Origin of the sequence: Motilimonas sp. E26, from assembly GCF_021278025.1 — a bacterium.
GTDB lineage: Bacteria > Pseudomonadota > Gammaproteobacteria > Enterobacterales > CBDFNC01 > Motilimonas.
Genome location: NZ_JAIBHJ010000005.1, coordinates 171,344 through 229,014, shown reverse-complemented (window position 1 = coordinate 229,014; position 57,671 = coordinate 171,344). Strand labels below are relative to the sequence as shown.

Sequence of the window (57,671 nt, the reverse complement as noted above, 5' to 3'; positions counted from 1 at the left end):
ATTAACATAAATTTTACAAATGGTTAAAAGCTGCTTTACTTGTCTTAGGTGAACGTAGCGGGGAGCTTAGCTTTACCTACTTGGGGAAGAGGCCAACTTTGTTGGCCTCGACCGTTGGCGGTGACAGAGGAGAGGTCATGTGAGCCAGCTAGATCGTTCAATGTTTAAAATTCTATTGTTCATCCGCTCAGTTTGTAAATGTTGTTGCTTGGTTTTAATAGTGAGCTTTTCAAACTCATTGTTAGCCAAATCAATGCCGTTTAACTTAACTGAAGGCGTGACCGATATCAGTCAGCAAGTTTACGACTTGCACATGACTATTTTTATTATCTGCTGTGTGATTGGCCTAGTGGTTTTTGCTGCAATGTTTTGGGCTATCTTTAATCACCGTAAAGATAAAGGCGCGCAAGCGGCGCAATTTCATGAGAATACCAAAGTCGAAATTATTTGGACCGCCATCCCTTTTGCGATCTTGATTGGTATGGCGATCCCTGCCACGAAAACCTTAATTGCGATGGAAGACCCCAGTGATGCGGATTTAACCATTCAAGTGACGGGCTCACAGTGGAAGTGGCACTATAAATATTTTGGCCACGATGTTGAATACTATAGTTTACTGGCCAGCCGCCAAGATCAAATTCATAACCAAAAACAAAAGCGCGAAAACTACCTACTTGAAGTGGACTATCCATTGGTTTTGCCTGTTGGCCAAAAGGTGCGCTTTTTGGTGACTTCAGAAGATGTGATTCATTCTTGGTGGGTGCCTGCCTTTGCCGTGAAAAAAGACGCTAATCCCGGCTTTATTAATGAAGCGTGGACTCGGATTAATGAGCCCGGCATTTATCGCGGTCAATGTGCTGAGTTGTGCGGAAAAGATCATGGGTTTATGCCTATTGTGGTGATCGCGAAACCCGTTGAAGAGTTTGAAGCTTGGTTAGCTGAGCAAGAGCAAAAAGCTGTAGCAGCCAAAGCCGAAGAGCAAGCCATGTTGGCCATGAGTATGGACATGGATGAAATGATGCGACTAGGTGAGCAAGTTTATAACAAGCATTGCGCCGCATGCCATCAAGCGAGTGGTGAAGGTTTGGCTGGCGTATTTCCCGCCCTTAAAGGTAGTCAAATTGCTACCCAAGACATGTTAGGCCACATCAACATTGTTGTGCATGGTAAGCCAGGCACCGCGATGCAAGCGTTTGGTAAACAATTAACGTTAAAAGAATTAGCTGCCGTGATTGGCTACGAGCGAAATGCTTGGGGAAACAATACCGGCGACGTGATCCAACCCGCGCAAGTAAAAGCGGTGATGCAGCAGAAGGACCTATAACATGAGTACAGGATCCGCTTCTAACCCGCTCGTTTCAGATGCCGACGAGCATATTCATGAAGGGCACGACCATAAGCCTAAGGGTTTTTTAGCACGTTGGGTTTACACCACAAACCATAAAGACATTGGCAGCTTGTATCTGCTGTTTAGCTTTGCCATGTTTTTGACTGGCGGTGCGATGGCGATGGTGATCCGTGCTGAGCTATTTCAACCTGGATTGCAATTGCTTGAGCCAAATTTCTTTAATCAAATGACCACAGTGCACGGTTTAATTATGGTGTTTGGTGCGGTAATGCCAGCTTTCGTTGGTTTAGCCAACTGGATGATCCCGGTAATGATAGGCGCGCCAGACATGGCATTGCCACGAATGAATAACTGGAGTTTTTGGATTTTACCTTTTGCCTTTAGCTTAATGCTAATGACCTTATTTATGGAAGGCGGCGGCCCCAATTTTGGTTGGACTTTTTATGCCCCATTATCGACCAAATACAGCCCTGATAGCACCGCGTTATTCGTGTTTGCGGTTCATTTGATGGGGATTAGCTCAATTATGGGGGCCATTAATGTCATTGTTACCATAGTCAACTTACGTGCGCCGGGCATGACTATGATGAAGTTACCGCTATTTGTTTGGACGTGGTTGATCACTGCTTTCTTATTGATTGCAGTCATGCCTGTGTTGGCTGGAGTGGTGACCATGGTGCTGACAGATAAATATTTTGGTACCAGCTTTTTTGATGCCGCCGGCGGCGGCGATCCGGTGATGTTTCAGCATATTTTTTGGTTTTTTGGTCACCCTGAAGTGTACATTATGATTTTGCCGTCATTTGGCATCATCTCAGCCATTGTCCCTACTTTTTCACGTAAGCCTTTGTTTGGTTACGCTTCTATGGTGTATGCCACCGCGTCTATCGCGGGATTAAGCTTTTTAGTTTGGGCCCATCACATGTTTACCACTGGGATGCCGGTCGCTGCTGAATTGTTCTTTATGTATTGCACTATGCTGATTTCCATTCCGACTGGGGTGAAGGTATTTAACTGGGTTGCAACGATGTGGCGCGGCTCTCTCACCTTTGAAGTGCCAATGCTGTTTGCCATTGCTTTTATTGTGCTATTTACCATCGGTGGTTTTTCTGGGTTGATGTTGGCGATCACGCCAGTGGATTTTCAATATCACGATACCTATTTTGTGGTGGCACATTTTCATTATGTTTTAGTGTCGGGCGCGATTTTTTCCATTATGGCTGCGAGTTATTACTGGCTACCGAAATGGACGGGTTATATGTATGACGAAGGGTTAGCTAAGTGGCATTTTTGGTGCTCGTTAATTTCAGTCAATGTGCTGTTTTTCCCGATGCACTTTTTAGGCTTAGCGGGTATGCCAAGACGGATCCCCGATTATGCACTGCAGTTTGCTAATGTGAATGCGGTGGTTAGTCTCGGTGGCTTTGCCTTTGGTTTATCGCAACTGATTTTCTTAGTGGTGGTGATTAAGTGTATGCGTGGCAAAGGTGAGCGCGCCGCCGCCAAACCTTGGGAAGGCGCTGAAGGTTTAGAGTGGGAAATGCCTTCTCCTGCGCCTTATCATACTCATACCACACCACCTGAGATTAAATAACATGGCCAGCTCACGGCGTTTAGTTGGTGGATTATGCCTTGTCGTTTTTGGCATGTTTGGCTTTGGCTTTGCGTTGGTGCCTTTGTATCAGGTGTTTTGTGATTTAACTGGGCTGAACGGTAAAACCAGTAATATTGTGAATGCGCAAGCTCAAAGTAGCCAAGGTATTGATATTGAACGTATTGTCACAGTCGAGTTTGTCACTTACATCAGCAAGGGCATGCAATGGCAGCTCACGCCTAAGGTTGAGCAATTAAAAGTTCATCCCGGTCAGATGTACGAAATGGAATTTATCGCCACGAATCTCAGCGCGAAGGACCAAGTTGGACAAGCGGTGCCATCGGTATCACCTGGGCAAGGCGCTAATTATTTAAATAAGACCGAGTGTTTTTGCTTTAATCAGCAACCCCTTGCTGCGGGCGAGACTGCCACTTTGCCGCTGCGGTTTTTTGTCGATACCGAGTTGCCGCAAGATATCAGCACTCTTACCTTGTCTTATACCTTATACGAACTGCCTCAGCCGCAGCAAAAAGGCTAAAGGAGCACGGTTATGTCTAGCACTTCTTCTGAGCAACATTCCACTGAAAAAACCGAGGCTTATTATGTGCCAAGCCAAAGTATTTGGCCGATTGTTGGAGCGGTCGGGTTATTTTTGATGGCGTTCGGGGCCGCGCGCTGGATTGGCGGTGGTGGCGACCAATATAGTTGGGTGCTGTTTCTCGGCAGTGTGGTCATTATTTTCATGCTGTTTGGTTGGTTTGGTAATGTCATTACTGAGTCGATGTCGGGTATGTACAGTGCACAAATGGACCGCTCATTTCGTCAAGGCATGAGTTGGTTTATCTTTTCAGAAATCATGTTCTTTTTGGCTTTTTTTGGGGCCTTATTTTATGCTCGTACGATTGCTGTACCGTGGTTGGGCGGAGCAGGGAATAATGCCATGACACATGAAGTGCTTTGGCCGCAGTTTCAAGCTCACTGGCCGCTGGTTACTACCCCCGGCGGCATTACAACGACGGCGATGCCTTGGCAAGGGTTGCCATTAGCCAATACAATTATTCTATTAATTTCTTCAGTTACTTTGCATTTTGCTCATATCAATTTAGAGCGAGGCCTGCGCACGCAAGTGAAATTAGGGCTTGGCCTCACGGTGTTGTTAGGCTGCATTTTCTTGTTTTTACAAGCAGAAGAATACATTCATGCGTACCAAGAAATGGGCCTTACTTTAAGCTCAGGTTTATACGGTAATACCTTCTTTTTGCTCACTGGATTTCATGGCCTACACGTTACCTTAGGTACCATTATTTTGTTTGTGCTGTTTTGTCGTGTACTCAAGGGGCACTTTACCCCGGCGCAGCATTTTGGCTTTCAGGCGGGCAGTTGGTATTGGCATTTTGTCGATGTGGTTTGGCTGTGTTTATTTGTCTTTGTTTATATTCTTTAAATTAAACTTGGGTTAGTGCCAAGGGGCTGGGTTTGGTGTGATCAGCCCTAATGCGATGGCTATGAATATAATCAATAACACCAAGGCTGAGCCGAACAAACGACGACCTAGATAGCGAGTTAGCAGACTTTTATCGGGCTGCTTTAACAAAGTAGGTAAGGCTAATGCGAGATTAATCAGTACCGCAAGTACCACGCCAATAATCACAATTTTTATCACCATAGGGAGCCTTATGCGCTGGAGAAGGATCTCTTTCTTAGTTTTAAACTTGGCTCTGATTGGCTTAATGATCAAGGCGGGGTTTTGGCAATTGGATCGCGCCACGCAAAAACAGGCTATTTTAGATCGCGGAGCACAAACGCAAGCCTTGGCTGATACTGATGCGCTATGGCAGCAAAGTGCCGAAGAACTGAGCTTAAAAACGGTTCAGCTGATTGGCGAGTTAGATGTTTCGAAAATATGGCTGCTGGATAACAAAGTGCACCAAGGCGAGGTGGGCTACGAAGTGTTACTGGCGCTAACGCCCAGTGATAGTGAAAAGCGTGATAAGCGCATTTTGGTTAATTTGGGTTGGGTCTCTGGTTTGGGCGATCGCCAGCGCTGGCCTGATTTATCTCGATTAGAAGCTTGGCAGGGCACGGTGGCGGTTGCTGGGTTGCTACATCAACCAAATTTGGGTTTTCAGTTAGGTGATGAGCCATTAAGCGATACTTGGCCGCAGCGGTTACAAGGGCTAGATATGGATAAGTTAGCTGTGTTTTATCAGCAGCAAGGCTGGTCTTTGTCACCGGCGGTGTTACGGGTCGGCCCTGATCAAAATATTGGTTTTGTTAAAGAATGGCCCTTAATCACCATGACGCCAGCGAAACATATAGGTTATGCCTGGCAATGGTTTTTAATGGCCTTAGTGTCTACTGGATTGTTTTTCTGGTTTTATCAGCGAGGTGGTTTATATGCGAAAAAATAAAACCTTACTGCTGTTGTTATTAGTGTTTGTATTGCCTTTTGGCGTGGCGAAACTAGTACTTAATCAGCACTGGTATCAGGCGGGAAAGCTTAATAAAGGCGAGTTTTTACCTGAGCAAGTGATGTTGTTAGTGAGTGATAATCGCCAATGGTTACTGCTACACCCGAAAACCGATCAAGAGGCAAACTTATTACCTAAGTTAATCAGCTCATTAGGGCGTGAACAGCATCGTGTGCGTAGTGTTTCTATGGCGCAGCTTAGTGAATCAGAGCAAGCTAAATTGAGTACCGACTATTGGTATATTTGTGACCCTACCGGGCTGGTGTTATTGCGTTATGTGATCCCATCGCAGCAGAGTGAGCAATTACAGGTGGCTAAGGCATTGCAAACGGACTTACGCAAGTTATTGAAAATGTCTCGAGTGGGTTAAACGTTAGGCGAGAAGCATGGATGAGGGTGATTGATGGCCATTTTTAAGCTGAAATATCTTTCTATTATCGCGCTAGTGCTGGCTTTTTTGGTGGTTGGTATGGGCGCTTATACGCGTTTAACGGAAGCGGGTTTAGGTTGTCCTGATTGGCCCGGCTGCTATGGCCACCATAGTGTGCCTAATTCACCTGACGAAATAGCAAAGGCCGCTGCGGCTTTTCCTGACGTTCCCCTTGAGCCCCATAAAGCATGGAATGAGATGATCCATCGTTATTTAGCGGGAAGTTTAGGATTACTCATCTTTGCTTTTGCATTACATGCCCTTTTTAGTCGGGTGGATCGCTTATTGTGTGTGAGCTTGTTATTGGGCGTTATTTTTCAAGCTGCGCTAGGGATGTGGACTGTCACCATGAATTTGATGCCTTTAATAGTGATGGGGCATTTGCTCGGTGGTTTCTTTATTCTGGCGTTGTTGTTTCTCTTCACCATTAAACAGTGGCCGATGCCAAGGACGAAAATTCAATGGCGGCAGGGCTTGTCTCGCTTAGCTTGGTTAGGATTGGCCGTTCTTCTGTGTCAAATCGCTTTAGGTGGTTGGACTTCATCAAATTATGCGGCTGTGGTGTGCACGCAATTACCGCTATGTGAAGGCAACTGGTGGCAAAACTATAACCTAGCTGCTGCGCTTCACGTTCCAGAAGCTGACACTTATCAATATGGGGTATTAGATTATGGCGCGCGCACCACTATCCATGTTAGTCACCGCATTTGGGCGGCGGTGACCGCGCTGTGTTTAGTTGCGCTGGCCATTACTTGGCTATTACGTAGTCGAGACAGTTTAAGTCGAGGCTTGGCTTGGGGACTATTGGTGGCGGTGAGTGTTCAGTTTGCCTTAGGAATTAGTAATGTGGTGTTGCAATTACCTATTGCTATTGCGGTGGCACATAATTTAGTGGCGGCGTGTTTAGTGTTATTACTGGTGAGCTTGTTACTGCGCTTGTATCAAGCCAAGCAAGAGCAAGGAGGTCGACATGGCTAAATTATTAAGTGTTTCCGGTGCGTTAGACACATCTGTGAGCAGTACCTGGCGCAGCTATTATCAGCTAACGAAGCCAAAGGTTATTTATTTGTTGATGCTGACTGCGTTGGTGGGAATGTGTTTGGCTGTTGAAAGTTGGCTTCCTCCGCTGCAGGCGACTTTTTCACTACTGGGTATAGGTTTAGTTTGTGCGTCTGCTGCGGCGATTAATCAGATTTTAGATCGCAACATCGATGACAAAATGGCGCGCACTCAAGGTCGGCCTTTACCTAAGGGGCGCGTGTCGGTGCTTAATGCGAGTCTGTTCGCGGGTATATTAGCGCTAATGGGTTTTGTCATGCTGCTATTGGCCGCCAATTTATTAACAGCTATTTTAACCTTTGCTAGCATGTTAGGTTATGCGGTGGTCTATACCTTATTTTTAAAACGCGCCACACCGCAAAATATCGTGATAGGTGGTTTAGCGGGGGCAATGCCGCCTTTATTGGGCTGGACAGCCATGACCGGGCAGTTTGATGGCAACGCGCTGTTGTTGGTGATGATTATTTTTACTTGGACACCGCCCCATTTTTGGGCGTTAGCTATTCATCGTCGTGATGATTATGCCAAAGCTAATATTCCTATGTTGCCGGTAACTCATGGCGTTGAATTTACCAAAACCTGCGTGTTGCTTTATACCTTGTTACTTTGTGCCGTTGCGCTATTACCTTGTTTAACTGGGTTGTCGTCATGGCTTTATGGGGTGGTAGTGATGGGGCTTAATCTGCGCTTTATGCAGCATGCTTGGCGATTAAAATTTAAGCCACAGCCCAATAGTGCAATAAATACCTTTAAATTTTCGATTGTTCACCTCATGATCCTGTTTTTAGCTTTGTTGTTGGATCATTGGTTGTTATGAAATCTAAATCATCATGGATATTGATTGCGCTGCTAGCCTTGCTGGCTGGAAGCTGGGCAGGGGTACAAATTATTAATCGCGCACCTGCAGTGAAAGCGGTGTATTACCAGCCGGCTAAGGTGTTAGCGGACTTTACTTTAGTGCGGGACCAAAGTGAGTTTACCAAAAAAGATTTACTCGGGCGTTGGAGTCTAGTGTTTATTGGCTATACCTTTTGCCCTGATATTTGTCCAACGACTCTCGCCGACTTAAATCGTATTTACCCTCAGCTTAAGGCTAACCCGGCAAAGGCTGATGTGCAGGTGGTGTTTTTATCGGTTGACCCTAACCGTGATACGCCAAAAAATTTGACCGAATATACTCACTATTTTAATGATGAATTTGTTGGTGTAACAGCTGCTCATAAAGTGTTGTTTCCACTGACTCGTGCGCTAGGGATGGTTTATAGCATCGTCGAAGAGGGCACAGAAGGAGCGTATTTAGTTGATCACAGTGCATCGATTGCGTTACTTAATCCAGAAGGAGAGTTACAGGCGGTATTTCGGCCAGAGTTTGAGCCTGGTAGCATACCTGCTGTTGATATGGATCAGTTAGTGTCTGACTTTTATGTTATTTCTGACCGTTAGTTTAAGCAACCGTTCTTAATGTTAACGCTAGCAATAGTGATGCTTACTCAGAGGTTTTATCCTTCTCTGGCCTAGGCCATTTAGTTTGAACATATTTTGTTAGATCTATCAATATAGTCTAATATCGATTTAGGCGGTTAATTATACATCTTTGTTATTTTTAATTGATAGGTAGAGCAGCAACCCCTAGTTTGTTTCTTGGGTTTTGTTTTTCATCTAAGTCTAAGGTGAGCGAATGACTGAAAAGATCAGTTTGATGTTGGATACGCATTTTAATAGTTTTGTTGCGCGGCAAGTAGCGACAGGGCGTTATGCTTCTGAGAAAGATGTGATACTGGCAGGGCTAAAGGCATTAGAGCATGCTGAAGCAAAAGCCAATGCGCTGCGTTTTATGATGAATAATGGTTGTGAGAACGCCTTAATTGAATATTCATTTGAACAGTTGATTGCTGAATTTGACGATTTCGCTGCTTGATGGCGAGAAAGCGACACTCAGCAAGTTTTATTCTCTTCGATGCGTTTACCAGAGCCTGCCTTTACCTGCTTCATTCAAGTGAATGAAGCAGGTGCTGTATTTTAAGGCAACCTGAAATCTGCAATAGAATTGTATCAAAGCTATTCCAACTCACTTTACGTTATTAACGGTTTAGTTTAACCGGGGTGATCATCGACACGGGGTTGAACTAGCATAGGCCCAAATTTTAATGTGAATATAGCGAAGGCAAAACACCATAAGCCACCAGCCAACCAAAGCAATTCATTCATCCATAGTGGCCAAAGTAAAACAGCAAAGGTGCGCACCAATGCTGCACCAGCGATGGCAAGAAAGGCCCAGGTCATATTCGGTCCTTGATAGATATTGCGACCAGTATGGCCCATGGTAACCCGAGTGATCATAGCCAAAATAACCCCCGCAATACTGCCTATGGCGATTAAATGTAATGATACGTGCCAAAATCCCGGAAACAGATTAAGCCCCAGCACCAATAAACTAAGAGGAATAAAGGCATAGCCTAAATGTAATGACCACAGTAGGGGCTCGTGTAAGGTTTTAAGGCCTTGCCAGCGATATAGACGAATAAATTGAAAGGTGGCGGCAAACACGAATAAGGGCGGCGACCAGAGAGCATTTAAGCTTGGTATAAAGCTTAAAATAAAAAGCACAATGAATGGAATGTTCGCCGCGCTTTCTAGCCAAAAAAAGCTTCTGGGTTTGTCTATGCCTAGTTTTGTTGCGGTAAAGAAAGGAATCACTCGAGCACCCATGATTGATAATAATAAGGCAAACCACCAAATCATACTCTGCCACAGTGCTGAACTGGTAAATGGCAATTGAAGCCCCAATATTGGTTGGCCGTTAATGCTGATGTAACTTAATGCATTAACCACTAAAGCGAGTAGCAACAGCGGCACGAAAAATAGGTTTTTCCAGCGTTTCATTTTTATCACACGTTTAGCTACTGCAATGGCGCAACTTAAGATAAATAGAGACTCAATGATTAAGATGATAATCAATGGTGTCGGGGTCCAAAATAATAGCCGCGGTAACAGCCATAGACTAAACAAACCCGCTAAAGCCCAACTGTGCGTACCTCGGATCCCAGTCCAGTTTTGCACCGCCGTTAATACAAAGCCCATCACTATCGCCATGGCAAAACCAAATAATAGTTCATGAACGTGCCACCATAGGGCGGGGACTACGAGTAGATCGGGTTGACCATGACTACGCAGCCATAGCCACACAGGAATACATAAAATTGCGTATAAGCTGGCAAATAGAAAGAATGGCCGAAAGCCAAGTCGAAATATTGGTAGTACTCTGTCTTCTTTCGCTCTATCGACAATATTAAGCATCAGGGCTCCTTGAATTATGAGATATGTTCTTGATGATAATCTGTACTCCCACCGCGATGCTTGCTTTGCGTTAATAAGCGGCTAATTAAATACAATTTTACCCTTTATAGGTAGTGTTTAGCGGATGGTTTGTTACACTTCGCGCGAATTGTTCAAGGTGTAAAATGATGAAATCCCCCGTCTGGTTATCTGATCCTAGTTATCGTAAGCGTTTGTTTGCACTGGCGTTGCCGATGATGCTGTCAAATGTCACTGTACCTCTGTTGGGCTTGGTGGATGCCGCTGTGCTAGGTCATCTCGATCATAGTTACTACCTAGCTGGCGTTTCGGTAGGGGCAATGCTGATCACCTTGGCATTTTGGTTGCTGGGTTTTTTACGCATGTCGACAACGGGGCTGGTGGCACAGGCTTTTGGGCGTAACGATGCCATGGCGATCAAACAAGTGCTGCTGCAATCTTTGGTGTTGGCCGGGGCTTTATCCGTGTTATTGCTAGTGCTGCAAAGTGTTATCTTAAACTTAGGGCTAATGTTGGCGGCGCCAAGTGAGCAAGTGGCGTTTTATGCACAGCAGTATTTTTCCATTCGCATTTGGAGTGCACCGGCAGCGTTAGCGAATTATGTCATCTTAGGTTGGCTACTCGGGATGCAAAATGCACGTGCGCCAATGTGGTTATTAATCATCACTAACCTCGTTAATATTTTGCTCGATCTATGGTTTGTTTTAGGCTTAGGTTGGCAAGTGCAAGGTGCGGCGGCAGCGTCAGTCATAGCTGATTATTTTGGTTTTGGGCTGGGCTTATATTTTGTGTTCCAGGCCATTAAGCCACATTGGCAGCCAGGTGATTTGTCAGCATTAATGAAAAAGATTTGGGTCAAGGTAAACTTTTTCCGTCTGATTGCTCTCAACCGAGATATTTTTTTACGTACCTTATGTGTGCAAATTTGTTTCTCATTTATGACCTTTTACGGCGCGCGTTTAGGTGATGATATTGTGGCTGCCAATGCGGTGTTATTAAACTTCTTACTTTTTATTTCTTTTGCCCTAGACGGTTTAGCTTATGCCATTGAAGCGCAGGTAGGTAAAGCGGTGGGACGACGTGACTCCGTTGAATTTAAGCGCTGCGTCAATGTGACTTTCTTTTACGCGTTACTATTTGCCATGTTGTTAATGGTTATTTTCGCTCTGTTTGGTGCCCATATTATCGCTTTAATTACCGATATTCCCAGCATTCAAACAACTGCAAATAATTACCTTATTTGGTTGGTATTTATTCCATTGACCTCAGTTTGGTGCTTTATTTTAGATGGCATTTTCATTGGTGCGACTCAAGCCAAAGCAATGCGAAACAGTATGGTGTTTGCAACACTGTGCTGTTTTTTTCCAGTGTGGTGGTTGGCAAAAGACTTTGGCAATCACAGCTTATGGATGGCAATGAATGCCTTTATGCTAGGTCGCGGGCTAAGTCTAGGTTATCTCTATTGTAGAATGCAGCGTAATAATCGTTTTTGGTCATTTAATGATATAGGTTGATTGAAATATCACTGATCTCCGTTACACTTGTGGTGATATTAATTTGACCTTGAGTGAAACTGTGAATGCGCTGAGAAAATGGCTCGGTTTAACTGGGCTAGCGGCAATATTAATAGGCTGTGGTAGCAAAGATATTGCTTATTATGAGACACACGTTGATGAAGCAAAGGGAAAACTGGTTGAGTGTAGTTATAATAATTTCTCCGCCAGTATGATACCGAGCGAACTTACTGACTTAATCTTCCAAGATAAAGAGTGTGAAGCGGCGAGAACAGCACGTCTTGCCGAAAAGCGTATTAAGCAGCAACAGTTACAACAACGAGATGATGGCCAGCGTCGCAATGAATACGAACTTCAAAAAGCTCAATTATTAGCGATGAGTTACTTGGCCTTTACTGAAATTGAAAGTTCTTGTGGTTGGGCTGATGTGAGTCTGATTTGTCAAGTGGCTCGTGATCTCCAAGACGATATGTTAGCCAACGAAGTAGCACGCCTGAAGCAAACCTATAGTGGGGTTGCGTTAGTTCAATTTAAAGCGGATGCGTGTCGTGGCGGCGCAACTTATGTTCAGGCTGCATGTAATGTGGCTGAAATTGCCCTTGGTCAGCAGCAAACCCAGCGCGTGTCCTATTATTTAGCCAATCAATCTGCATTTAAACAAGAGTACAACGCTTGTAGAATTGAGTTATTAGCTAATGATGCGATTGATGATAGTGACGCCATTGCGCAATATATGAATGGCGACCATCGATGTGCACTTGTTGCTAAAGCTGCTAACCTGATAGGTTTACATGATTTTTCACAGCCGCTTTAACCGTCGTTAAGTTAAACTGCGCCTGGATAACCTAGTTGACGCCAGCCTTCATAAACAAATACCGACACCGCATTAGATAAATTCATTGAGCGACTATTGGGGCTCATTGGGATCCGCAGCTTTTGCTCAACGGGTAAGCTATCTAAAATTTCAGGTGGTAGGCCGCGGGTTTCAGGGCCAAATAATAAAATATCACCATCTTTAAACTCACTATCACTATGAAAAGTTGTGGTTTTGGTGGTGCATGCAAACAGGCGTTTGTTGCCAACATAAGCTAGAAAATCTTCGTAACTGGCATGACGTGTAACATGAGTCATCTCATGATAATCAAGACCAGCACGGCGAACCTTTTTATCATCAAGATCAAATCCCAGCGGCTCTATTAGGTGCAATTTACAGCCAGTGTTGGCGCATAAACGAATGATATTTCCAGTATTCGGCGGGATTTCTGGTTGGTACAGGGCGACTTCTAACATGATGGTTACTCAATCAAGAACGAAACCGCAAGCATATCAAATAAATTCTACTTTTGCGGTATGATAGCGGCTGGTATTTACTGGTGGGATAGATATGAAAGACTTTAAATGGGTAGCACCGATTGTTATTTTAGTGAGTGCACTACCAATTACCTTGAATTTTGTGATTAATGGCTATTTTGAAAAACTAGATAATAAGCTAGCGGCCGAGAAGAAGCAGCGTGAAATTGCGCAGTACTATGAAAAAAAGGCGCGTATTGAATCGCGCCGTTTTGCGGAAAATATGTTTCCCGGTTTGGTTACACCTGGTTTACTCCATCTTGAGAGCGTTAACTAACCAAATGCATTGACTATCGGGGTTTTTAACCGAACAGTAGCCAAATGATAGTGCCCACCACCATAAGCTTAATTTTGGTTTTCCAGGAAGCCTTGTAGATCATTTGTGCCAAAGCAATCGGCATAAATAGTCCAATGAAAATATAATCTTTAGTGCTTAATTTAGTATCTTCTTCTGCTTCGGATTGTGGGTTTTGTTCTGGCGCGCTTTCTGCGTATTCTTGCTCCACTGGGCCGGTGACTTTTCTCGCTGGTTTTTGCGCGGCTTGTTGCTTTGGTGTCAACTCGAGTACTGGTTCGGGTTTTTCTGCTGGTTGCCACCAGTTTTCTCTTGGTGCTTCACCTAAGCCTGCCTTCACGCGCATCAAGCGTTTATTTAACTGAGTCACCTTGCTGGAGCGCGTTTTAACGCCATATTTTCGTTTAATATGTACTAATTGCTTTTGTAACGGGATGCCTTTTTGAGCGTCCAGCATGGCAACAAAGTTGGCGTAGCCTTCTAAGCTAGGAAACAATGCCCCTGGGCCCCATGATTTACCCTCGGGCCCGTATAAGTCTATTTGGTGTAAAATGGCGCGAAAGCGTTTTAGAGTTTTGCGATCCACCGATGCTTTTTCATTAACCACGACACCAGTGACTTCCTGTTTTTGATGGCGGCGCATGACCTTAGTTTTATCTGGATGTAATAAAAACCCTTCACTTGTAACAATTTGTTTTACTCGCCATAGCAAAGACTGCACTTTATTTGGTTCGTCGCTGGAAAAACTGAGATCGTCGGCATATCGGGTATAGGCAAAGCCTAGTTTTTCTGCCATTCCTGCTAGTCTAGCGTCCAAACGTCGGCACAAAATATTAGTGATGGCGGGGCTACAAGGCGCGCCTTGTGGCAAAGTTCTTGGCCCTTGGTCAATATGCCAAACTTGGCCGTCCATCGCCACCGCCTCGGTGTCCGGCTCGGTGGCCAATAAGGCAAACAGGGTGGCCAACTCTTCGCTGTATCCTTGTTTGCAAAATAGTCCCTTCACTCGAGCGTAATTGATACTAGGGAAAAAGTCTTTCAGGTCAAAGTTGACGACTACACCTTTGTTTATATGTGGTTGGGCATTGCTAAGTATGCTGCGCCCAGGTACAAAACCATGTGCGGCAGAGTGTAACTTAACGGGGGCGAGTACATTCTCTAGTAGCCAATATTGCGCTCGTTTTAGCCTAGGCATGGGGGCTGAAATATGCCGTTTACCACCTGTTTTCTTTTCAATGGCAAACTTTTTATAGTGGCTGGTTTGCGATACCTCTTTCTGGTAGCACAGAAACCTTAGCTCTCCGATACTGATACCCATTCCTTGGGCTAATGCTTGACTATCAGCAAAATAGGGCAGGCCTTGACTGGTTAATTTACTCTTATCGCTGATTTTTTCGCTTAAGCCCGCAGAAAAGTTTTCTCCCAAATAAGTAATTTCTTTTTGTTGTTTTTGATACCAATTGAGGGCATTTTCATAGCGAGTTTTATTTCTTGTCTGGCGCACTTGTTCGCGCTTTTCTAACGCGGCTTTTTTACGCTCTTGGTGTAGGTGCGCCAGCGCTTTTTCTGGATCACTATATAATTCATCCTGTGAACTTAACTCTCTCAGCTGAGCCATTAACTGAGCGCGTTTTTCAACAAATTCCTGAGTTAAATTGGGCTGTTCTTCGTCATTACGCCAAAAGCCTAAGCGTTTCATTTCGTCAAGTATGTATTCTTCTTTACTCGACTTTCGTATTTTATCGTAAATTTCTTGGCGGGTTAATTTTGTGCTTGATTCAGACATTACAAAAGCCTCCGGCGCGACCAATTTGGCTTAAGCGCTGGGTAAAAACATAAATAAGAAGCATTGATAAGAAGGGAAATAGCAACGCGGTGAAAGTTTCCTTCGAAGAGTTCTCAGTGCTAAGGCAATCAACTCGATGCCGTACGCCCCCTATATCACTCATTGGCTTCTTTGAAGCCATACTGCAATAGTGATATAGGGGGCTGTACGGCCCAGTTAAGATTGCATTAGCTACGCGTGGGTAGTCTTTGTGCCAGAATGGCGAAACACCATTCGAGATGCAAGGTTCTACAACCGCGTTGCTATGTAAATTGATTATATCTTTCAATTGTTTATCAATACAATATAATCTTGTGATCCAGTGCATGCTTTGCATATCAAAGGCTCCCATTCGACGTTTGTTGTCTAAGGGCTAGCATATGTTCACAGGGACCTTGGCGTAGTTTATTGCGATGCCAAAAGTGACAGTTACATTGGCCATCAACCAGTCTGTGATCTAAGTCGAGAGAAATAAAACTTTGGTGCTCGACGGCATTATCTAACACCTGACCGGCGATGTAGCGGCCGTTCTCGTTGAATTGGTCTTTCTGGATACTCACTAGGCCCGCATTAACAAAATTCAACGCTTTTTCTTCCCGCTCATTGTTAAATCTTAATTGCTCAAGTGGAATCGGCTCGTGGCATAAGTGGCGGATGCGGTAAACATCGAGCTCCATATCGTAAAGTACCTGACCATGCTGGCTGTATTGCGCTAAGGCTGATTTCACGGTATTGAGATCTAAACCCAGTTGTAAGGCAAGGCGGTTAGCACTTTGCTGCTGGCTCTCAAATAAGGCTTGGTAGACCTTTGCGCTGGTTTGACTATCAACCTCTGCTCTACTTGCCAACAGGTCAAAGTTTGCCATTTTCGACCAATCGTTGGCGCTCCAACCCGATAACCCTAAGGTAAAGCTCATCCCCCCTAGATCGGCAATGTAAAAAGAAGGCATGCCATCACCTAATAGACAAACTTCGAAATGACTGGCGATGGGTAATAAGCGCTCTAGAATATGTAGGCGTCTGCGCCCCCATACTCGGATACTTCTTGGTTCATCACCTTGATAAATGGAGCGTGGACAGAGTATTTCTTCCCCCCAAGGTTCCAATATTACTTTGATGGCTTGCCCCGGCGTCAATTCAAAGCGCATCGCTCTGGGGCCAACTCTTTCTTTTTTGGTGCGTAGTTTAAAGCAGATGTTGTACAAATCCATGGGTTGCATTTTAAGGCGTACCATAGGTAAGGTCATTGCTGAGCTAACTTGCAAAAAGCCTCGCACCCAAGAGTCGGGTAAGTCGATTTTTTTCTCAGCAAAATCTTGTTGACCAGACGTTGCTACTTTAAAGCCATCTGGATCTATTTTGAGTTGAGTGTCCCGGTAGTCGCGTATTTTTTGAAATTCGTTATACAGCCCCTCTGAATAGTCGATATTGGTGGTACCAAATTCAGTGTCACTGATGTTTTTAAATACCTCATAGCTGCAACTTAACTTGCCATAGCTGGACTCATCTTCAGAAAAACACTCAAAAAAAACTTGGTCAGGATGCACAGTGATCACTGGGTCTAACACATACCAAGCGTCGATGTCGTGCTTGTAAAGGTATTTAAAATATTGATTTTGAGCTTGGTAAAAAGGCGCCATGATTTTACTGGCCACTTTATTCATGGCCGCCAGCTCATCACGAACTTGGTTGAGTTGTTGTTTTACTTTGCCCTGCTTACTCACCAAATCAGCCAGTAGCGTTTGTTCTTGCTCGGTGAGCCAGCGCTGATATTCATCGCGATTTTTTGGTGTAAAGCGCATATCGGAAATCACCACTTGGTGCAGCGCAGACATGGCTTCACGGAACGCCAGCTTGTTTTTTAACTCGCCAACAAAAAATGTCGGCGGGCGTAGGGTGTCGGGTGAAAAAGACACTTGAGTATGTTGGCTATTACTGGCTACCTGACTTGTGCCCATATAACGATAATTTACTTGCATTTTTTATCCTTAAACAGGCGAATTGGATGATGTGGTGACGGTATTACCAAGCACTGAGATAGGGAGTGCCAAGTTGGGGTCTATTTTTCTTAATTGCAGCATAGCTTTGAGTAGCACCGCTTTGTCTTTTTGTACTTGCGTCAACGATAAACGAGTGAAAAGCGTGGCGACCATATTTAATACCGCCGTCGAACATTGCGCTTGCTGCTGCAAAAATGCCATTACTCTGTCTTTGGCTAAGCGTCCTCTGTTTACTCGGGTTAGCACACTGGTAAAGTAAGGCTGCAACTTGAGTAGGGTCGCCTCATCATTAGCGGCGTACTCGCTAAGTAAGTTGGTGACAAAAAGCTCTACGTTTTCACTCGGGTGCTGACTCAGTTTGATTAGGTAGTTTTTACCTTGGCTTTGCTCAAAAAAGGTCTGCAGTAGCTCTCGACCAAAAGTTTGAACCGATGGATTGTTGCTATCACAGACGGTGACAATTAAATCTGGTGACCAATGGTTTTGGTCCATTTCATTGCGGCAAAATGCAAATATGAAGGCTTGTACTTCTGGCCAATTACTTTCCAATAGGCTTAGAAAGTCCCCTTGGCTAGTTAAAAGCAATGATTTGTGAACCGATAAGTAGTTAATACAATACTGACGTATTGCTTGAGTAGGGCTTTGTGCCAGTTGTAGCCATTGCTTCAAGTGGTATGGCCAAGGCGCTGAGTTTAAATCACGGCTGTTAAGAGCAGTGACGGCAAGTAATTGAGCTTGGCTTGATTTAGCATTGAGCAATAGCCAGAGTTGATCTGCTGTAATTGTCGCCAGTTGCGGTTGCAGATTAAGGGTTATAAAGTTCTTTAGTTCAAGCTGTTGCTCATCCCCTAACTGATTACTGGCTAATTTTTGCAATATACCCTCGAAGATAGCTGCGGCATTTTTATTATTAGCGATAATCAGTTTCAGCAATAACTCTAAAGCTACCTCGCGCTCTTCTGGTGCGCCAGTAAAGCTAAGTTCAAGTAAGTTATCCAGTTGTGCGATGAGTTCGTGCGCATTTTGCTTTTTAAGTAGCAATAGGGCTCTGGCTCTGACGCCTACGTTTTCCGATTGATGTAAAGCGGCTAGCAGCTCAGGTGGAATATCGACATAGGAAATCGGGTGCTCAACTAATAGGCGGCAAGCGAAAACTTGCTGCGCTTCATGTTTTGCCATTGCCAACGGTTTGAGTATCGTGAAATCAAGGTGCTGTATTCCTTTGTTCATGCAGCGGATCAGCACAATGGCAAGCCACTTGGCATGACGTCGAGTCAAAGCATCATAGGGCTCCAAGCGGGTGCACAGTGAACTTACTATTTCTGTCTGCTCTACTTGGTTGAAGTCGGTTGGCTGTAACGTCTCTGCCAGCCACAGGTTAAGTTCCGCTTGTTCAATCATTAATAATGAACAGAGAAAGTCGAGCTGTGTAAGAAGACTTGGCTGTTGTTTCAATGCTGCTAAGGCGAAATGTTGAGCCTCAGCCATATTGCAGCTGATTAAAGCCAGAATCAGCTTTGGCTCTAATGGTCTGGTCTTAATTAAACTGAAAGCAAACTGCTGGCACTCGGGATAAGGGCGATTCAGTAAAGGGATTAATAGGTCTGTGCTTAACTGCTCACCAAAAGCGTGATTGTCAGCTAAGGCGGTGCTGGCAAAGGCCAAAACTGGTTGACATGTACTATTTTGCAACAGGGTGAGTAGGGCATCGGGGGCCTGATCCCATTGCTCAGGAAAGGCTTCCCCTCGTCCAGAGAATACTTGCTCGGGATGATAGCGCCAGCTTAAACCATTTTTGCTTTTACTAAAACTTGGATGATTGAGCCTGAGCAGGCCATTAAATGTTAAATATTTAGCAAATTCTTCATAGTGATTAACGGCGATTAATTGGCGTTGCCAGTTATCGTCATATTGAAAGATTTCAGACGTTTTCGCATTGTCACTATCGCTGTCATTAAATGCCAACAGAACTTGGGTGGCCATCACAACGAATGAGGGACTTTGGCTGATGCCCAACTGTTTGAGAACTCGCCAGCTGCGACGGCGTAGATAATTTCTTGTTGCCTTAGAGTAAGCTAAACGAGAGTTTGTTTTTTTAAGTTCTTCCTGGACATTAATACGACCATGGCGTGGATGGTAATAATAGCTCCAGTCTGCTGTAAAGTAATGCTTTTGCGTTTCAAAGCGATAGCTTAGTTGAGCAAATACGTCGGCATCTAATCTAAATTCAGACATTTTGAATAGGTAGCGCAGGCCCTTGAAGGTACCAGGCGCTAAGGGAATATCTTTTAACACACTCACTAGAGCGGAGTGAGTCGCACGGCAATATTGAGCTTGTAGGTAACAGTGTTTCAATAATGCGTTGGCATCGCCATGTTTGCTAGCTTGATCCAATTCAATAGTTAAACTTTCGACACTTTGTAGCAAAGGGTTATTCGCTACGCCAGCATCGCGTATTAAACTGAGGGCGGTGTTTTCGTCGCTTAAGGCGAGGCTCGCTTCAAGGGCTAAGGCGGCGAGATTTGGGTTTTTATGGCTTAAATAGGGGGCAATACTCGCTAGTTGGCTCTGATCGCCAATCCTGCCTATTGCCCACAGCAGGGAATAGTCTAGTTGCCAGTGATGACTACCAAGCAAAGTAACCAGATACTGAGCCACTTCACTGGATTGTTCTGGCGCTAAACGCCAAATTTGTCTGGCTTTTTGTTTAGGGTCTGACTCTTGCTGGATGCGAGAAAATAGGCTTGAAATGTGTTCTTGCTCTGTGACTTCGAGTCTCTCAAGTTGGTCGTAAGCGGCAGCATCTTGGCGATGCACATAACCTTTATTGGTTTTTGATACCACCACACTACTATAGGTTTTTTCTGCTCTTTCGCGTTCAATAGGTAAGGGGGTTTTGGAGCCCTCTCGCAAGGTTTGTCCGCTACGGCCATAACGAAAATTCACTAAAAACCGGCGCTCAGAGGCGCTGTTTAGCTCTACTAAGTCGACTTCATAAACCTTATCAGAATTAGCTTGCTGGTAAACTAATCGGGCTTTTTTAATCAGCTTCATTATAATGACCTTGCTGCTAGAGAATCAAAACGAAGTCAAGATAGCATGTTTTTAAATGAATTTAATATTGAAAAACAGGGCTTTATTATCTAGTTCACAAATGTAGGAACTATCCAGCGGGGTGGAGGAACAAAATGCTAGCTGAGCTAAAACTAAGATGGGATAAAACATTGTCTGGTTATGGGGATGCTCTTTTGTTGGCAACTGGATTTGAGCGTCTGATCCAGCATTATCAAGAGCCGCACCGTTACTATCATAACTTAACTCACATTGACGCTTGTTTAACCCAACTTGAGCAAATCGAAAATCAACTCGATGATCCTTTAAGTCTGGCGCTAGCCATTTGGTTTCATGATGTTATTTATGACCCGCGCAAGAGTAATAATGAAGAAGCGAGTGCTGATTTAGCCTGTGCTTATTTGACTCAATGTGGTTGTGCACAAGAGATAATTGCCAAGGTGCGCCATTTGATCTTATTAACGCAGCACCCCAGTCAGCCAGTAACGAAAGACGAAGAAATACTGATTGATGTCGATTTATCAATTTTAGGTGCCGAGCCTGAAGTGTATGATCAATATGAGCTAGCGATACGGCAGGAGTATCAGCATGTGCCAAGCATATTATATAAAATAGGCCGTAAAAAATTGCTGCGTTCTTTTTTGGCTCGGCCCCAAATATACCTTTCAGCATCATTCTATTGTGAGCGAGAACAAATCGCGCGAGCGAACCTGCAACGCGCGATAGATAATTTATAGCCAAGTTGAAATCTGCTTAACGGCCATATTTGGTTAGAGTGGTAAGCTTAAGGTCACTTTTAGCCCTGAGTTTACATTTTCCGCCATCACACTGCCGCCGTGTTTATGCATGGCATTGTCACAAATCGCCAGCCCTAAACCTGTGCCGCCTGATTCTCGATCGCGTGCTTGGGAAACTCGATAGAAGGGCCTGAATATCTGCCCTAGTTCTGTTTCGGGGACACCGGGGCCATCGTCTTGAATACTGATTTCTAGCTTGTCTCGATGTTGGGTAATGGTTAGGTTGATGCTGGTGTCGGCATAGCTGATGGCGTTGCGGATCACGTTTTCAATGGCGCTGGATAAGAGCGCGGGGTACGCTTGTAACTCCAGTGCGGGCGGTGTGTCATAGGTAAAGGTTTTCCCTGTTTGCTCGGCTTCAAACTGGGCGTCATCCAATAACGCTTCTAACAAACTGTCCAAGCGGATCGTTTGTACTTCCTGTGGCTGAAATTGACTACGTGACAAGCCTAATAGATCGCTGATCATTTGTTCGAGTCGGTCTGCCTCAATATCAATGCGGCCTAATTCACTTGACTCGCCCTGATGCTTGCGGGTGATCGCTAACGCCAAGCGTAAACGTGTTAAGGGTGAACGTAATTCATGGGAGATATCACTCAATAACCGCTGCTGACTTGAGATCATCGTTTTGAGAGATAACACCATACGATCCATGCTATTGGCGAGCTGGCCGATTTCGTCTCGACGCGATAGTTGGGGAATGCTGGTTTCCAATTCGCCTTTGGCGATTTTATGGGAAGCACTTTGTAACTGGCGTAGTGGCGATGTGAGGTGCCAAGCTAACAGTAAGCAAATAGGCGTACTGACCAGTAATGAGATAAAAATAAGTAAGCCGGGGTTGTCTAACAACCATCGCAGCATGATACGGTCACTTTGCCCACGCATGTTTTTATGGGCGTACAATAATAGCGGCTGGCCATTGTAAATAAATTGTACCGGACCCAATACAATACCGTCATGGCGTTGCCACATTTGTGGCCGAGTGATGCTCTCACTTTCGATAGCAAAGCGGCGTACAGCCTTGGGGGCTTCATTGTTGACAAAGCTTCCATCTTGTTCGAGAGCATAGAATTTAAAACCACTTTTATGACGAAAAGTTTTTAGTGCATAACCTAGTCCGCGCTCAGGATGACGACCTAAGCGAATAACTAAGTTTTGACTGGTTTTGTTTAACAGCTCAATGCCAAACGAATCTACGGGTTGTAAATGACTTTCATCGAGACGTGGCAACGTCACTAGGATGGCGACTAAAAGCAGGATCAGTAGCCAAAACCCAGCAAAAATTTTAAAAAATAAGCTGTTTATCGGTAGCGTCATATTAAGCCTCGCCGCCTTCTAGCCAGATATAGCCTCGCCCGCGCAGGGTGCGTACGCGATCTTGACCATCCAGGCGCTCAGGTAATTTGCGGCGTAAATTACTCAGGTGCATGTCAATACTGCGGTCAAAGGGCATCAGTTTTTTACCGAGCACTCGCTCGCTCAAATCGGCTTTAGATATCACTTGGCCAGGGTGCTCGATAAACTCTTGCAGCAGTAAAAATTCGGTACCGGTTAGGTCGATATTTTGTTGCTGGCAAATAGCCGTTTGTTTGCCGGGATAAACTTCAATATCTAGGTGGCTAATACATGTGGCGTTGAGCTGACTACTTGGCTCAGGTGCTTTGTTGGCGGTGCGGCGTAAAATCGCCTTGATACGAGCAACTAGCTCGCGGTCACTAAAGGGTTTAGCTAAGTAATCATCGGCGCCCATTTCCAGCCCAAGGACACGGTCTATTTCTTCGCCTTTGGCGGTTAACATTAGCACTGGCTGCTGGCTGGTTTGGCGCAGCTGTTTTAAGGTGTCAAAGCCATTTAATTTCGGCATCATGACATCAAGTAAAATAAGGTCGTAACTTTGTCGCAATGCTTTTTCTAAGCCTGCCTCTCCGTCATGGGCGAGTTCGGTCTCAAATCCCTCAAGACTTAGAAACTCTTTTAGCAGTGCCGCCAGCTCGCGATCATCGTCGATCAATAACAGTCGATACATGGTTTCTCTCCTATCTATGATGTATACCCAATCAACTTGAAGATGCATGTTTCAGAGCGCCACCGTGTTTTCAATACTAGGCATGCTAATGCAGGAATGTAGGCACCTTTCAAATTAGCATAACAACGTAGTGGAAACACGGCGGCGCTCCCAAAGGGCAAGTTTTACACGCGTTTATGCTGTGTTATTGATTTTGATAAGGGGAAGCCATTACCTGTAATCAATGCCTTGCCTAAACGCGTGTAAAATCTTGCTGAAATCAAGCCTCTCCAGGTTGATTGGGTATAAAGCATACCTTGCTTGCATTTAACCGCCTGTTGCCTTTACTTACTTTTACACTCTAATGACGTTACTTTTCGTTGCATTGATTACACTTATCATCGTCAATTAAATGAGGAAACAAACATGAAAAAGTGGATTAAGATTGCAGCATTAAGCCTAGCGCTACCGTTAAGTTTATCTGTTAATGCGAAGGCGATGGACGGTATGCAAGGGCACCGCGGTGGTATGAAAAACATTATTTCACAGCTTGATTTAACGCAACAGCAAAAGCAAGACGTGAATAACATTATGCAGCAGGCTAAAGGCAATATGGACAGACAAAGCCGTCAAACACAGCGGGCTGAACATCAAGCCGAACGCTTGGCTTTATTAAGCAACGAAACATTTGATGAAGAAAAAGCGCGTGCGATGATCGCTAGCCACCAACAACAAATGTCGGAACGAAAGCTGGCGATGCTGAAAATTCAACATCAAGTTTATCAAGTTCTCACGCCTGAACAGCGCGTTAAATTTGCCGAGTTAATGACGCAAGGGAAAGGACGTGGCAGTAAGCGTCAATAAGGGTATAATTTTGCGCAACTTGGTTTAACGAACTTGGATTATTGTGCAGCACTCTGAATATTCAAAACTAGTCACTATCGCAGGGTGGGCGGCCGCAGGGACGGCCACTTTATTGATCATTACGAAACTGGTTGCTTGGTTTTTTACCGATTCAACCAGTATCTTAGCCTCGCTTACAGACTCTTTAATGGATGTCGCAGCATCAATCATTAACCTTATTGCAATTAAAGTGGCGTTAACGCCTGCCGATGAAGAGCATAAATTTGGTCATGGTAAGGCCGAAAGTTTAGCTGGATTAGCGCAAGCTGCATTTATTTCAGGTAGCGCTTGTTTACTCATTTTGGGTGGTTTTAATGCCCTAATAAAAGGGCACCCTGTACAAGAACCAGGGTTTGGTATCTGGGTCATGGTATTTTCTATTGTGGTGACCTTGCTGTTAGTGGCATTTCAAACCATGGTGGTGCGTAAAACGGGTAGTGTTGCGATTAAAGCTGATTCTTTGCATTACAAATCAGATATCTTTATGAATGCTGCAGTGTTAATTGCGTTGGCTCTTGCCGCTATCGGTTTTAACTGGGCTGATGGGGTCTTTGCCATGGGTGTGGGGGGCTATATTCTTTATGGCGCTTGGCAAATAGGTAAAGAGTCGGTAGATGCATTGATGGATAAAAGACTCTCACCAGAGGATGAGGCCAAGGTGATTGCATTGGCTTATGACAACCCGCAAGTGCTCGGTGTACATGATTTAAGAACGCGCCAGTCTGGAAGTACTAAGTTTATTCAGTTACATTTGGAACTAGAAGATCATTTATCCCTTTATGATGCTCATGAAGTGGCCGACAAATTGGAAGCGCAACTTGATAAAGCGTTTATCCAAGCCGATATTATTATCCACCTTGATCCTATCTCTGTGGTTAAGCCGGGCAACCGCTTGGCTCGTGCCTAGTCGCTGCTGGTTCATCAAGGCAACATAGTTAATTTAAGCAAGGTAGGTACATGGACGCACTGCAACAGCAAACGTGGCAACGGATCCGCGACGAAGCAACGCAAATGGCACAAGACGAGCCAATGTTGGCGAGCTTTTTCTACTCCACTATTTTAAACCACGACACGCTCTTGGCCGCGTTAAGCTTTCAATTGGCTAATCGGTTGGACAGTCCCACCATGCCGGCCATCTTAATTCGTGAAATTATAGAGTCAGCATTTACTTCTGATGTCTCCATTCTTAATTCTGTTATGGCCGATATCATTGCCGTACAAGAGCGCGATCCGGCGGTGGAATATTTCTCAACACCATTGCTTTATTTAAAAGGTTTTCATGCTATTCAAGGGCACCGTGTTGCCCATTGGCTATGGCATCAAAACCGCCGTCCAATGGCCATGTATATTCAAAGCCAAATTGCGGTCGTGTTTGGTGTTGATGTGCACCCAGCGGCGCGTATCGGCAAAGGTATTATGTTTGATCATGCCACTGGTATTGTGGTGGGTGAAACGGCGGTGATAGAAGATGATGTGTCGATTTTACAAAGTGTGACTTTAGGCGGAACGGGTAAAGAATGCGGTGATCGTCACCCTAAAATCCGCGAAGGAGTGATGATAGGGGCGGGCGCTAAAGTGCTTGGTAATATCGAAGTTGGTAAAGGCGCGAAAGTAGGCGCAGGAAGCGTAGTTCTAAGAGATGTGCCACCTCATACCACAGTTACTGGGGTACCGGCTAAGGTGGTCGGCGTTCCAGGTTGCGAAAAACCTTCATTAGATATGAGTCAAAACCTATAATTCCTGTCTAAATCTAAGCGACTTCAATATTTATGCCTGTGTCATTTCATATTGAAGTCGTAAGGTGAGCAAAGGACTCGGCTGGTTTTATGCTTTGACAAATTCAAAGCGAGGGATCTCTTCCCCGGCAATAACGACATTTTCAATAAACATTTCATAAGGCCTAACCCATAATTCGGCTTCGCCGTACAGTGGACGATATAACACCATCCATTGTTCGGTTTCACTATGAATGGCAAGGTCTATTACTTGGTACTGGCTGCCTTTATAATGTTGATAGGTGCCCGTTTTGAGTATAGGTTTCATTTTATTCCTTAATTCGCTTTATCTTGAAGTCAGCTTGGGACTATTTTATCCTAGTTTTTTAACGCAAGGCCTTGCAAGGCTTGAATAACCTTAATCTAAAGCTTATGCTCAGTCACATTAAGCGATGGGTGTCATTCTCAAGGATTTAAAAATATGTCTTTCGAAGTATTAGAACAGTTAGAAGCTAAAGTGCAAAGTGCCGTTGATACCATTTCAATTTTGCAAATGGAAATTGAAGAGTTAAAGCAAACCAATGTTAGCTTGAGTGAGCAAAATGAGCAGCTACAAGGTGAGCACCAGCTATGGCAAGATCGTTTGCGCACGCTACTAGGTAAAATGGATCAAATGGAGCAAGCTAACTAAGTTAGTCGCTTTATTTGCACCTTTAACAGGGTGCTAACAAAAAGCCCAAACTGTTGCGCAGTTTGGGCTTTTTGTTAGGGATTAATTTGGTATTTACTCGATATCTAATGGCTCAGGCGAAAGAATAATGCCTGTGCTATCGGCATATAGGTGATCTTCAGGTAAGAAGCTAACTCCGCCAAAATTAACCGGTACATCGACTTCGCCAATTAAGGTGTCATCTGCGCCGACAGGGATAGAAGCCAATGCTTGAATACCCACTTCAAATTCTTCTATGGCATCAACGTCGCGTACAGCGCCGTAAACCACTAAACCTTCCCACTCATTTTCTGCGGCTAGCTCAGCTAAATCGGCATCAATTAAAGCGCGGCGCAATGAACCACCGCCATCAATAAGTAATACTTTACCGATGCCAGATTCTTGCAGTGCTTGGCGTATTAAGCCATTAGACTCAAAGCACTTGATGGTTGTGATTTCGCCGCCAAAAGAATGTCTACCACCAAAATTGGCAAACATAGGTTCCACTACATCAATGGTATCGGCATAGGTGTCGCAAAGCTCTGAAGTATTGTATTCCATTGTATTTCACCTTACTAAAATGACAGTGGTGGCGACCAAACTAATTGAATTACTTTGTTTTGTCTCCGCGTAAATCCCACTCAGTATATACCCAAAGCCAGTTCCGGTGCGAGTATCTCAGTGAATTTATTAGCTAAAACTTTATCTCATAGAAATGACAGTTTAAGGTCACTGCGACTGGGGTTTATTGGTCTTTTGTTATTTTTACAACCAACGTAGCTCTGTTTGATTCAATTAGTACTCCCGCACCTTAGATGGGAAGGGCTGTAAAATTGATGAATGTGTTATTGCTCACATTTTCATTTTAGTGGCTATACTTTAAACAGTGTCAACCCGAACTAATGGATAAAGCAATGAAACAGGATCTCGAAAAAGTGAATTCATCGGTCACTGATAGCCGTCGTAAGTTTCTAATTCGTGGTGGTAAAATGGGGGTGGGTTTGCCACTCATGTCCAGCTTTTTCAGTCGCTCTGCAATGGGTTCGGGTACTTGCTTTACTGCCAGCACCGCCCACTCCCTTGCTCCTTCTACGGCTCGTAAGCCCGATAATTGCATCGCTTCAGGCCGAAGCCCAGGTTATTACAAGTCTCATGTTGAAGCAAAACCGGGTGATGAGTGGAATTTAGGTTGGCCAAAATATTCAACCGTGTCAGTTTACAGTGGTGCGGAAAATAAAATACCTATGACCAACGGAAGTCCTGGGCCTAATGGCTTAAAAGGCTCGGGCATGATTACGAAAGAGGCTCGAGAATGGTTTGAAGGTCGGCTGGCTGATGCCGCCCCCTTGCAGTCCGTGACGCCGTTAACGCTATTAGGTGAAATTAGTTGTTTTAGTGGTTCAGGGCTGGCCTCACTCCCGATCATGGAAGTGCTTTGGCAGCATGAGGGAACAGAAGAATTTATCGGTATCGCTACCTACTTTAATGTGGTTCATGTACTGAATAATCCGGGCTTAGAGTATCCCATCGACTATGACTTTGCTTGTGAATTAATCGAGGCAATGATTGCAGGTAATGATGATGATTATAACTTGCCAGATTTTGCCCATGGCTCGATTAAGGACTTTTTAGACGCGCTTTATGTCTGAATTGTTACCCGCGCAATGGGTCTACCATGTTGTAGAGCCATTGGATTGGCGCTTATTTGGCGATGAGCTAGTGGTGTTTAATCCCATGGACAATGGTTTACATATTATGCCGGCAGGTCTTTTGCCTTTGTTAAGTTGCTTTGCTTCATCCAATGGCGTTTCTGCTGCTGCGCTACTTGAAACGTATCGGTCTTTACATTTACCTGACAACAGCACTGCCAGTTTAGATGAAGTATTAAATAGGTGGCTGGCCCTTAATTTAATTAGCTGTCGTGCGTTACATTAAACGACTAAATATTTGTATAGCCTTGAAGATGAGTGGTTGAGCGATAGACGGATAATTGCAAAATAAATTTACAGATTATTTGAACATTTAGGTGGCAAGGATGCTGAAATTAGCTGCATACCCAGAGCAAGTGCGAGCCGCATTAAAGCAACAAGGATTGTTCTTGTCGCTGCCGCCTTTTGTTATTCAAGTTCGCTGTTCCAGTAATGCCTTAGCTGACTACTTTACCCGCATTTATGCTAATCATGAATTTTTCCCTCAGCCACAGGTGGCTAGCTTTAATATTGAATTAAAGCATGAGCGTGGTTTACGACGTTGGCTCAAACCACAAATTCGCTTTTATCAAAATGAGCATGCGCCGTTTTATTCAATGCCTGAATCCCATGCGCCAATATTGTGGGAATGGGGGCTTAATTATTGTATTGCCGCCAAGTATCACGCTTGCTTGACCATACACGCCGCAGTAGTGGCTAAAAATGGTGAGGCTTTAGTGATACCTGCGCCGCCAGGCTCAGGCAAGAGCACCTTGTGCGCCTTGCTGTGTAGCCATGGTTGGCAATTGTTATCTGATGAATTTGCCTTGATTGATTTGTCATCGCAGCAAGTGCAAGCGTTGCCACGGCCAATTAGCTTAAAAAACCAATCAATTGATGTGTTGCGAGAGTATGTTGAAAAAACGCAAAGTCATGGCCGTTTCTCGGCTGAGTTTTTAGGCACAAGTAAAGGGCGAGTCGCCTTGTATTCAGTGCCAAGTGAGCAGCTGGCCCAAAATCAGCAAAGCTATCCAATTAAGCGAGTACTCTTCCCTCGCTATTGCCAAGGCCTGCATTGTGAAGTGACGCCCATTTCTCCCGCGCAATGTTTAATGCAGTTGGCCGACAATAGCTTTAATTTTGCGGTACTGGGTCAAGCTGCATTTATCTGTTTAGCTGAGGTGGTTGCATCCAGTCATGCTTACAGCGTTGATTATGGAAACTTTAATGCTTTGCTCGCGCAATTGGACACCTTGCCATGAGTGCTGTAACGGACAAATATCACGATCCACTAATGTGCTTATTACGTACGCCAGATTTAGCTCAGGGCTTCACGCCTGAACAATGGAATTTGGCATTAGGTCAAGCCGAACAGGCGCAATTGATGGGCGTTTTAGCCAGTCAGTATCAGTCATCTTTAAGCCGTTTGCCTGAGATTGTTCAGCAGCGTTTGGCATGGGCCAATAGCTTGGTTGAGCATCAACAACGTTCGGTCAAAATGGCTTTGTTGCAGCTATTTGATGCTCTTGGTATGTATTCTCCCATGTTACTGAAAGGGGCTGCCTATCAAGTGGCGGGTACGCCCAATGTGGCAGGGCGAATGATGGCGGATATCGATATTCTAATCCCCAAGCAGCACCTACAAAAAGCAGAGCAAAGCCTGTGGCTTCATGGCTGGGATAATCGCGGTAAAACACCCTACGACGAGAAATATTATCGTGCTTGGATGCATGAGTTACCGCCTTTTGTGCACCAAAAAACAGGTATAGTGCTCGATCTCCATCATCACTGGTTGCCTAGTAGTTGTCGTTGGCAATTTGACATTAATGAGGTATTTAAAAAAGCTAGCTTCTGCGCGGGCTCACCATTTTTAATCCCTGATATTAAAGATCTCTGTATCCACAGTGCTATCCATTTACTAACCAGTGGTGAGGGAGATAAAGGTTGGCGAGATTTACGGGATCTGTATTTGTTAAGTGAATTGACGCAGCGAGAACATTTACTTGCGCGCGCGGAACAGTTCGGGTTATTTAAACCAGTGACAAAGGTATTACTACTGGCTGAGCAGTTATTTGGTCAAGAGCCGGTTTCACCCACGGTTTCATGGTCGCTAAAAGCCATGTTGCCGGCGCATTCTAGTTATCAATCTTGGCAAACCAGTGGGGCTAAAATGCGCTTTTATTGCCAAGCACATTTGTTGCGTATGCCCCTGCCTTTATTGTTACCCCATTTGATGCGTAAAGCGGCAGCGCGCTATGCAAAAGCTTAGCTGTTTTACACCGGCCAAGGTCAACATGTGCCACCACGATAGCAGGCAAGAGAGGCGAAGACAGCTTATGCCTAAGGTGCTGATATGGCATTTTTGAGTTATCTGTCAGCGGGACTGGCCTACTTATTTTTTGCTGCTTTATTGCTGGCAGCCAAGGTGAAATCGAACTCGGGTAAGTTACTACTACTGGTATGTTTTGTTGGCGTACTTTGGTCGCTGCAAGTATTACTGTATTTTGAGCTGACTTGGGGTGAGTTGACCGATTTTTTATTACTTGATGGTTTGCGCAGCGTCAGTTGGTTGATATTTATTATTTGTTTGATGGAGCCTGAGGCGCCCATTGGTAAGCAACTCATGCGCTCGTCGTGGTTTTGGCTTAGCTTGGTTATATTAGCAGGTTTAACCTACAACCTATTGCTTAACCCACTCATGTCTCCGTTATGGAGCTATTACCTAAATATTTTTTTAGTGGTGCAAGTGTTAGTGCATTTAGAGCGGGTCTATCGGCACCTGACCATGGAACATCGCTGGCGATTAAAGCCGTTAGTATTGTATCTAGGCTTAATTTTTGGCTTTGATTTCTTCTTTTATGCACAAGCTGCGTTATTTGCTGAGTTTGATACTGAATTTTGGCAAGCGCGCGGTTTTGTGCATTTCCTCACTTTGCCTATGTTGGTTATTGCTACCCGTAGAACCACGCATTGGTCGGCGCGGATTTATGTATCACGAGATGTGGTTTTTCATAGTAGCTTGATGATGCTAGCAGGTTTGTATTTATTATTGATGGCATTAGTTGGCTACTATATCAAATACATGGGAGGGGAATGGGGCCGCGCGATACAGTTGTTGTTTGCTGTAGTTGCTTTACTCATGTTGGCCGTGGTGTTTTTCTCGGAATCCTTTCGGCAAAAGGTAAAGGTCTTTATTGCGAAGCACTTTTTTGCCAATCGTTATGAATATCGCGACGAATGGCTATCGTTAACCCAAGATTTAATGGAGCAAACAGAGCAAAGTTCGCCTTATCAACATGCTTTAACCATTATGCTTAAGCGACTGAGTGCTGATACTGGTTTCATTTATCAAACCCAAGGTAAACAGGTGACTAAAATGGCGCAAAGTGATTCAGCTCGAGCGCTACCAAGTAATGCAGTCGCGCCTTTGGTCGAGTATTTTAAGCAGCATAATTGGCTCATTGACTTAGTTGAGCTACGTAACTCGCCGCAACGTTATCCTGATTTAGTGGTGCCACCTGCTTTGATCAATCAGAGCCAAGTTTGGTTAGTGGTACCCGCTTTCTACCAACAGGAGTTGATTGGTATTATGTTAATTGGCCCTTCGCGAGCGCTGCGTCAGTTAAATTGGGAAGACCGTGACTATATTAAAGTGATTGCTAAGCAGTTGGCTCATTACTTGGTGCTGCATCAAGCGCATAGTGAGCTAGCAGAGGCAAAGCAGTTTCAAGCTTTTAACCAGATGTCAGCGTTTTTGGTACATGACTTAAAAAATACCTTAGCTCAACTTTCTTTAATTGTTTCCAATGCTGAAAAGCATAAAACGAATCCAGAGTTTATTGATGACAGCTTGCTCACCATCGACAACGCAGTGCAGCGGATTTCTCGGGTGGTTGATCACTTCCGTCCGAATGAACATCAACCGAGTTGTTTAGCTGCAGTATCTTTAAGGGAGTTATTAAAGCGAGTATGTCATGAGCGGTCGCATGTGATGCCGGTGCCGTCATTGCTGGTTGAGCATGATGTTACCTTATATACCGATGCCACACGGCTGCAAGAAGTATTGCTTCATCTGGTGCAAAACGCGCAAGAGGCTACCAGTGAGCAGGGCGAGGTAAGTTTAAGCTTACAGGTAAGCGACAGCATGGTTGATATTCATATACAGGATACGGGCTGTGGCATGGATGATGACTTTATTCGCCAGCGACTTTTTACCCCCTTTGACACCACTAAAGGTAATGCAGGGATGGGGATCGGCGTTTATGAGGCTCGGCAGTTTGCTATGGTTAATCAAGGGCAGCTAACTGTGTCTAGCGAGGTGGGCGTTGGAAGCCACTTTACTTTGTCTTTACCACTGCCTGAGCAAACGAATCAATAAGGAGTCGCAATGAGTACAGATAAGCCTTTACTGCTGGTGGTAGAAGATGACTTAGGCATTCAAAAGCAGCTGAAATGGAGTTTAGACGAATTTGAACTGGTCTTTGCGCAAGATAGAGCCAGTGCCATTAAGCAGTTGCGCCGTTATGAACCGAAAGTGGTGACTCTTGATCTAGGCCTGCCGCCTGACAGTGCCAATGCTACCGAAGGTTTAGCGACCCTATCAGAAATTTTAACCCTTAGTCCTTTGACGAAAGTGATAGTGGTAACGGGCAGTGATGATAAAGCCCATGCTATCGAAGCGGTTCGATTGGGCGCTTACGACTTTTATCATAAGCCTATTGCTGCTGACACGTTAAACATTATTCTCCATAGGGCATACTGGCTTTATGAGTTAGAAGAGGCTAATCAACAGTTTAGTCAGATAAATGTGCGTTTGGCTCGAATCATTGGTGATAGTCCTGAAATTCAAAAACTGTGTCGTGTGGTTGAAAAAATAGCACCGACCGAGTTGACGACTTTGATTCTAGGCGAAAGTGGCACCGGTAAAGAGGTGTTTGCTCGTGCGATCCACGAGTGTAGTTTGCGCCATGATGCGCCTTTTGTTGCGATTAATTGTGCCTCGATTCCTGACAATTTATTGGAAAGTGAATTATTTGGTTACGAGCGAGGAGCCTTTACTGGCGCCCATAAAAAAACACCCGGTAAAATAGAATGCGCGCAAGGCGGTACGTTATTTCTGGACGAAATTGGTGATATGCCGTTAGCTCTACAAGCAAAAATGCTACGTTTTTTACAAGAGCGTGTGATTGAGCCTGTTGGTAGTCGTCAAGAAATTGAAGTTGATGTACGAGTGGTGTGCGCGACCAATAAAGATGTGTTGGCAATGGCTCAGCAGCAGCTATTTCGTGAAGATTTGTATTACCGTGTCAGTGAAATGACCTTGACCTTACCACCGTTAAGGGAGCGGGGAGGGGACGTGTTGCTATTAGCGCGGGCCTTTTTAGTTAACATAAATAAAGAACTTGGCTGTCATGTTAAGGGTTTTGATGATAAAGCCCTACAGGCTTTATACCATTACCATTGGCCAGGTAATATTCGTGAACTACAGAATAAAATTAAGTCTGCTGTGATCATGGCTGAAACGTCGCGTATTAGCGACAGTGACCTGTTGTTATGTCAACCTAGGGAAGCTGCGATAACTTTGTTTAACTTGCGTGAGGTGCGTGAGGAGGCTGAAAGCCATGCTATTGTCGAGGCCTTGAGCTACAGCGGTCACAATATTTCCAAAACCGCGGAATTGCTAGGCGTCACTCGGCCAACCTTATATGCTTTGATGGAAAAATATGCCTTGTCTAGCAATAAAGACAATTCTGATGTGTCGGCAGCTACTTCTTCGAGTTGAACTCAGATACGATTGATTATATACAAAAAAGCCGGCGAGAGCCGGCTTGTAAATTCAATGAAATAAAGATTAGTCGTTTACTAATTTCATTTCTTGAATAATTTCATGTGCGATTTCAGGTGTGGTTGAAACAGGTTTAGTGTGACGATCTGCTTTCAATTGGCCTTTGCGATGAGTTAACGCGGCATCAAGTTTTTTAACGGCGTTAGCGATAGCAGGATAAAGTGTTTCTGCTGTACCACGAGCGGATATTTGTGCCCCTTCATAAGTCGTGCTGACTTCTAGATTAGATTCCGCGTGTTGCTCGGAAACAATAACGTTTAGTGTAATGATGCTGGGAAAATGTGAAGCGATCTTGGCAAACTTTTCTTCTAAATGCGTGATGATGTTATCAGTGATTTTAGTGTTGTGGCCTGTAACATTTATTTTCATATGAAGTCCCTCTTCACTGTGATAGTTGGTTACTTGATACTTCTAGTAACACATTGTTTTTAGGGTCGCTTTCAGTTTATTTAAATAAGAAAAAACCTAAAGGTAAAAATAATTAAACTGATAGGTACTTATCTATATAAGGCTTTGGCGGCCGACTTTCAAGGTACAGTTTGAGCTAAATGGTTAAGTTGACGAAATAGTTGTGAACCAATGTGCAATTTTTATTACAACTCGCAATCAATGATCTCATAGTTGAGAGATTGCTCGGTTAATTTACTGACATTGTCAAAACCGGCGGCTGTGGCTTTATTATTATCTTGGCTGGCTATTTCATGAAGGTGGATCCCGGTGCCACCAGCCCCGCACATAGAAATAACGGCTAAGTCCGCAATGTGTGCGCAATGAGATGTAATAACGTTTATTCCGACTTCTGTTAGAAGGCTTCTTGTCATATCTAAGCTCATCGCAGGCGTTTCACATTGAACATAGCCATCAGAGATATAAACTAAGGAGGTGGAACTCGGTGTGGTATTGCAAGCGCTCACCGATAAGGTTGCAAAAATGACTGCGAAAGAAGTGATTATTTTGCTCAATGACGAATCCTTATTGGTTTAACTGTATAAGGTTTGCTGCACAAATTTGATTCATTGCGGTCTTGTTAATAATCTAAGGCAAGACCGACACTGTCTCTGACAACAAGCTCAGGTTTCAATATAATATCCTTGCCTACTTTAGTCGGGTCTGCCATGACTTCAAACAATAAATCGGTCGCTGTTTCACCTAATGCTGAAATTGGCTGACGCACTGTGGTGAGGGCTGGGTAAGTATGTTTCGCATGAAAGTTATCATCATAACCAATCACTGAAATATCTTCAGGCACCCTAACTCTTGCTTCGCGAAGCGCGAGTAATACTCCTGCTGCTATGTCATCGTCCCCCGCACATATGGCGGTAAAGTTACAGTTAAATCCTAGCAGCTTTTTGACTTCTGTGTAGCCAAAATCCTCGCTAAACTCGCCGTGAATAATTTCATAGTTAGATTGATCAACTCCGGCCTCGTCCATCGCTTTGATAAAACCGAGTTTTCTTTTTACTGCATCAGGGTATCGGGTGAGACCGGCTAGCATTAATATTTTTTTATGGCCGTGCTCTAGTAGGTGTTGCGCGGCTAAATAGCCGCCGTATTCGTTATCAACCAGTACTGAGTTATTCGATAAAGCAGGTGCAGAGATACCCAAAGTGACGATGGGGGTTTGGTTGTAGTTGAGTTTACTGATTGTTTCTGGGGTAGGATTGTTCTCTAGATAGACAATTAAGCCATCACACTGATGGGCTTTAAATGACAAAATAGCGTTAGCTTCTGTCACTTTGTCACCGAAACTACTAGTGGTTAAAATTTCCTTTTCCTTGCCCACTAAGCGGCGTTGAACACCACCCAGTAGCATTGCGTAATAGGGGCTTGATATATCAATCAACACGACGCCTATCATGCCTGATTTATTACTTTTTAAACCTTGGGCAAAACCATTGGGGTGAAAATTAAGCTCTGAAATAGCTTGCTCAACGATAGAGCGTGTTTTTTGAGAGACACTACTGCCCGGGTTTAATACGCGAGAAACGGTTGATTTTGATACGCCAGCACGCTTTGCTACATCAGATATGGATGTCATAGACCTAAACAATTTGTTTTTTATTGATTTTATTAACACTAAGAAGAAATTCAACTCCCAGGAGCCTAAAGCGTGAAACAAGTGGCTTAGGTGTAGAGGTTGATATTCGAGTTTGTGTTTTTCTTCACATTCAAGCCTTGTTTGATAGCTTGGTTTGGGTATTTTTTTCTTTTAACACTTTATCCAGATAACGCAGTAATTTGAGTTTCTCCATCATGGTTTTATCTAAATACTGAAATACTTCTTCTAAGTGTTCACGTAAAACCCTTGCTTGGGTCAAATCATCTTCACGCAGGCTTTGCTGTGATGAAGGTGTTGTACTATTCGTGACGTTCGGTAGGGTTGCATACTCTTGTTCTTGAATAAATTCTTCATTGACCGTATTGATCGCTTCCTCATTGATATAGTTAGCTTCTTCTAAGAAAGTGAATAACATTAAGCGATCACAAAACAAGTTAATGATCCGTGGGATCCCTCGGGTATATTGATGGATCAATGGGAAGCAATTTGGGGAAAAAGCGGGATTATTCTGCCAACCAACATGCTTCAATCGATGTTCTATATAGTGTCGACATTCTTCCGAGGTTAAGGGGGGCAGGTGACAAGAAGCAATAATGCGCTGGCGAAATTGCTCCATATTCGCACCTTTAAGTGTGTCCCTTAACTCTTCCTGACCCAATAAAAAGCTTTGTAATAACGGCCGATTGTCTTGTTGAATATTTGACAGCATACGGAGTTCTTCAATTGATTCTGCAGGCAAGTTTTGTGCCTCATCAACTAACAATAATGTGCGCTTTCCTTGTTGAAAATTATGGCTTAAATAGCCTTCAATGCCTTGTAGTAGTCCTGCTTTATCGGTATCTGTTGGTAGGTTAAGGTGAAAACCTGAAGCGATTAATTTAAGTAAATCCATCGGGTTTAAGCTAGTTGTAACCAGCTGTATCGCTTCCACCTGCTGGCTGTTAAGGTTGGAAATTAAATGCTTAGCTAAGGTTGATTTACCTGTTCCAATTGAGCCTGAGATGACAATAAATCCTTCACCTTGATCAAGACCGTATTGCAGGTAAGACATGGCGCGTTTGTGTTCTTTACTGGCAAAGAAAAACTCAGGATCAGGCGTTAGCTGAAACGGTTTTGCACTCAGGGCAAAAAACTCTTCGTACATGACGCCTCCTTAAAATACGACTTGATAGCTTAATTTGATATTATTTTCGTTGTAGCCGTTTTGCTTGCTGTCCCTATCGGTATAAGTATAGCCAAGGACAATCAGCGAGCGTCTGCCCAAGGTGTGACTTAGACTGAGTCCATGTCGCAGCTCTTTGTCTATTTGGCTGGCTTGGTCTTGATCTAAGTAGCGCTGTTCTGTACTCAATTGAAGACTGGTTTTTTGCCCAACTCGCCACGCCCACGCTAGCTGTGCCCCATAATCATCTGTATCAGGTGTGCTAGTAAAATAATCACGTTGTACGTAAAACAAAGTGAGCGTAAAAGTATGTTTACGTACCTGTAGCGCGCTACTTAACTTGCCATCACGAGTAAGATACAACTCATTATTTGCCGAAGGCAGCGCCGTAAAAATATTGATCACTTGCTGATCTGGGCCAACTACAGGGTTGGTCAAGCTTGAAAATTCACAATCACTTAAGTTATTAATCGAGCCTGCAGGGCAAATGAGAGAGCCGGCATTAGTGCTCTGCGAAGCGAGTTCACTGGCAAATGACTCAATTGATTCTCGATAGGTAACTTGGCTGCGGATCTTACGCACATTATGGAACAAGCTGAAATCATAAGAGTCACCATAGAAACGCTTGCCATAAGCTGCAGTTAGCCCCGTTCTCGTACTTGGCGTCCAATTCAGCTGGGCTGCCCAGTAGTCTTTATTGGTATTCTTTAAGCTAAAATTGTAGCTAACATCTATATAACTTCGGTCGCTGGGCGAAAAGCGAATACCCGGTCCCCATGCTGCACTATCAAGATTATCGCCCTGCGGAACACTATTTTCCTCCCAGTAGCCATTGATAAATACCCCCCATTTATCAATTAGGCCGTAGCCAATTCTTGCATCTGCTGATTGCGTTAGGCTACGTCGCTTTTGGTCTGGTTTTTGATAACCCAAATTATATTTCATGTTCCAAAAACTACGTTTAAAGTCGGTTCCATCTTGGGTAAAAAATGCCAGATTATAACCTAGCGTATCATCACTGGATTTTTGGTCGATATAATACACACTAGTGTTAAAATCGAATTCAGCCTGATTGCCAATCGGCTGAGTCCAATCCATACCTAGCTGATAATTACCAACGGTGTCGAGATTGTTTGAGTTGCCTACATAGTCAGTTAGCAAACCATTATTGATATCAACCAGTTGTTGGTTCGCGGTGATGTTGCTAGAAATAACAATCCGGTCATGCCATGTTTTTACTTCCCCGAGTAGCAAGAGATCATGAAATGCTTCGCTACTATTTTCAGAGTCGATATAATATTGACCGTTGAAGTCATAACGTGTTCTCACACTAGCGTTATTACCTTCAGCGGTTAAACCAAAACCTGGTTTGATCGACAAAATAACATCATCTTGGGCTGCTAATGCATTACGACTAACGTTGTCAGAATATTCAGAACTGGCTTCAATAGATGCACTGCTTTGCCAATTGGCGGCAGAGGCGAAAGGCGTAAGTGCCAATGCATATAAGAAAATTAAACAATTATTGGTTTTCGGCATATTGGTATCCATACCCTGCGTAAAGGTTTTTTGTTTGTACCGATTTATTAAGTACTAAACCGATGGCTCGGTCTTGGTTGAGTAAGCTAATTGCGGATTCAAGGCTGTGAAGTGGCGTTTTATTCTCCTCAACAACCACAAGCTGCTGTCCGACAAAACTGGTCAACGCTTGTGTTTCATTGATGCCGAGTAAAGGAGGGGCATCAAAAATAATCACCCTATCGGAATAGCGTTCTGCTAACTCATTGGCCAAACTTTCCATTCGTTCACTGGCGAGTAGCTCACTGGTTAAATGGTGTTTTCTCCCTGCGGGCATAAGGCGTAAGTTTGGGATATTAGTGTTGTAGATAATTTCTTTTAATGAAGAGGTTTTTCCTAATAGATAATCAATTAGCCCTGCTTGAACTTGAACCCCAAACTCATTACAGACCGAGGGATTAAGGACATCAGCATCAACTAACAACACTGTTTTTTCTTGCTCCATTGCAATACTTAGTGCGAGGTTCATAGCGGTGAAGGTTTTGCCCTCATTACTCAAGGTGCTGGTAACCAAGACCAAATTTGAATGGGTTAAGGTATCCTTTAAAGGGCCAAATGCGGTTTTAAGCACTCTTCTTTTAACAAATCTAAATTCTTCATGGGTATTACTTCGCTCGTTGCTATCAACGAGATAGCCTTGTTGTTTCAGCTTATAAAGATCAAATGTTAAGCTTTGTAGTTCGGAAGAATGATGTGCTTTATCAACAGCAGGCGTGGCATGACTCTCTGGCTTTGTTTGTTTGACCGGAGCAGGGCTAATAGCTGTTTCAGTGCTCTGAACAGCAGCGCTTTTGTTCAAATTTCTATCTGATTCAATGTCAACGGACTGAGTCGCCTTATGCTGATGTTCCGCGATTGTTTCAGCCGCGCGTTGCTTCTTTTTAGCGAGTGCTTTTTCAATAATACTCATATGTTTCCCTACTTAAGTCGCGGCAACTAAGGTTTTGAAATGTTGAACAAAAGGATGATTACTGGTTTGAGTGACAAGTAATCCGCCATAGATGCAGAGTAACGCGATAATGACCAGAGTAAAGGCTAGGTTGTGGCGACGTTTTACTTGGCGCATTTTCTCTATGTTTGAATGTGAAATAGCACCGAGTACGGGGACTTTAGTCATTGCTGCTAGTTCTTGAGGTCCAGTAATAATTGGCTTGATTTGGCTAATTGCAAAGGCGACAAAAATGCCTAAGCCAAGCCCGAGTAACGTCACGATAGAAAGAAAAATAATACGGTTGGGGCCAGCGGGATCGTTTTCCACTCGAGGAGGTTCAATCACTTTGAATTCAACGCCTTCTGTCGATTGCCCAGCCTTTTGCGACATGATGGCTGATTCACGTCGTTCTAATAATTGATTGTATTGGCCTTTGGTAATGTCATAACCTCGGGTGAGGGCGGCTAAATCGGCTTCTACTTTGGGCACTAAATGCACTTTTTCTTGCAGTTTAGTGACCTTATCTTGGTAGTTTTCTACCCTCACCGTAAGTGAAGCGATTTCATTTTCTAGTTGACTAACATTGAGCCGCAATGACTGTATGAAAGGTGATTCACTATTTTCTGCAGGCCGATTTTGCTGATAGTTAATCGATGCGAGTTCGGCGCGTTCTTGTTTTTGTTTTTTTACCAGATCGTCAATTTGTCTCTTTAGTTCGATGATATCTGGGTGTTTATCGGTGTAGCGTAGATTCATTTCATCGAGCATTTGGTTCAGCTGGTTTAGGCGCGAATCATATTGGGTAACAATGCTTGGGTTATAAACAGCTTGGCTTTGTACTTGTGGCGCGGGAAGTGACTCTTCATCTTCTAGTTGAATGCGAGCAGAAAAAAGCCTTGTTTGTGCTTCTTTTAATTGTAACTGAGTGTTCTCTAGCTGAGTCTCTTCCGCTTTGAGCATATCGTAATATGAGTTTCCCTTTCCTGGAAGCAAATCGGCATACTGTCGCTTAAACTCAGTTAAAGCCGCGTCATCTGCTGTCATGCGTTTTTCAAAGTCTTTAATTTGTTGATTTAAAAAACGTTGCGCGTTGTCGGTATCAGTACGAGTTTCGCCTAAGGTGTCTTCGACAAAAATGGTCAGCACAGACTGCACCACAGATTTTGCCGATTCAGGGTTAGGGTGTTGATAGCTAATGGTGAATATTTTTTCTCTCTTGGTGGTGCCGATCTTAATTTCTTTACTTAAGTTATCGACCAGTTGATCAAACTCTTCGGCGTTGTTGGTCAGTATGTCTAAGTCGGCCATGCGTGCTATTTTTTCTACGTTGGGCCGACTTAATAAGGTTTTTACCATTAAGTTAAGTTGTTGATCTTTAAACGTCTCTACCGTTAACCCCCTTAATAAAGGTTTGAGGAGTGAATCTGTGTCAACATAAACACGTGCCGAGGCCTTATATTGATCCGGCATCTGCATCACATAGAGCCAACCAATAGGACAGATAATCCAAGCAATAATGATGATGAAGCGCCGCTTCATCCACACCCCTTTGATGTAGTAGAGCGCTTTTTCAATTAGCTCCTTCATTTATCGGCCTCCTGGCAAAGTTTTAAATCGATCAAAGATAGAGACTAAAACCAAGCTTCAGGAATAATTAAAATGTCTCCAGGCAGGATATTGGTATTGGCACTGACGTCTCCTTTGCGGATTAAATCATCAAGGCGTACACGGTATTGGGTCTGTTTTCCATCCTCAATACGAACCAAAGCAGTGTTGTTACCATCCGCAAATTCAGTTAAACCACCAACCGCAATCATGACATCAAGAACAGTCATATATTGACTATAATTTAAAGCTTTAGGCTCAGTTGCCTCGCCGACAATTCGAACTTGTTCACTATAAGGGCCGCTGAATCCTACTACTGTCACTGTTACTATGGGCTCTCGTAAATAAGTTGCTAATACTTCTTCAATTTCTCTTGCTAATTGTGTAGGAGTTTTACCGCTAACGGGAATATCCTCAACCAATGACGTTGTTATCATGCCATCAGGTCGAACGACAAAGCTGCCTGAGATTTCAGGATTTCGCCAAACAAATATATTTAAATTGTCACCTGGTCCAATAAGGTATTGATACTGGTCGGCTTGCGTGGTTTGTGAAGGGGTTAGAGTGGCCGAGCTGGCTAAGGGGGCGTTATTTTGGTTACTACAGCCGAACAAGCCAAAAATGATGAAAAAATATAGCCATACGGATTGCTTTAACATGCTGTCCATAGCTTTCTCTCTCTATGCAAGTGGATGGTGTCGAGGTTATAACCTCATCTTTTATCAGCATAGTTCATGATTTTATCTTCGCGCAAAAATTGCAGGTTGTAGTAGTTAAATATTTTATTAAGTTGTGGATTTATGGGAATAATTTCAGCATTAACTTGAATTGTTCGCTATTTGACCAATTATTGACCCCACGAGGTGGCTTAGTTCAACTATCTTTTAAGGAGTGTTTTGTTGGGCACAAGGACATCGCCTCATGAGTTCTTTCACATTTGCAAGTACAGGTAAAGCGAGTCGGCTTTTAGTTATTTCAGAGTTAACTATTGTTTATCTTGGCTTTTTGCTTGTTAGTGCAGGGTTCTATTGGTATGGCGATGAAGCGCAGAGTAATCAATTACAAGTACTCATTGAGGCTTTAGTCATTCCTTTTGTGATAATTATTCTAATGTTAAGTCTTGGTCTCTATAACCCTCGCCTGCGCTGTGATGGCGAGGGAGTAAGTCGGCGCTTAATCATTATCTGTAGTTTGGTATTATTATTAGCTTTATCTTTATCCGGCCTCAACGCTCTCAGTTCCTCCTTTCATGCCATCAGCCTGTCGATATTTACTTCTTTATTAATGTTAATGGGATTTCGTTATGTTATCTCACAAAAGTTTGGTGAAGCATTCCGTCATAAGGTGCTCGTGATAGGTGCTGGGAAGCGAGCTGAGATTATCTGTCAGCGAATGCGCCGTGAAGCGGATAAAAAAGGCTTTACTATCGTTGGTTTTGTGCCTATGGCTGGAGATGACGAAATCGAGCTTGGGGATTTAAAAATGCCAATGGATTTAGATCAGCCTAACTTGCTCACTCAAATGGTCAAAGAACACGGAATCGATGAGATAGTGGTTGCTTGTGACGAGCGCCGCGGCCATCTCCCATTACAAGCTTTATTTTCCTGTAAGCTATATGGTGTTGAGGTGATGGATGTGCTGAATTTTATCGAACGTGAAACCGGTCAAATCGCAGTTAATCAGCTATATCCAAGCTGGTTGGTTTATTCTAATGGCTTTGTTCGTGCTGACAGTATACGCAGTATTGCATCTAACATGCTTAATCTCGGCCTAGCTTTGATCATCATTAGCCTACTTTGGCCATTATTATTATTTGTGATGTTGGCCATTTACTTAGAAGACAAAGGCCCTATCTTCTACCGTCAAACTCGTATTGGTTATGCCGGTAAACCATTTGAAATACTTAAGTTTCGTAGTATGCGGGTTAATGCTCAAGAAAATGGCGCACAGTGGGCGGCAAAAAATGACAGCCGTGCCACCAAAATCGGTCAGTTTATGCGTAAATATCATATCGATGAATTACCGCAAATATTTAATATTTTAAAGGGGGAAATGTCATTCATAGGTCCAAGACCTGAACAACCTGAATTTGTTGAGCGTTTATGTACTCAGCTACCCTATTACGCCGAGCGCCATAATGTTAAACCAGGGTTAGCTGGTTGGGCGCAGCTTAAGTACCCCTATGGCGCTTGCGATAAGGACGCATTAGAGAAACTACAATACGATCTTTATTACGTTAAACATCGCAACTTTTGGTTTGATTTGGCTATCTTTGTACAAACCATTGAAGTTGTTTGTTTTGCTCAGGGATCTCGGTAATGGCATCTAGTTGCAGTGAATCGTCATTGGCATCGGCGATGACCGTTGATTTAGAGGATTATTTTCAAGTTTCGGCTTTTGAGGGATGTAGTGATCGTGCAGACTGGCAGCGGTTTGAGTGTCGCATCGAAGCCAATACTGATAGATTATTAACCTTATTTGAGCGCTACCAAGTAAAAAGTACTTTTTTTATCTTAGGTTGGATTGCAGAACGTTATCCTGATGTTGTGCAAGCCATTGCGAAGTCGGGCCATGAAATTGCGAGTCATGGTTATGACCATCAACGTGTTAATACCTTAACTGAACAAGAATTTGTTAGTGATGTTGTGCGTAGTAAGCACTTATTGGAAGACATCTCGGGGCAAGAAGTTAAAGGTTATCGTGCACCAAGTTTCTCGTTTAATCAGCAAACGCCATGGGCTTATAAGGTGTTAGCAAAAGCGGGCTATCGTTACAGCTCCAGTGTGTATCCAGTAAAGCATGATCATTATGGCTCGCCGTTACTACCAAGGTTTGCATTTTTGGCTCATCCAGCATTACTTGAAATCCCCATTTCAACCTTACAAATTGCAGGAAAAAACTTCCCAATTGGGGGCGGTGGTTATTTTCGCTTGTATCCTGAAATGCTGATGCATTGGGCATTGCGTCAATTTCACCGTCAGGAGCAGCATCCTTATATTTTTTATATTCACCCTTGGGAGTTAGACCCAGAGCAGCCAAGGCCGTTTCAGATCAGCCGCAAAACAAAGTTTCGCCACTACCTTAATTTAGAGAAAACTCAACCACGTATGGAGCGCTTGCTAAAGCAATATCAATGGCAGCGAATGGATGAGCTATTCTTAAAACCGAGCCATCAAACTCAAGTACAAACTCAGCAGGCATTTATTTAGCAGTGGCCTAAAATTTATTAGACCATGTGGTCGTTCAGGCGAGGGAATTGTCTGTGCAAATATTATTATTAGATAGTAGTCGACGTCAGCGATGGGATCAGTTTGTTGCGCAGCATCCCGAAGGTGAGTTTTTTCACTTATCTGGTTGGCAGCAAGTGATTGAAGATGTATATGGTCATACTTGCTGGTTCTACTTGGTTGAAGAGCAGGGAGAAATTATCGGGCTTTTGCCTTTAGCTCAAATAAAAAGTTGGCTATTTGGCAATAAACTTATTTCGCTACCTTTTGCCGTTTCTGCTGGGGTGTTGGCAAATAGTCAGGCGGTAGCCGATTTGCTAATAGCGCAGGCACAAACCTTAGCAGTAGAGTTAAAAGTGGACTGCCTAGAGCTGCGCCACCGCAAGCCACAATGTCCTACTTGGTCTTCTCAGGCCAGTCATGAAAACTTCTCTTGTACATTGGCATCATCAGCCGAAGACATTTTGGCTAAGATAAAGAAAAAACAACGTGCAGTTGTCAGGCAGTCGCTGGCTAACGGCTTAAACCACCGTATTGAGTCTAATTGTGACAATTTCTTCGCTATTTATTCTGAAAGTGTCCGAAACTTAGGTACGCCTGTTTTCCCTAAAGCCTATTTCAAAGCCTTGCAGCGTGTTTTTGATGGTCAAGTAGACATATTGACGGTCTTTTCAGGTGAACAAGCGGTGTCGAGTGTACTTAGTTTTTATTATAAAAATCAGGTTTTACCTTTTTATGGCGGTGGAACAAATGTGGCAAGAAGCCTAAAGAGCAATGACTATATGTATTATCAGTTGATGTGCCATGCCCAGCAGCAAGGGATGACAGAGTTTGACTTTGGCCGTAGTAAAATCGGCAGTGGTGCTCACGCTTATAAAAAGCATTGGGGTTTTCAGCCAACCCCTTTGTTTTACGAACATTACCTGGTGAATGGCCAAGAATTACCGAATATCAGTCCGAATAACCCTAAGTATCAATTGTTTATTCAGGCTTGGAAAAAACTGCCTTTACCGATAAGTAGGGCGTTAGGGCCAATGCTGGCGAAGGACTTGGGGTAATGGAAAAAATTCTGTTTTTATGCCATCGCGTTCCTTATCCGCCTAATAAGGGCGATAAGATCCGATCTTATCATTGGTTGCAATATTTAAAGCAGCGATATCAAGTGTTGTTAGGTGCTTTTATTGATGATCCTGATGATTGGCAATATCAAGGAATAATCGCAGAAGATTTGGCTGATTGTTGTTTGGTAAAGCGCCACCCTCTTTGGCATAAGGTGGCAAGCTTAAGAGCCATGTTAGACGGCCGACCATTGAGCTTAGTGTATTATCAAAGCCAGCAAATGCGAGCTTGGGTTGAGCAAGTCATTAAAGAATGCCCCGGTATCAAGGTGCTGACTTTTTCGTCTGTGATGGCGCAATATGTTGATGATGCTAATCAATTTAGGGTGATGGATTTTGTTGATATAGATTCAGACAAGTGGTTGCAATACGCGAATCAAGCCAGTGGCATTATGTCTTGGTTATATCGACGTGAATTCAACGCGTTAGCAAGGTATGAGGCACAGGTTGCTAGTGCTTTCAATCTAAGCTTATTCGTATCTAAAAATGAAGCGGATGACTTTCAAAATAGGCAACCTAGCAGTGCTCAACAAGAGGTTAACTGGGTGCAAAATGGGGTTGATATTCAATATTTTGACCCTGCTGTGGTGGACGTTAGCTCTCCTTTTAAGCAGGGTGAGCCGGTGGTTGTTTTTACTGGGGCGATGGATTATTGGGCTAACGTTGAAGGTGTCGTTTGGTTTGTTCAACATGTTTGGCCTGGCGTGCTTGCCCATCAACCCGAGGCTAAGTTTTATATCGTTGGCTCAAACCCCAGTAAAAGCATTCTTAAATTAGCTCAACTCCCTGGCATAGTGGTTACGGGCAAGGTGCCTGACGTTCGTCCTTATTTGAAATATGCCCGTTTAGTTGTGGCCCCCCTTAGGATCAGTCGCGGTATCCAAAACAAGGTGTTAGAAGCCCTGGCAATGGACAAAAAAGTGGTGGGCAGTAGCCATGCTTTTACGGGGATTGGACTGATGCCATGTACTTATGTTGCCGACAACGAAGAGGAGTTTTTAAATCATTGCATTGAACACTTAGACTCGAGTGGAGAAGTGCAAGCTAGACGCTGGATAGAGGATAACTTTAGTTGGCAGACTAGTTTTGCCCGTCTAGACAAGCTAATTTTTCAGGCGGGGGGGTAGCTGGTGATGCCTGCCTCTGGAGTTGACCAACACGAGCTAACGCTTAGTCGGCCCCAGCAACAGTTACGAAGTGCGTGTTTCGCTGGGCTATTGCTGTTATGGAGTGTCTCTTTTTATTCTACCTTGCTCAATATGGTGCATATTTGGCATAGCATAGAAACGTTTGCCCACTGCTTTTTCATTTTGCCTATTTGTTTATATTTGATCTGGCAAAAGCGGTTTCAATTAAGCTGTGTCAGCGTCGCTACTCAGCCTTGGTCTTTATTGCTACTCATTGGGCTGTTTGTGCTGTGGTTGGTTGCGATACGTTTGGGTATCCAAGTGATGGAGCAATTTGCAGTGCTGGCCATGCTGCCAAGCTTAGTGTGGCTAACATTTGGTAATCAAGTGTGTCGAGTGATCTTGTTCCCTTTGTTATTTGTGTTTTTTGCTTTGCCATTTGGTGAGTTCTTAATTCCCAAATTACAATATGTGACGGCAGAGATGACCGTGTATTTACTGCGTTTTAGTGGTGTGCCTGTGTATCAAGAAGGGATGTTTATCTTTATTCCTGGGACTCGGTTTGAAGTGGCTTGGACCTGCAGTGGTATTCGTTACTTATTGGCTGCCCTAAGCTTGGGTTGCTTGTTTGCCTATATCCATTTTACCCGTTATTACAAGCGGCTGTTGTTTGTGCTGCTGTCGATTGTATTGCCCATCATCGCTAATGGTTTGCGTGCATGGTCGATTATTATGATTTACCACTTTGTGGATCAGCGCATTGCTGGTGATATTGATCATCTAATTTATGGTTGGTTCTTCTTCTCTTTTTTGATCGCCGTGCTATTTGTTATTGGTTGGTGGTTCTCTGAGCCAGCCGAGCTTAAGCCGGCCAGTATTAGTATTGGCGCTAAGTGTCACTCGTTAAAAGGACCTGGACAATTTTTACCGCTAACTTTGGTTGCTGTCGGTTTTGTTGCTTTCGCTCTACATGGTCAATGGTCGCGGCAATATGGGCAAGACAAACAGCAAATTGCATTACAGGCTAACGCTCTTCCTGCGAGCGCTGGAGGCTGGCAGGGGCCAATAAATGCCAATTTTAGTACTTGGCGGGCTGAGTTTCCCAATGCTGATGTGACTTGGCAGCAAGACTACCAAAAATCGTCCGCCTCACTGAGTCTTTTCAGTGCTTATTATCATACTGAACACCAGGGAAAGGAGCTGATTAATGTCAGTAATATTTTCTACGATGCAAAATTGTGGCAATTGCAAGATCAGGATATTCAGCGCTTTAGTTTTGGTGAGCAGGAGTTGGTAACTAGGCGCTTGAAACTCGCAAACGGCCAACACAGCATCAGTGTGTTTTATTGGTATCAGGTTGGTTCTTATCAATCATTAGGAGCTTTTTCTACTAAATTGAACCAACTGTTGAATGCGCCTTTTGGTTATTCGTCTGGTCAAGTGGTGGCCATTGCTGTGGAGCAACAAAATGATCGTCAGCTAGTGATGGATTTTCTTCGTACTCACCAAACTGAGCTGTGGCGTTGGTTGGCGCAACCAATCAATCAAAGTCGCGCCAGAGTTTTTGCCAAGGAGCTTGCCAATGAAAATGGATAATGATGCTAGGCCTCTGATTATGCATGTGGTTTATCGATTTTATGCGGGAGGCTTAGAGAATGGCATGGTCAATATTTTAAACCAAATGCCGACCGATAAGGTGCGCCATATTATCGTCTGTTTAACCGATCATGATGACTTTATTGAGCGCATTAAAGTGCCAGTTGAAGTGGTTGATTTACATAAAAAGCCGGGCATGGATTGGTCCTGTTACTGGCGTTTTATGCAGTTAGTGAAGCGTCATCAGCCTGATATTGTACACAGTCGTAATTTAGCTGCGTTGGAATACCAACTACCAGCTTGGTGTGCAACGCGACCACTTGCTTGCCATGGTGAACATGGTTGGGACGTTACGGACTTAACGGGCGGTAGTTTAAAGTATCGTTTTATCCGCTGGCTATACTCCCATTGGGTTGATGCTTATATCGCGCTGTCAAAACATACCCTAGATTACTTGATTCAAGGCGTCGGGATCGGCCGTCATAAGATCAGTCATATTTGTAATGGTGTTGATACTGAACGCTTTCAGCCAGCAGCGAAACATTTAATTTTGCCGGAAGAGCTGGTGGATAAAGATTGCTTTGTGATTGGTACGGTCGGCCGCTTAGCACTGGTAAAAAACCAGTTACTTTTACTCCGGGCTTTTTCTTCTTTACTTGATAATCCAGCAAGTGATGGCAAAAAAGTACGCTTGCTAATTATTGGCAGTGGTGAGTGTGAAGAGATGCTTAAGGCGTTTGTGGCGGAGCATCATTTAACGCAATTTGTGATTTTTCTTGGCCAGCAAGATGACATTAATAAGTGGCTGCATTGTATGGATTTGTTTGTGTTGCCCTCACTTGGAGAAGGTATTTGCAATACGATTTTGGAAGCCATGGCCGCGGGTAAAACTGTGGTTGCTACTGATGTCGGCGGTAATGCCGAGCTGGTTGTCGATGGTAAAACGGGTACCTTAGTCGAGTCTGATAATGATGCCGATTTAGAGCGTGCCATGTTGAATTACTTATTGCGTCCGACTTTGCTGTTAAAACATGCAGAAGCAGCTAGGCTTAGGGTTGAGCATGAGTTTTCTCTGTCGGCGATGGTGGCAAAATACACTCGCTTCTACCATGATTTATTAGCGCAGCACCATCACCCTAAGTCTTTACCTTGTGTGGCGCCGCCGCGCGAAGTGAAATCAAGTAAGTCGAGAAGTTAGTGCTTAGTCAAAATATAGCAAGAGAGAAAACAAGTTGGACTCACTAAATAGGCTTAAGCATTAGTAGCAAGCTTAGTCTGGAGGCGGTATGTGCGGAATAGCAGGGATATTTGATTCACAAGGTTGTGGTGATGTCGATCCGCAATTAATTAGAGCCATGAACCAAGCTCAATTCCATCGCGGTCCTGATGAAGGCGGCGTTTATTTCGCTTCGGCTATCGGTTTAGGCCACCGGCGTCTGTCGATTATTGATGTGGCATCTGGGCAGCAACCAATGGTTAGCGCCGATCAGCAAGCATGTTTGGTGTTTAACGGTGAAATTTATAACCATCAGCTATTACGTGAAGAGTTAATCAAACTTGGCTGTTGCTTTAGCACCCACAGTGACACGGAAGTGATTTTACAAGGCTGGCTAGTTTGGGGCGCGGGGGTTGTCCCGAAGTTAAGAGGGATGTTTGCTTTTGCCATATGGGACCAAACGCGGCAACAGTTATTTTTAGCCCGAGATAGACTGGGTATTAAGCCGCTGTATTATTCTATGCTAGCCTCTGGCGAACTGGTGTTTGGCAGTGAACTAAAAGCGTTACAAGTGCATCCAGGTTTATCTCGTGAGCTTTGTCCTGAAGCCATCTCGGACTATTTTTCCTTGGGTTATATTCCAGAGCCTAAAACTATTTTTAATCAGGTATACAAATTACGCCCAGGTCATACCTTAACCGTTTCTGTTGGGCAAAATTTGCCGCAGTCAAAGCAATATTGGGATGTATCTTTTGCTCATCAACATGAGCCAAAACAAGCCGCTGAGCTGTTGGTCGAAAAGCTCAAACAAGCGGTCGATATTCGTTTGGTGGCAGAGGTACCCTTGGGAGCTTTTTTGTCGGGCGGTGTCGATTCTAGTGCGGTGGTTGCGATGATGGCTGAGTTGCAGGATGAGCCCGTTAACACTTGTGCTATAGGTTTTGATGTGGCCGATTTTAATGAAACCGAGTTTGCCGAAATGGTGGCGCAACGTTATCAAACCACCCATCAAGTTTCGACTATCGCGGCAGATGATTTTGCCTTGCTTGATAAACTGGCTTATTTTTATGATGAGCCATTTGCTGATAGCTCGGCGATGCCGACTTATCGAGTCTGCGAGTTGGCGAAAAAAACCGTCACCGTAGCACTTTCTGGTGATGGCGGTGATGAGCTTTTCGCCGGTTATCGTCGCTATCAGTGGCATATGCATGAAGAAAAAATTCGCCGTCTTGTCCCCGATGTTGCGCGAAAGCCCGTGTTTTCACTGCTGGGAAAAGTGTATCCAAAAGCGGATTGGGCGCCAAAATTCTTGCGCGCAAAAACTACCTTCCAGGCGATTGCTCGCGACACGATAGAAGGCTACTTCCACAATTTTTCTATCTTTACCGAAGCGCAAAAAGCCTTGCTATTTAGTGATGAACTTAAGGCGTCATTGGGTGATTACCGGAGTATTAGCGTGTTCAATGAGCACTACGAAAACTTCGATGGCAATGACCCTTTATCTTTGGTGCAATATTTAGATCTGAAAACCTACCTGCCGGGCGACATTCTCACTAAGGTTGATCGCGTTAGCATGGCTCATGCTTTAGAAGTGCGAGTGCCTATCTTAGACCATGAATTTGTCGAATGGAGTGCCAGTTTACCGGCCAAGACCAAACTGGCGAATGGGGTGTCGAAGGCTATTTTGAAAACTGCACTCGAGCCTCATTTACCACATGATGTACTTTACCGACAAAAAATGGGTTTTGCCGTGCCTTTGTGCCGTTGGTTTCGTGGGCCCCTTAACAGTAAGTTGAAAGCAGCCCTTTTTGATGGCCATATTGCCCAAAGTCATTTATTTAATCTGACTTATATACAACAGCTGTTTGAGCAGCATAGCTCAGGGCTAAGAGATCACAGTGCTGCACTTTGGGCATTACTGATGTTTGAAGCCTTTTTAAAAAAACAACTTAGCAATGCCAGTAATGAAATTACTGAGTCTGTCGAGTCAGTTGCTTAGGAGTCTTTATGCGCATTCTTCATGTCCTAGATCATTCGGTGCCACTACATAGCGGCTATAGCTTTCGCACCTTAGCTATTTTGCAGCAACAACGAGCTCGGGGCTGGCAAACTTTTCACTTAACCTCAGCAAAACAAGGGCCCAGGTTAGATTGGCAAGAAATGAACACAGACTTAGTTTTTATGCGCAGTCCCTACTTGGCTTGGATGATGAAGGTGCCGGTGTTGCAGCAGTTATTTACTTTGCTGAGCTTAAAATGGGCTTTAAGCAAAGCGGTAAAGCAAGTTGAGCCCGATGTTATTCATGCTCATTCTTCCGCTTTAAATGGCTTAGTCGGTTTGTGGCAAGCAAGAACAAGTGGTTTGCCGTTGGTTTACGAAGTGCGCGCCTTTTGGGAGGATGCGGCCGTTGACCATGGTACTGCTGTAGAAAATGGCTTGCGCTATAAGCTGACCAAGGCGTTGGAAACCTTTGTACTTAAACATGCCCATGCTGTAACAACCATCTGCCAAGGCTTAAAAAGTGACATGGAAAGTCGGGGCATTGCGGCAGACAAAATCACCTTAATTCCCAATGCAGTGGATATCGACAAGTTCACACCATTAACTAAGCGAGACCAAGCGCTAGAGCAACAGCTTAATCTTGGCGATAAAAAGGTGTTAGGTTTTCTCGGCTCTTTCTACGCTTATGAGGGCTTGAACTTGCTGGTCGAAGCACTGAGTCACACGGCGTTACAAGAGCAAAATGTGTGCCTCTTGTTAGTTGGTGGCGGCCCGCAAGAGTCTGCCTTAAAGCAGCAAGTGGCAAAGTTAGGGTTAGAAGATAAAGTCATTTTTGTTGGCCGGGTCAACCACGATCAGGTATCACGTTATTACAGTTTAGTTGATGTGTTGGTTTATCCGCGTATTGGCATGAGACTGACCGAAACTGTAACGCCTCTTAAACCTTTAGAGGCCATGGCGCAAAGTAAACTCGTAGTGGCTTCCGATGTTGGCGGACATCATGAACTTATTCGCGATGGTGAAACGGGCTATTTGTTTAAACAAGGTAGCGTACCCGATTTAGCCGAAACCTTGGCTCGGGTGTTGAATAGTCCTGAAACTTGGCCTCATATCTGGCAACAAGGCCTACATTTTGTCCAGCATGAACGCAATTGGGCTGCTAGTGTCGCCAATTACGTGGATGTATATCAAGCCCAACCACAACAAATGGGGGAGCTAATAGATGGTAAACCCTCCCACTGAATCCATCATTGATACAGTTAGCACTGGTCGCGATGATGTTGATCCCCCTGTGCGTCAGCCTAGCCGTAGTGTTGATAAGCCAAGTTTGATGGTGCTAAGTTCATTATTTCCCAGTCAGTGTCGCCCCTCGGCAGGCTTATTTATTCAAGAGCGCATGTTTCGTGTCGCCACGGAGCTGCCTTTATTTGTGGTTAGCCCTGTGCCTTGGTTTCCCTTGCAATCTGCGATTCAATATTTTGTGCCTCATTATCGGATTGGGCCTGCGGCATATGAAGTGCAAACGGCGCCTGATGGCGCTCTTATTGATGTTTATTACCCTCGATTTATTGCCTTGCCGGGGGTCGGTCGCTGTTTTGATGGGTTAATGATGGCACTTGCGGTTTATCGTTTTTGTCGGCGTCGACCTGAGCTGCAGTTTGATATTATCGATAGTCATTTTAGTTACCCTGAAGGCGTGGCTGCTGGGGTGCTATCACGCATTTTGCATAAGCCGAATACTATTACCATGCGGGGGACAGAAGTGCCTCATAGTCGTGGTTTTTTTACTTCGCGTTGGATGCGCTGGGCATGGCAGCAAGCGGAACAAATTTTTGCTGTATCTGATTCGCTAAAGCAAATTGCGCGACAGCAAGGCATCCCCGAAGGGAAAATAACGGTGGTGGGTAATGGCGTTGATAGCCAAACATTTTTTCCTATTAATAAGTCTCAAGCTCGTGCCGCCTTAGGGCTTAAGTCGTCTGATAAAGTGCTGATCACCGTGGCTGGTTTAGTGCCTCGAAAAGGGTTTCACCAAGTGATAAAAGCGTTGCCGCTATTGCCTGACGACGTTAAATATTTGATTGTTGGCGGCGCCAGTGCAGAAGGTGACTATCAAGGGCAGCTTGAGCAATTGGTTCGTGATCTTGAGCTGAGTGAGAGGGTGTTATTTTTAGGGGCAAAACCTAAGGCAGAATTACACAAAATCCTCAGTGCAGCCGATGTCTTTGTATTGGCCAGTGCGAATGAAGGGTGGGCTAATGTGATTTTAGAAGCAATGGCTTGCCGGCTACCTGTGGTAGCGAGTGATGTCGGTGGCAATAGTGAAGTGATTGCTAATCAGCAACTCGGTTTGATTTATACCTACGGAGATGCCAATGCTTTACTACATAGTATTGAGCAAGCCCTGAGTGACCAATGGGATCATGATGGGATCCAAACTTACGCGCAACAAAATAGTTGGGATCTGCGCGTGGAACAACTACTGCATCATTTTATGGCGCTAGATCGAGAAAGACTCGCGTCTCTTCGTTCAAGTCGCGAGGTTAGCTAAATGAGCATGCGCAAAGTAATAGAGAAAACTCAGCAAGGACAGCAGCAGCTGGTCAAACATTTAGTGCAGCACGTAAGGGCAACAGATTCGGAGCGAACGATTTTGGTGGCGGGTTGCCAGCGGTCGGGCACGAATATGTTGATGGATATTCTTGATTTGAGTTTAGCTACCGACGTTTTTCATGAACGTGATAACAGGGCGTTTGACCAATACCAAATGCGCGATATGTTGGTCATTAAGCAATTACAAAAACAAAGCAGAGCCCCAGTATTTGTATTAAAAACTTTATGTGAACTCGAGCTGTTGCCAGAATTGGCGCAAGAACTTGCACCCGCTAAAATTCTTTGGATTTATCGAGATTTTCATGATGTCGTTAACTCAATGTTGAAATCTTTTAGCAACCAAAGTCAGCAGGTTCATCGTCTAATAACGGGTCATGATGATTCTTGGTGGGGGCGAGGGTTGTCACCAGGCTCATTAGCATTATTGCGTTCATTGGTGACTCCAGATCTAACCGATACGGATGCTGCGGCGTTGCAGTGGTATGTACGCAATATTATGTTTTTTGAATCTGCCTTGGAAGGTGAGCAAAACGTAAAATTAATTAAGTACGAGCAGTTAGTTGCAGAGCCTCAATCAATATTAAAACAAACCCTTGATTTTGTTGATCTACCATTGGGAAATAAAATGACTAATTATATTTTTAGTGGATCGATAAGTAAGCATGCTGCGCCGAGTTTTAGCCCCGAAATAGAGCAATTGTGTCTATCATTATTAAGTAGGTTAGATTCCTCAAGTGCACGGATAAATTACCAAGGGTAGCCCATTGGGATAGCCCTCAGGGATACCTTGATCCAAGGAGAAAGGCATGTATACCAAATTGGTTTCGTCAGTACTGTTTCCTTTACACGAACAATTGAAGCGACATAGTAGTGTTGCTTTACGGCGTGAGTTGGAATCGAGCCAGTGGTTTAATACTGATAAGCTCGCTGCGATCCAATTATATAAACTCAACCAATTTATGCTGAGTATTGGCCAGCATGTGCCTTACTACCGAGGATTATTTGCCGACCTTGGTGTGGTTCCAGGCCAGTTTAAATCCGTCACTGAAATCGCTCAGCTGCCTTTGCTCGATAAAGCAACGATCCGCAACGCAGGGCCATTACTTCAGGCCGATAATGCTGGCCCACTCAGCCTGTTCAATACTGGTGGTTCAAGTGGCCAACCTTTGCAATTTATGGTCGGCAAGCAAAGAAAAAGTCATGATATTGCTGCCAAATGGCGAGCAACGCGCTGGTGGGATGTTGATATCGGTGACAAAGAATTAGTGGTATGGGGCTCGCCCATTGAGTTAAAAGCTCAAGACCGGATGAAACAGTTTCGAGATACTTTATTTCGCAGTCAGTTACTCCCCGCTTTTGCCATGTCAGAGCAACATTTAAAGGGCTATATTGACGATATTCGCCGCTTTTCCCCAACGATGTTGTTTGGTTACCCGTCTTCGCTGTCTTTGATTGCGCGCTATGCCAAGCTACATAACATCACTCTGTCTGACTTAGGAATAAAAGTTGCGTTTGTAACCTCAGAACGTTTGTTTGAAAATCAAAAAACGTTGATTTCAGAAGTGTTTGCTTGTCCCGTTGCCAATGGTTACGGAGGTCGTGATGCGGGGTTTATCGCTCATCAATGTCCTCATGGTGGGATGCATATTTCGGCAGAAGACATCATAGTTGAAATTATCGATAAGCTTGGTAATCCGCTACCCGCGGGGGAAGTCGGGGAGGTTGTTGTTACCCATTTGGCTACCGCAGAATTTCCCTTTGTACGTTATCGTACCGGGGATTTGGCTTGTTTAGCAACTGACCCATGTCCGTGTGGTCGCCATTTACCTTTACTTGAAAGCATTGAAGGCCGTACCACTGATTTTATCATTGCTGCCGATGGCACCACTATGCATGCGTTGTCCCTTATCTATGTACTACGTGAATTGTCTAATGTGGCAGAGTTCAAAATTATTCAAGAATCTCAGTTCCACACGCGACTGTTGTTGGTGATGCAGTCGGATGTGGATAATGCCAGCATCGATTTTATTCGTCGTAATTTTCATCAACGCCTAGGCGACATACAGCTTGATATTGAGTTTGTTACACAAATTCCACGTGAGAAATCAGGTAAGTTTAAATACGTAGAAAGCAAAGTAGGGGTCACTTGGGATTATGCGTGATATCGCCCTCAGCTTAGTTTATCTCGGTTTAATTCCCTTTTGTTTAAAACGGCCAATGTGGGCTATTTTGGTTTGGTCTTGGCTGAGCTATATGAATCCTCATCGCTTAGTCTATGGCTTTGCTTATTCATTGCCGTTTGCGCAAACGACTGCAATATTAATGTTGATTGCATTACTCGTTAGTAAAGAAAAATTTACTATGCCTTGGAAAGACGCGAAGGTTTGGGTGTTATTACTGTTTATTTTGTGCATGGTGATCAGTACATTTAATGCCTTTTACCCTAATGTTGCTTGGCTCCAATTTGAAAAAGTAATGAAAATTCAAGTGATGGTGTTTGCGAGCCTCTATATTTTGACCAGCTACAAAGACTTGAAAGCGCTGGTTTGGGTTATTGTCATGTCAATTGGGTTTTATGGTGTTAAAGGGGGGATCTTTACCATTTCAACAGGCGGTGTTTATCGCGTGCAAGGGCCGGCAGATACATTTTTCTACGGTAACAATGAAGTCGGGTTAGCCATTTTAATTATTATTCCGCTGGTGCGTTTTTTGGCGGTTGAAGCATCACAAAAATGGATGAAGATCAGTTTAAATTTAATGGCATTTTTGTGCATTTTTGCGGTCGTGGGTACGCACTCTCGCGGGGCATTAGTGGGTGGTGTGGTCATGGCTGCTTTTCTTTGTTTGAAGAGTAAGCGACCCTTGTTGTCCCTCTGTTCCACTTTGTTAGTCGGCGCGTTATTAATTAATTTTGTGCCTAAAGAGTGGACCGAAAGGATGAATACCATTGAGACCTTTGAGGAAGATAAATCAGCCATGGGCCGGATCAATGCCTGGCAAATGGCGTCGAACTTATCGAGTCAAAATGTAATGGGTGGTGGCTTTGAAGCATTTCAACGTCAGTCTTTTTATTTGTATGCGCCTGAGCCTAACATGGTTCATGACGCCCATAGTATTTATTTTGAAGTGCTGGGTGAGCATGGTTTCATCGCATTATTCTTCTTTTTACTGCTATGGTTTTTAGCTTGGCGTTCGGCACAAAGTGTTATTAAATCAACGAATAAAGCCCCTCCAGGCTCGGAACTTGCTTCCATCAACCAGTTGATGCGCCATGTTCAGGTCTCTTTTATTGCTTACCTTTCTGGGGGGGCGTTTTTGGGTATGGCTTACTTCGATTTACCTTATCACCTGCTATGTATCATAGTGATAGCTAATGTTCTTACCCAGCAAGCTCCTGTTGCTGAGCCCGAAACTGAAGCGGCCATCAAACCAAATGTAAAACCGCATTTCTATAACTGACTACTAGGGGCGGTTTATCTTTCGTGATGTTTTTGCAGCGAATT

At 44.0% G+C, this 57,671-nt stretch carries 54 protein-coding genes; 36 read left to right on the top strand and 18 right to left on the bottom strand.

Annotation, left to right across the window (positions count from 1 at the left end; all coding sequences use genetic code 11):
* Positions 1-253: 253 nt before the first annotated feature.
* Genes coxB through K1M91_RS06810 form a run of 4 tightly spaced genes read left to right on the top strand, consistent with a single transcriptional unit; the run spans position 254 to position 4,386 of the window.
* Positions 254-1,324 (top strand): cytochrome c oxidase subunit II, encoded by a 1,071-nt coding sequence (gene coxB / locus K1M91_RS06825; RefSeq protein ID WP_232800915.1) that lies wholly within the window; start codon positions 254-256, stop codon positions 1,322-1,324.
* Position 1,325: 1 nt separating this feature from the next.
* The gene (ctaD, locus tag K1M91_RS06820) at positions 1,326-2,942 is read left to right on the top strand and encodes a cytochrome c oxidase subunit I (protein ID WP_232800889.1); all 1,617 of its coding nucleotides are present in this window, start codon (positions 1,326-1,328) and stop codon (positions 2,940-2,942) included.
* Position 2,943: 1 nt separating this feature from the next.
* A complete protein-coding gene (locus tag K1M91_RS06815; RefSeq protein ID WP_232800887.1) occupies positions 2,944-3,480 on the top strand; it encodes a cytochrome c oxidase assembly protein in 537 nt (178 codons plus the stop codon).
* 12 nt (positions 3,481-3,492) lie between these two features.
* Positions 3,493-4,386: a cytochrome c oxidase subunit 3 gene (locus K1M91_RS06810; RefSeq protein ID WP_232800885.1), complete on the top strand. Its 894-nt coding sequence runs from the start codon at positions 3,493-3,495 to the stop codon at positions 4,384-4,386.
* A gap of 12 nt (positions 4,387-4,398) precedes the next feature.
* Here the strand turns inward: K1M91_RS06810 and K1M91_RS06805 are convergent, their stop codons facing one another.
* On the bottom strand, positions 4,399-4,608 hold the full coding sequence (locus K1M91_RS06805) for a DUF2909 family protein (RefSeq protein WP_232800884.1): 210 nt from the start codon (positions 4,606-4,608) through the stop codon (positions 4,399-4,401).
* A gap of 10 nt (positions 4,609-4,618) precedes the next feature.
* Here K1M91_RS06805 and K1M91_RS06800 point away from each other — a divergent pair, with 10 nt between their 5' ends.
* From K1M91_RS06800 to K1M91_RS06775, 6 genes are all read left to right on the top strand, one after another.
* The gene (locus K1M91_RS06800; protein ID WP_232800882.1) at positions 4,619-5,353 is read left to right on the top strand and encodes an SURF1 family protein; all 735 of its coding nucleotides are present in this window, start codon (positions 4,619-4,621) and stop codon (positions 5,351-5,353) included.
* A complete protein-coding gene (locus K1M91_RS06795; protein ID WP_232800880.1) occupies positions 5,340-5,783 on the top strand; it encodes a hypothetical protein in 444 nt (147 codons plus the stop codon). Before K1M91_RS06800 ends, K1M91_RS06795 begins: the two co-directional genes overlap by 14 nt.
* A 33-nt stretch (positions 5,784-5,816) precedes the next feature.
* Positions 5,817-6,821, top strand: a complete 1,005-nt coding sequence (locus K1M91_RS06790; protein ID WP_232800877.1) for a COX15/CtaA family protein — start codon at positions 5,817-5,819, stop codon at positions 6,819-6,821.
* Positions 6,814-7,719, top strand: a complete 906-nt coding sequence (gene cyoE / locus K1M91_RS06785) for a heme o synthase (RefSeq protein WP_232800875.1) — start codon at positions 6,814-6,816, stop codon at positions 7,717-7,719. The genes K1M91_RS06790 and cyoE overlap by 8 nt, the downstream gene beginning before the upstream one ends.
* Positions 7,716-8,345 (top strand): SCO family protein, encoded by a 630-nt coding sequence (locus K1M91_RS06780; protein ID WP_232800873.1) that lies wholly within the window; start codon positions 7,716-7,718, stop codon positions 8,343-8,345. Before cyoE ends, K1M91_RS06780 begins: the two co-directional genes overlap by 4 nt.
* A 235-nt stretch (positions 8,346-8,580) precedes the next feature.
* A complete protein-coding gene (locus tag K1M91_RS06775) occupies positions 8,581-8,820 on the top strand; it encodes a type II toxin-antitoxin system ParD family antitoxin (RefSeq protein ID WP_232800871.1) in 240 nt (79 codons plus the stop codon).
* Between the two features lie 176 nt (positions 8,821-8,996).
* Here K1M91_RS06775 and K1M91_RS06770 read toward each other — a convergent pair whose 3' ends face one another.
* Positions 8,997-10,199: an NnrS family protein gene (locus K1M91_RS06770; protein WP_232800869.1), complete on the bottom strand. Its 1,203-nt coding sequence runs from the start codon at positions 10,197-10,199 to the stop codon at positions 8,997-8,999.
* 164 nt (positions 10,200-10,363) lie between these two features.
* Between K1M91_RS06770 and dinF the strand changes: the two genes are divergently transcribed.
* Together dinF and K1M91_RS06760 are read left to right on the top strand one after the other, a co-directional pair.
* Positions 10,364-11,731 carry an MATE family efflux transporter DinF gene (gene dinF, locus K1M91_RS06765; protein WP_232800867.1) on the top strand — a complete coding sequence of 456 codons (1,368 nt, stop codon included), beginning with the start codon at positions 10,364-10,366 and terminating at the stop codon, positions 11,729-11,731.
* Positions 11,732-11,774: 43 nt separating this feature from the next.
* Positions 11,775-12,545 (top strand): hypothetical protein, encoded by a 771-nt coding sequence (locus tag K1M91_RS06760; RefSeq protein ID WP_232800865.1) that lies wholly within the window; start codon positions 11,775-11,777, stop codon positions 12,543-12,545.
* 11 nt (positions 12,546-12,556) lie between these two features.
* On the opposite strand, the gene trmL is transcribed toward K1M91_RS06760, so the two are convergent.
* Positions 12,557-13,021, bottom strand: coding sequence for a tRNA (uridine(34)/cytosine(34)/5-carboxymethylaminomethyluridine(34)-2'-O)-methyltransferase TrmL (gene trmL / locus K1M91_RS06755; RefSeq protein WP_232800863.1), 465 nt, complete (start codon positions 13,019-13,021; stop codon positions 12,557-12,559).
* Between the two features lie 94 nt (positions 13,022-13,115).
* Between trmL and K1M91_RS06750 the strand changes: the two genes are divergently transcribed.
* Positions 13,116-13,358, top strand: coding sequence for a hypothetical protein (locus K1M91_RS06750; RefSeq protein ID WP_232800861.1), 243 nt, complete (start codon positions 13,116-13,118; stop codon positions 13,356-13,358).
* A gap of 25 nt (positions 13,359-13,383) precedes the next feature.
* Here the strand turns inward: K1M91_RS06750 and K1M91_RS06745 are convergent, their stop codons facing one another.
* From K1M91_RS06745 to K1M91_RS06735, 3 genes are all read right to left on the bottom strand, one after another.
* Positions 13,384-15,162, bottom strand: a complete 1,779-nt coding sequence (locus K1M91_RS06745; protein ID WP_232800859.1) for a reverse transcriptase family protein — start codon at positions 15,160-15,162, stop codon at positions 13,384-13,386.
* A gap of 377 nt (positions 15,163-15,539) precedes the next feature.
* The gene (locus tag K1M91_RS06740; RefSeq protein ID WP_232800857.1) at positions 15,540-17,180 is read right to left on the bottom strand and encodes an SWIM zinc finger family protein; all 1,641 of its coding nucleotides are present in this window, start codon (positions 17,178-17,180) and stop codon (positions 15,540-15,542) included.
* Positions 17,181-17,189: 9 nt separating this feature from the next.
* Complete coding sequence (locus tag K1M91_RS06735) at positions 17,190-20,255, bottom strand: hypothetical protein (protein WP_232800856.1); 3,066 nt, start codon at positions 20,253-20,255, stop codon at positions 17,190-17,192.
* Positions 20,256-20,389: 134 nt separating this feature from the next.
* Between K1M91_RS06735 and K1M91_RS06730 the strand changes: the two genes are divergently transcribed.
* Positions 20,390-21,010: a hypothetical protein gene (locus K1M91_RS06730; RefSeq protein WP_232800854.1), complete on the top strand. Its 621-nt coding sequence runs from the start codon at positions 20,390-20,392 to the stop codon at positions 21,008-21,010.
* Between the two features lie 33 nt (positions 21,011-21,043).
* Here the strand turns inward: K1M91_RS06730 and K1M91_RS06725 are convergent, their stop codons facing one another.
* Together K1M91_RS06725 and K1M91_RS06720 are read right to left on the bottom strand one after the other, a co-directional pair.
* The gene (locus K1M91_RS06725) at positions 21,044-22,387 is read right to left on the bottom strand and encodes an ATP-binding protein (protein WP_232800852.1); all 1,344 of its coding nucleotides are present in this window, start codon (positions 22,385-22,387) and stop codon (positions 21,044-21,046) included.
* Position 22,388: 1 nt separating this feature from the next.
* Complete coding sequence (locus K1M91_RS06720) at positions 22,389-23,096, bottom strand: response regulator (protein WP_232800850.1); 708 nt, start codon at positions 23,094-23,096, stop codon at positions 22,389-22,391.
* A gap of 405 nt (positions 23,097-23,501) precedes the next feature.
* Here K1M91_RS06720 and K1M91_RS06715 point away from each other — a divergent pair, with 405 nt between their 5' ends.
* From K1M91_RS06715 to cysE, 3 genes are read left to right on the top strand one after another with little or no spacing between them, the layout of a single operon-like run.
* Positions 23,502-23,939, top strand: coding sequence for a Spy/CpxP family protein refolding chaperone (locus K1M91_RS06715; protein ID WP_232800848.1), 438 nt, complete (start codon positions 23,502-23,504; stop codon positions 23,937-23,939).
* Between the two features lie 43 nt (positions 23,940-23,982).
* Positions 23,983-24,885: a cation diffusion facilitator family transporter gene (locus K1M91_RS06710; protein ID WP_232800846.1), complete on the top strand. Its 903-nt coding sequence runs from the start codon at positions 23,983-23,985 to the stop codon at positions 24,883-24,885.
* A gap of 50 nt (positions 24,886-24,935) precedes the next feature.
* Complete coding sequence (cysE, locus tag K1M91_RS06705) at positions 24,936-25,715, top strand: serine O-acetyltransferase (RefSeq protein ID WP_232800844.1); 780 nt, start codon at positions 24,936-24,938, stop codon at positions 25,713-25,715.
* A gap of 87 nt (positions 25,716-25,802) precedes the next feature.
* Here cysE and K1M91_RS06700 read toward each other — a convergent pair whose 3' ends face one another.
* Positions 25,803-26,021 (bottom strand): DUF1653 domain-containing protein, encoded by a 219-nt coding sequence (locus K1M91_RS06700; protein ID WP_232800842.1) that lies wholly within the window; start codon positions 26,019-26,021, stop codon positions 25,803-25,805.
* Between the two features lie 153 nt (positions 26,022-26,174).
* On the opposite strand from K1M91_RS06700, the gene K1M91_RS06695 reads away from it, so the two are divergent.
* On the top strand, positions 26,175-26,384 hold the full coding sequence (locus K1M91_RS06695) for a cell division protein ZapB (RefSeq protein WP_232800840.1): 210 nt from the start codon (positions 26,175-26,177) through the stop codon (positions 26,382-26,384).
* 93 nt (positions 26,385-26,477) lie between these two features.
* Here the strand turns inward: K1M91_RS06695 and rraA are convergent, their stop codons facing one another.
* The gene (gene rraA / locus K1M91_RS06690; protein WP_232800838.1) at positions 26,478-26,963 is read right to left on the bottom strand and encodes a ribonuclease E activity regulator RraA; all 486 of its coding nucleotides are present in this window, start codon (positions 26,961-26,963) and stop codon (positions 26,478-26,480) included.
* Between the two features lie 353 nt (positions 26,964-27,316).
* Between rraA and K1M91_RS06685 the strand changes: the two genes are divergently transcribed.
* From K1M91_RS06685 to prsR, 6 genes are all read left to right on the top strand, one after another.
* On the top strand, positions 27,317-28,051 hold the full coding sequence (locus K1M91_RS06685) for a hypothetical protein (RefSeq protein WP_232800837.1): 735 nt from the start codon (positions 27,317-27,319) through the stop codon (positions 28,049-28,051).
* Positions 28,044-28,337, top strand: coding sequence for a hypothetical protein (locus K1M91_RS06680; RefSeq protein WP_232800836.1), 294 nt, complete (start codon positions 28,044-28,046; stop codon positions 28,335-28,337). The genes K1M91_RS06685 and K1M91_RS06680 overlap by 8 nt, the downstream gene beginning before the upstream one ends.
* Before the next feature lie 100 nt (positions 28,338-28,437).
* Positions 28,438-29,352: an HprK-related kinase A gene (locus K1M91_RS06675; protein WP_232800835.1), complete on the top strand. Its 915-nt coding sequence runs from the start codon at positions 28,438-28,440 to the stop codon at positions 29,350-29,352.
* The gene (locus K1M91_RS06670) at positions 29,349-30,359 is read left to right on the top strand and encodes a nucleotidyltransferase family protein (protein ID WP_232800834.1); all 1,011 of its coding nucleotides are present in this window, start codon (positions 29,349-29,351) and stop codon (positions 30,357-30,359) included. Before K1M91_RS06675 ends, K1M91_RS06670 begins: the two co-directional genes overlap by 4 nt.
* Before the next feature lie 84 nt (positions 30,360-30,443).
* A complete protein-coding gene (prsK, locus tag K1M91_RS06665; RefSeq protein ID WP_232800833.1) occupies positions 30,444-32,468 on the top strand; it encodes an XrtA/PEP-CTERM system histidine kinase PrsK in 2,025 nt (674 codons plus the stop codon).
* Positions 32,469-32,477: 9 nt separating this feature from the next.
* Positions 32,478-33,872 (top strand): PEP-CTERM-box response regulator transcription factor, encoded by a 1,395-nt coding sequence (prsR, locus tag K1M91_RS06660; protein ID WP_232800832.1) that lies wholly within the window; start codon positions 32,478-32,480, stop codon positions 33,870-33,872.
* 69 nt (positions 33,873-33,941) lie between these two features.
* Here the strand turns inward: prsR and raiA are convergent, their stop codons facing one another.
* From raiA to K1M91_RS06620, 8 genes are all read right to left on the bottom strand, one after another.
* A complete protein-coding gene (raiA, locus tag K1M91_RS06655; protein WP_232800829.1) occupies positions 33,942-34,304 on the bottom strand; it encodes a ribosome-associated translation inhibitor RaiA in 363 nt (120 codons plus the stop codon).
* A gap of 224 nt (positions 34,305-34,528) precedes the next feature.
* Positions 34,529-34,897 (bottom strand): hypothetical protein, encoded by a 369-nt coding sequence (locus K1M91_RS06650; RefSeq protein ID WP_232800828.1) that lies wholly within the window; start codon positions 34,895-34,897, stop codon positions 34,529-34,531.
* 65 nt (positions 34,898-34,962) lie between these two features.
* Positions 34,963-35,973 carry a LacI family DNA-binding transcriptional regulator gene (locus K1M91_RS06645; protein ID WP_232800825.1) on the bottom strand — a complete coding sequence of 337 codons (1,011 nt, stop codon included), beginning with the start codon at positions 35,971-35,973 and terminating at the stop codon, positions 34,963-34,965.
* 130 nt (positions 35,974-36,103) lie between these two features.
* Entirely contained in the window at positions 36,104-37,138 is a 1,035-nt protein-coding gene (locus K1M91_RS06640; protein ID WP_232800823.1) for an XrtA/PEP-CTERM system-associated ATPase, read from the bottom strand.
* Positions 37,139-37,147: 9 nt separating this feature from the next.
* Positions 37,148-38,695: a TIGR03016 family PEP-CTERM system-associated outer membrane protein gene (locus K1M91_RS06635; RefSeq protein WP_232800821.1), complete on the bottom strand. Its 1,548-nt coding sequence runs from the start codon at positions 38,693-38,695 to the stop codon at positions 37,148-37,150.
* Complete coding sequence (locus K1M91_RS06630; RefSeq protein WP_232800819.1) at positions 38,679-39,644, bottom strand: XrtA-associated tyrosine autokinase; 966 nt, start codon at positions 39,642-39,644, stop codon at positions 38,679-38,681. The genes K1M91_RS06635 and K1M91_RS06630 overlap by 17 nt, the downstream gene beginning before the upstream one ends.
* A 12-nt stretch (positions 39,645-39,656) precedes the next feature.
* Entirely contained in the window at positions 39,657-41,252 is a 1,596-nt protein-coding gene (locus tag K1M91_RS06625; RefSeq protein WP_232800817.1) for an XrtA system polysaccharide chain length determinant, read from the bottom strand.
* A gap of 44 nt (positions 41,253-41,296) precedes the next feature.
* Positions 41,297-41,938: an XrtA/PEP-CTERM system exopolysaccharide export protein gene (locus K1M91_RS06620; protein ID WP_232800815.1), complete on the bottom strand. Its 642-nt coding sequence runs from the start codon at positions 41,936-41,938 to the stop codon at positions 41,297-41,299.
* Positions 41,939-42,191: 253 nt separating this feature from the next.
* On the opposite strand from K1M91_RS06620, the gene K1M91_RS06615 reads away from it, so the two are divergent.
* The 12 genes from K1M91_RS06615 (at position 42,192) to K1M91_RS06560 (ending at position 57,627) form a co-directional block, all read left to right on the top strand.
* On the top strand, positions 42,192-43,589 hold the full coding sequence (locus tag K1M91_RS06615; protein ID WP_232800813.1) for a TIGR03013 family XrtA/PEP-CTERM system glycosyltransferase: 1,398 nt from the start codon (positions 42,192-42,194) through the stop codon (positions 43,587-43,589).
* Positions 43,589-44,479, top strand: coding sequence for an XrtA system polysaccharide deacetylase (locus tag K1M91_RS06610; protein WP_232800811.1), 891 nt, complete (start codon positions 43,589-43,591; stop codon positions 44,477-44,479). Before K1M91_RS06615 ends, K1M91_RS06610 begins: the two co-directional genes overlap by 1 nt.
* A gap of 53 nt (positions 44,480-44,532) precedes the next feature.
* Positions 44,533-45,555, top strand: coding sequence for a FemAB family XrtA/PEP-CTERM system-associated protein (locus K1M91_RS06605; RefSeq protein WP_232800809.1), 1,023 nt, complete (start codon positions 44,533-44,535; stop codon positions 45,553-45,555).
* Entirely contained in the window at positions 45,555-46,742 is a 1,188-nt protein-coding gene (locus K1M91_RS06600) for a TIGR03087 family PEP-CTERM/XrtA system glycosyltransferase (RefSeq protein WP_232800807.1), read from the top strand. Before K1M91_RS06605 ends, K1M91_RS06600 begins: the two co-directional genes overlap by 1 nt.
* Before the next feature lie 6 nt (positions 46,743-46,748).
* A complete protein-coding gene (gene xrtA / locus K1M91_RS06595; protein ID WP_232800805.1) occupies positions 46,749-48,338 on the top strand; it encodes an exosortase A in 1,590 nt (529 codons plus the stop codon).
* Entirely contained in the window at positions 48,325-49,536 is a 1,212-nt protein-coding gene (locus K1M91_RS06590; RefSeq protein ID WP_232800804.1) for a TIGR03088 family PEP-CTERM/XrtA system glycosyltransferase, read from the top strand. Before xrtA ends, K1M91_RS06590 begins: the two co-directional genes overlap by 14 nt.
* Positions 49,537-49,624: 88 nt before the next feature.
* On the top strand, positions 49,625-51,553 hold the full coding sequence (locus K1M91_RS06585) for an XrtA/PEP-CTERM system amidotransferase (protein ID WP_232800802.1): 1,929 nt from the start codon (positions 49,625-49,627) through the stop codon (positions 51,551-51,553).
* Between the two features lie 8 nt (positions 51,554-51,561).
* Positions 51,562-52,797, top strand: a complete 1,236-nt coding sequence (locus K1M91_RS06580) for a TIGR04063 family PEP-CTERM/XrtA system glycosyltransferase (RefSeq protein WP_232800800.1) — start codon at positions 51,562-51,564, stop codon at positions 52,795-52,797.
* Positions 52,778-54,106 carry a glycosyltransferase gene (locus K1M91_RS06575; RefSeq protein ID WP_232800798.1) on the top strand — a complete coding sequence of 443 codons (1,329 nt, stop codon included), beginning with the start codon at positions 52,778-52,780 and terminating at the stop codon, positions 54,104-54,106. The genes K1M91_RS06580 and K1M91_RS06575 overlap by 20 nt, the downstream gene beginning before the upstream one ends.
* A complete protein-coding gene (locus K1M91_RS06570) occupies positions 54,107-54,928 on the top strand; it encodes a sulfotransferase domain-containing protein (protein ID WP_232800796.1) in 822 nt (273 codons plus the stop codon). It abuts the gene before it with no gap.
* Positions 54,929-54,974: 46 nt separating this feature from the next.
* Complete coding sequence (locus K1M91_RS06565; RefSeq protein ID WP_232800794.1) at positions 54,975-56,330, top strand: phenylacetate--CoA ligase family protein; 1,356 nt, start codon at positions 54,975-54,977, stop codon at positions 56,328-56,330.
* Positions 56,323-57,627, top strand: a complete 1,305-nt coding sequence (locus tag K1M91_RS06560; protein WP_232800792.1) for a putative O-glycosylation ligase, exosortase A system-associated — start codon at positions 56,323-56,325, stop codon at positions 57,625-57,627. The genes K1M91_RS06565 and K1M91_RS06560 overlap by 8 nt, the downstream gene beginning before the upstream one ends.
* The last annotated feature ends 44 nt before the right edge of the window (positions 57,628-57,671 follow it).

Coding starts and splice junctions, on each gene's coding strand:
- coxB (WP_232800915.1), top strand. CDS start 254: ATGCCGTTTAACTTAACTGAAGGCGTGACCGATATCAGTCAGCAAGTT.
- ctaD (WP_232800889.1), top strand. CDS start 1,326: ATGAGTACAGGATCCGCTTCTAACCCGCTCGTTTCAGATGCCGACGAG.
- K1M91_RS06815 (WP_232800887.1), top strand. CDS start 2,944: ATGGCCAGCTCACGGCGTTTAGTTGGTGGATTATGCCTTGTCGTTTTT.
- K1M91_RS06810 (WP_232800885.1), top strand. CDS start 3,493: ATGTCTAGCACTTCTTCTGAGCAACATTCCACTGAAAAAACCGAGGCT.
- K1M91_RS06805 (WP_232800884.1), bottom strand. CDS start 4,608: ATGGTGATAAAAATTGTGATTATTGGCGTGGTACTTGCGGTACTGATT.
- K1M91_RS06800 (WP_232800882.1), top strand. CDS start 4,619: ATGCGCTGGAGAAGGATCTCTTTCTTAGTTTTAAACTTGGCTCTGATT.
- K1M91_RS06795 (WP_232800880.1), top strand. CDS start 5,340: ATGCGAAAAAATAAAACCTTACTGCTGTTGTTATTAGTGTTTGTATTG.
- K1M91_RS06790 (WP_232800877.1), top strand. CDS start 5,817: ATGGCCATTTTTAAGCTGAAATATCTTTCTATTATCGCGCTAGTGCTG.
- cyoE (WP_232800875.1), top strand. CDS start 6,814: ATGGCTAAATTATTAAGTGTTTCCGGTGCGTTAGACACATCTGTGAGC.
- K1M91_RS06780 (WP_232800873.1), top strand. CDS start 7,716: ATGAAATCTAAATCATCATGGATATTGATTGCGCTGCTAGCCTTGCTG.
- K1M91_RS06775 (WP_232800871.1), top strand. CDS start 8,581: ATGACTGAAAAGATCAGTTTGATGTTGGATACGCATTTTAATAGTTTT.
- K1M91_RS06770 (WP_232800869.1), bottom strand. CDS start 10,199: ATGCTTAATATTGTCGATAGAGCGAAAGAAGACAGAGTACTACCAATA.
- dinF (WP_232800867.1), top strand. CDS start 10,364: ATGATGAAATCCCCCGTCTGGTTATCTGATCCTAGTTATCGTAAGCGT.
- trmL (WP_232800863.1), bottom strand. CDS start 13,021: ATGTTAGAAGTCGCCCTGTACCAACCAGAAATCCCGCCGAATACTGGA.
- K1M91_RS06750 (WP_232800861.1), top strand. CDS start 13,116: ATGAAAGACTTTAAATGGGTAGCACCGATTGTTATTTTAGTGAGTGCA.
- K1M91_RS06745 (WP_232800859.1), bottom strand. CDS start 15,162: ATGTCTGAATCAAGCACAAAATTAACCCGCCAAGAAATTTACGATAAA.
- K1M91_RS06740 (WP_232800857.1), bottom strand. CDS start 17,180: ATGCAAGTAAATTATCGTTATATGGGCACAAGTCAGGTAGCCAGTAAT.
- K1M91_RS06735 (WP_232800856.1), bottom strand. CDS start 20,255: ATGAAGCTGATTAAAAAAGCCCGATTAGTTTACCAGCAAGCTAATTCT.
- K1M91_RS06730 (WP_232800854.1), top strand. CDS start 20,390: ATGCTAGCTGAGCTAAAACTAAGATGGGATAAAACATTGTCTGGTTAT.
- K1M91_RS06725 (WP_232800852.1), bottom strand. CDS start 22,387: ATGACGCTACCGATAAACAGCTTATTTTTTAAAATTTTTGCTGGGTTT.
- K1M91_RS06720 (WP_232800850.1), bottom strand. CDS start 23,096: ATGTATCGACTGTTATTGATCGACGATGATCGCGAGCTGGCGGCACTG.
- K1M91_RS06715 (WP_232800848.1), top strand. CDS start 23,502: ATGAAAAAGTGGATTAAGATTGCAGCATTAAGCCTAGCGCTACCGTTA.
- cysE (WP_232800844.1), top strand. CDS start 24,936: ATGGACGCACTGCAACAGCAAACGTGGCAACGGATCCGCGACGAAGCA.
- K1M91_RS06700 (WP_232800842.1), bottom strand. CDS start 26,021: ATGAAACCTATACTCAAAACGGGCACCTATCAACATTATAAAGGCAGC.
- K1M91_RS06695 (WP_232800840.1), top strand. CDS start 26,175: ATGTCTTTCGAAGTATTAGAACAGTTAGAAGCTAAAGTGCAAAGTGCC.
- rraA (WP_232800838.1), bottom strand. CDS start 26,963: ATGGAATACAATACTTCAGAGCTTTGCGACACCTATGCCGATACCATT.
- K1M91_RS06685 (WP_232800837.1), top strand. CDS start 27,317: ATGAAACAGGATCTCGAAAAAGTGAATTCATCGGTCACTGATAGCCGT.
- K1M91_RS06680 (WP_232800836.1), top strand. CDS start 28,044: ATGTCTGAATTGTTACCCGCGCAATGGGTCTACCATGTTGTAGAGCCA.
- K1M91_RS06675 (WP_232800835.1), top strand. CDS start 28,438: ATGCTGAAATTAGCTGCATACCCAGAGCAAGTGCGAGCCGCATTAAAG.
- K1M91_RS06670 (WP_232800834.1), top strand. CDS start 29,349: ATGAGTGCTGTAACGGACAAATATCACGATCCACTAATGTGCTTATTA.
- prsK (WP_232800833.1), top strand. CDS start 30,444: ATGGCATTTTTGAGTTATCTGTCAGCGGGACTGGCCTACTTATTTTTT.
- prsR (WP_232800832.1), top strand. CDS start 32,478: ATGAGTACAGATAAGCCTTTACTGCTGGTGGTAGAAGATGACTTAGGC.
- raiA (WP_232800829.1), bottom strand. CDS start 34,304: ATGAAAATAAATGTTACAGGCCACAACACTAAAATCACTGATAACATC.
- K1M91_RS06645 (WP_232800825.1), bottom strand. CDS start 35,973: ATGACATCCATATCTGATGTAGCAAAGCGTGCTGGCGTATCAAAATCA.
- K1M91_RS06640 (WP_232800823.1), bottom strand. CDS start 37,138: ATGTACGAAGAGTTTTTTGCCCTGAGTGCAAAACCGTTTCAGCTAACG.
- K1M91_RS06635 (WP_232800821.1), bottom strand. CDS start 38,695: ATGCCGAAAACCAATAATTGTTTAATTTTCTTATATGCATTGGCACTT.
- K1M91_RS06630 (WP_232800819.1), bottom strand. CDS start 39,644: ATGAGTATTATTGAAAAAGCACTCGCTAAAAAGAAGCAACGCGCGGCT.
- K1M91_RS06625 (WP_232800817.1), bottom strand. CDS start 41,252: ATGAAGGAGCTAATTGAAAAAGCGCTCTACTACATCAAAGGGGTGTGG.
- K1M91_RS06620 (WP_232800815.1), bottom strand. CDS start 41,938: ATGGACAGCATGTTAAAGCAATCCGTATGGCTATATTTTTTCATCATT.
- K1M91_RS06615 (WP_232800813.1), top strand. CDS start 42,192: ATGAGTTCTTTCACATTTGCAAGTACAGGTAAAGCGAGTCGGCTTTTA.
- K1M91_RS06610 (WP_232800811.1), top strand. CDS start 43,589: ATGGCATCTAGTTGCAGTGAATCGTCATTGGCATCGGCGATGACCGTT.
- K1M91_RS06600 (WP_232800807.1), top strand. CDS start 45,555: ATGGAAAAAATTCTGTTTTTATGCCATCGCGTTCCTTATCCGCCTAAT.
- xrtA (WP_232800805.1), top strand. CDS start 46,749: ATGCCTGCCTCTGGAGTTGACCAACACGAGCTAACGCTTAGTCGGCCC.
- K1M91_RS06590 (WP_232800804.1), top strand. CDS start 48,325: ATGAAAATGGATAATGATGCTAGGCCTCTGATTATGCATGTGGTTTAT.
- K1M91_RS06585 (WP_232800802.1), top strand. CDS start 49,625: ATGTGCGGAATAGCAGGGATATTTGATTCACAAGGTTGTGGTGATGTC.
- K1M91_RS06580 (WP_232800800.1), top strand. CDS start 51,562: ATGCGCATTCTTCATGTCCTAGATCATTCGGTGCCACTACATAGCGGC.
- K1M91_RS06575 (WP_232800798.1), top strand. CDS start 52,778: ATGGTAAACCCTCCCACTGAATCCATCATTGATACAGTTAGCACTGGT.
- K1M91_RS06570 (WP_232800796.1), top strand. CDS start 54,107: ATGAGCATGCGCAAAGTAATAGAGAAAACTCAGCAAGGACAGCAGCAG.
- K1M91_RS06565 (WP_232800794.1), top strand. CDS start 54,975: ATGTATACCAAATTGGTTTCGTCAGTACTGTTTCCTTTACACGAACAA.
- K1M91_RS06560 (WP_232800792.1), top strand. CDS start 56,323: ATGCGTGATATCGCCCTCAGCTTAGTTTATCTCGGTTTAATTCCCTTT.